The following is a 45,807-nucleotide window of genomic DNA, read 5'->3' on the forward strand; positions in this document are numbered from 1 at the left end:
TGCTGCACGGTCGCGCCGAGATTGCGGTGATCACCCTGGCGCCCGAGCCACACCATTTAGTGCGGGCTGTGCCGGTGTGGGACGACGCCCTGGACTTCGTCGCCTCGCCCGAGCACCCACTGGCCAGCAACGGCGCGGTCAGCCTGGCCGACGTGGCACGCCACCCGGCGGTGTTCCCCGGCGGCAACACCTTCACCCACCATATCGTCCAGCGCCTGTTCGAAAGCCAGGGCCTGGTCCCGAACATCGCCATGAGTACCAACTACCTGGAAACCATCAAGATGATGGTGTCGATCGGCCTGGCGTGGAGCGTGCTGCCACGTACTATGCTCGATGAACAGGTGGCGCCCATCGCCCTGCCCGGCATACAGCTGTCACGCCAGCTAGGCTACATACTGCATACCGAACGCACGCTGTCGAACGCAGCCAGGGCTTTCATGGCCCTGCTCGACAGCCATGCAGGGTCCGCCTGACCGCTCGTCAGTACGGCATGACATCCACAAGGACGCGTTTTCCGCCAAAGGTCTGGTACCGATGCCCAAATCAGCAAACCGCTTTCCGCGCCTGCCACGCATCCCTGCGGCCGATCCCCAGGAATCGGAGCTGGCCTGGCAGAACGCTCCCCAGCTGCTGGCCGCGCTCAACGGCGCGCGCCTGGGCGCCTGGCTGTGGGACATCGAAAGTGGCCGGGTGAGCTGGTCACGGGGCACCCAGGCACTGTTCGGCTTCGATCCGCAGCGCCCGCTACCCAACGACGTCGACTACCTGGACTTGCTTCCCGAGGAAGACCGCGCCCGCACCCGCCAGGCATTCCAGGCCGTGGTCAACGGCGAGCCAGTGGAACAGGCCATGCGCCACCGCATCCGCTGGCCCGATGGCAGCGTGCACTGGCTGGAGATCAACGGCAGCCTGACCCACGATCCCCACGGCCGGCCACAGATGATCGGGGTCATTCGCGAGATCACCCGCCAGCGCGAGCGGGAATCCGCGCTGATCAATTCGGAAAAGCGCTTCGCCACCCTGTTCCACCTCAGCCCCAACGCCATCCTCCTGACCCGCCGCCACGACGGCATGATCATCGAGGTCAACCAGCATTTCGAGCACATGTTCGGCTGGCCGGGCGCCCAGGTGGTCGGCAAGACCAGCCTGGAGCTGGGTTTGTGGGTCAATCCCGAGCAGCGCCACCTGGTGATGGACGCCACCCGCGCCGGCAGCGGCCCATTGACCTTGGAGGTGCAGTTCCGCGCCACCAGCGGCAAGATCCACGACGGCATCCTCTGCACCCAGGGCATCGAACTCGAAGGCGTCACCTACCTGATCAGCACCTTCGTCGACACCACCGAGCGCAAACGCGCCGAGCAGGCGCTCAAGGACAGCCAGGAGCGCCTCGACCTGGCCCTGGACTCGGCCCAGCTCGGCACCTGGGATTGGCACATCCCCAGCGGCATGCTCTATGGCTCGGCCCGCGCCGCCCAGCTGCACGGGCTGGACCCGGTACCTTTCCACGAATCGTTCGAGGCCTTCTTCGAAGGCGTGCCCGAGCACGAGCGCAGCGCCATGCGCCAGGCCTATCGCAGCCTGCGTGAGGGGCCGGCAGGCAACTACCAGATCACCTACCGCGTGCAGCTGGACAACGGCGCCTCGCGCTATATCGAAAGCCGCGCCCGACTGTACCGCGACGACCACGGCAATCCCCTGCGCATGGCCGGTACCCTGCTCGACATCACCGACCAGGTCGAACGCGAACAGCGCCTGAGCGCCTCGGAAGAAAAATTCGCCAGCCTGTTCCAGGTCAGCCCCGACCCGATCTGCGTGACCCGCCAGGACACCGGCCAGTTCATCGAGATCAACCCGGCCTTCAGCCAGACCTTCGGCTGGAACCCGGAGCAGATCCTCGGCCAGACCGCCGAGGAGATCGGCCTGTGGGCCGAATCGGCCGAACGCGCCCAGCGCATCGAGCGGGTGATCCGCGACCAGGCCCTGAGCAATGTGGCGGTGGTGGTCAACCACCGCAACGGCACGCCGCTGACCTGCGTGATCTCGAGCCGCCTGATCAGTGTCGACAGCCAGCCTTGCAGCGTCACCACCCTGCGCGACATCACCCAGCAGCAACGCGCCGAGGCGGCGCTCAAGTCCAGCGAAGAAAAATTCGCCAAGGCATTCCACTCCAGCCCCGACGCCATCACCATCACCGAACGCCAGAGCGGGCGCTACGTGGAGGTCAACGACGGCTTCAGCCGGCTGACCGGCTACAGCCCCGAGGAAGTGGTGGGTCGCACGGTCTACGAAATCGGCATCTGGGCCGATGAAAAACAGCGTGCCGCCCTGCTCAACGAGCTGCGCGAGCGCGGCCGGGTGCATCACCGCGAGATGCTCGGGCGCAACAAACGTGGCGACATCCTCACGGTGGAGGTCTCGGTGGAGCCGATCAGCCTCAACGAAACCGACTGCCTGCTACTCACCGCCCGCGATGTCAGCCTGCTGAAGAATGCCCAGGCGCAAATCCGCCACCTGGCCTACCACGACCCGCTGACCAACCTGCCCAACCGCGCCCTGCTGATGGACCGCCTGAGCCAGCAGATCGCGCTGCTCAAGCGCCACAACCTGCGCGGCGCGCTGCTGTTCCTCGACCTCGATCACTTCAAGCACATCAACGACTCCCTCGGCCATCCGGTAGGCGACACGGTACTGAAGATCATCACCGCCCGCCTCGAGGCCAGCGTGCGCCTGGAGGACACCGTGGCGCGCCTGGGCGGCGACGAGTTCGTGGTACTGCTCAGCGGCCTGGAGGGCAGCCGCGAGGTGGTGGAAAGCCGGGTTCGCGAACTGGCCGACACCTTGCGTGAGCTGCTGGCCGAGCCAATGTCGCTGGACGGGCAGCGCCTGCAGGTGACACCGAGCATCGGCGTGGCCCTGATCCCCGACCATGGCACCACCCCCGCCGATCTGCTCAAACGCGCCGACATTGCCCTGTATCGGGCCAAGGACTCAGGACGCAACGCCACCCAGCTGTTCCACACCACCATGCAGAAGGCAGCCAGCGAGCGCCTGCGCATGGAAAGCGACCTACGCCTGGCGCTGGCCCGGGGTGAACTGGCCCTGCACTTCCAGCCCCAGGTCGATGCCCGCGACAACCGCATCGTCGGCGCCGAGGTGCTGCTGCGCTGGCACCATCCGCAGTTGGGCCAGCAACCGCCGGCGCAGTTCATCCAGGTGCTGGAGGAAAGCGGCCTGATCCTCGAAGTCGGCAGTTGGATCCTCGACGAGGCCTGCGATGCCTGCTCGCACATGCTCGCGGACGGCCTGATCGACGCCGACGACTTCAGCCTGTGTGTCAACATCAGCCCGCGGCAGTTCCGCCAGAACGACTTCGTCGAGCGGGTCCTGCGCAGCCTCGACGACTACCGCCTGCCGCGGCGCATGCTGACGCTGGAGATCACCGAAGGCATCGTCATCCAGAACCTGGAGGACACCATCAGCAAGATGCGCGAACTCAAGGGCTACGGCGTGAGCTTCGCCATGGACGACTTCGGCACGGGGTATTCCTCGCTCACCTACCTCAAGCGCCTGCCGGTGGACGCGCTGAAGATCGACCAGACCTTCGTGCGCGACGCGCCGGTCGACCCCAACGACGCCGAGATCGTCCGCGCCATCGTCGCCATGGCACGCAGCCTGGAACTGGCGGTGATTGCCGAAGGCGTGGAGCTGACCGAGCAGCTGGAGTTCCTTGAGCGGCTGGGTTGCCACCTTTACCAGGGCTATCTGCACAGCCGACCGCTGCCGTTGCCGGAGTTCCGTCAGATGCTGCTGGAGGCGCCGGCGGATTACTGAACTGGCCTGGTAACGGTTCACGCATGGCGTGGGAGCGGGCTTGCCCCGCGATTGCGGTATGAGACCCAGCATTGCAATCGCGGGACAAGCCCGCTCCCACGCCAGCCAAAGGGCATTCATCCCCGGCACAAAGCAGAAAGGGCACCCGAAGGTGCCCTTTCTTTCATCCCGCCGAACTCAGTTCAGCGCCGGCTTTTCGCCGTTGATCGGGATGCGCTTGGCCTTGGCTTCTTCCGGCACAATGCGCAGCAGTTCGATGCTGAGCAGGCCGTTGGCCAGGCCCGCGCCCTTGACCTCGATATGGTCGGCCAGGCGGAACGACAGCTTGAAGGCGCGCTGGGCAATGCCCTGGTGCAGGAAGGTGACGCCTTCGCTGGCGTTGTCGCGCTTGCCGCCGGTCACGGTCAGGACGCCTTTTTCGACTTGCAGGTCGAGGTCCTGTTCCTGGAAGCCGGCCGCGGCGACCACGATGCGATAGTGGTCATCGCCATGCTTTTCCACGTTGTAGGGCGGGTAGCTGCTACCGGCCTCGTTACGGGCGGCGGCTTCGAACAGGTCGTTGAAACGGTCGAAACCGACGGAGTTGCGGAAAAGCGGTGCAAGAGAGAAAGCGGTAGTCATGGTCATTAACTCCTGAGATTCAGCAAGTAAAGTCACTACGCGACCCGACTTCGGCATCGCGTACTCAAGAGATAGGTCCTGGCAAAAGGCTTTCAAGGGCTGGCATGAAAAAATTTTCGACTGGGTATGGTTTCGTGGAAGCGGGCTTGCCCCGCGAAAGCGCCGACTCAGGCGACACAAGCCTCAACGGCGCGCATCTTCACGCCCAGCAACTCACTGATCCGCTGGCAGTCATCCTCTCGACGCAACTCAGCGAACAGCGCCACCGCCTCGGGATAGCCACGGGTCAACATCGCCAGCCACTGCTTCATTCGCCCCGGCGCGTAGCGCGGCGACAGCTTGTCCTGGGCCTGGCGCCAGAACTCGCGCAGCAGTGGCAGCAACTCATCCCAGCTCATCGGCTGGTACTCGACGCCATCGCGGGCCGCGGCGATCTGCAGCGCCAGGTCCGGGCGCGACACCAGCCCGCGCCCCAGCATGATGTCCTTGGCACCGCTGACTTCGCGGCAGCGCCGCCAGTCGTCGACCGTCCAGATCTCGCCATTGGCGAACACCGGCACCGCGACCACATCCTGCACCCGCGCCACCCACTCCCAATGGGCCGGCGGCTTGTAGCCCTCGACCTTGGTCCGCGCATGCACCACCAGGTGCGCCGAGCCGCCTTCGGCCAGCGCCCTGGCGCAGTCCAGCGCGCCGTCGGGGCTGTCGTAGCCCAGGCGCATCTTCGAGGTCACCGGGATATGCGCCGGCACCGCGCGCCGCACCTCGCGGACAATGGCATGCAGCAGCTCGGGCTCCTTGAGCAGCACCGCCCCGCCCCGAGACTTGTTGACGGTCTTGGCCGGGCAGCCGAAGTTCAGGTCGATGACCGGCGCGCCCAGCTCGCAGGCCAGGGCCGCATTTTCAGCCAGGCACACCGGATCCGAGCCGAGCAATTGCACGCGCATCGGCACGCCGGCGGCGGTGCGCGCGCCCTGGCGCAGCTCCGGCGCCAGCTTGTCGAACGACGACGCCGGCAGCAGGCGGTCGCAGACGCGGATGAACTCGGTGACGCACCAATCGATGCCGCCCACCCGGGTCAGGACGTCGCGCAGGATGTTGTCGACCAGCCCCTCCATCGGGGCCAGGGCAATTTGCATTTCAGGGTCTCGCCACGCAAAAGGCGGCAGTCTAGCAAAAAAACGCCGCGCTTCAGCGGCCGGTCAGCGCCGGACCGTAACCATCGAGGAATTGCGCCGGCATGCGCTTGGGCTTGCCGCTGGACAGCTCGATGCAGGCGAAGGTGGTCTGCGCCCGCAGCAAGGTGACGCCGTCACTCGGACGCTTGAGCTGGAAGCGCCGGGTCATGCGCAGGCGCTGGTCCCAGTCGACGATCCAGGTGGCCAGCTGCAGCTCGTCGTCCTCATAGGCGGCGGCGAGGTAGTCGATTTCATGGCGGACCACCGCCATCGCCCGGTCCAGCCGGCGATACTCGGCCAGGTCCAGCCCCAGGCGCTGGGAATGGCGCCAGGCACAGCGCTCAAGCCAGGTGACATAGACGGCGTTGTTGGCGTGACCGAGGCCGTCGATGTCCTCGCTGCCGACGCGTAGGTCGATGATGAATGGTGCTGCCAGATCCCAGCTCATGCCCGCTCCCGGTGTTCAGTGACCGGGCAGAGTGTAACGGATGCTCAGGCGCTTTGCCGCGCGCGTTGGCTGGAGCGCGCCAGCAGCTCCATCACCGCCTCGCCCAGGCGCGGGTCGGCCAACACCCGCTGATGGCCGCCCTCTTCCAGCAGCAGCAAGCGGCTGTCGAACCAGGCTTGGTGAATTACCGGCGCCTCGCCGGCCGGCACCACCGGATCGTCCTCGGCATGCACCACCAGGCCCGGCACATCCAGCTGATAGCCACTGACATCCAGGCGCGCCACCTGCACGCCGACATCCCGCTCCACCTGACGGATGAATGCGGCCCTGGCCCGGGCCGGCAGGCCAAGACGCCGGGCGAAGCCACGCAGCACGCCAAGCAGGCGTGCCGGCGCGGCGATGCTGACTGCCGCATCGGTGCGCAGCCCCCATTGCAGGGCCAGCAACAGGCTGGCGCCGCCCATGGAGTGGCCAATCACCGCCCGCAACGGCGGCAGCTCGGCGGCGGCCTCCAGCAAAGCGCGAGCGAACGCCACCACATGCGCCTGCTCGCCGGGCGAGCGCCCATGGGCCGGCCCTTCCAGCGACACCACGGTGTGGCCGCTGTCGACCAGCCGCTCGATCAACGCCGCGAACTGGGTCGGGCGCCCTTCCCAGCCATGCATCAGCAACACCGTCGGCCCCTGCCCCCAGCGCAGCGCCGACAGCCCGAAACGCAGGGTGATGCGCTCGGCGCGGGCCAGCAGCGGCAGCTCCCAGGTTTTGGGCGGCAAGGCGCGCGGCGTCATGAAGGCACGGCGCATCTTGCCGGCGACATGCTCGGGGACCAGGTGGCCGAGAGTGCCATTGACGCCACGAATCCAGCTCAGGGTAGTCATCGCCTTGCTCCAGGGTCAGGTTGCTCAGATCACCGCCGACTTGGCGGCGCGCAGGATACGGTCGGACAGTTCGCCATCGCCCAGGGCACGGGCCACGGCCAGGCCACCCACCATCAGGGCGAAATCGGCGAGCGCCTTGTCGATGTCTTCGGGTCGATCGACCATCTGTGCGGTCATCAACTCGATGTGTTCGGCCAACACATTGCGAAACGCCTCCGGCAGGCGTTGCATCTCGCTCAGTGCATTGGGAATCGGGCACGCCTGCACCTCGGAATCACGGTGCTTGCGCGACAGGTAGAAAGCCGCCACCAGGGCCCGGCGCTCGGCGCCGTCAAGGGCGGGATCGAGCTGGGCGAGCAAGGCGCGGCGCTCGCCGAGCAACTGGCTGAACGCCTCGAGCATGAGCTCGTCCTTGCTGTCGAAGTGGGCATAGAAGCCGCCGACCGTCAGCCCCGCGGCGCCCATGACCTGGCTGACGCTCGGCTCGGCCGGCCCCCGTTGCACCAACGCGCTGCGGGCGGCATCGAGGATGCGTTCGCGGGTCTTGCTCTTCTTGTCGCTCATGGCTCACCTCAAAACATTATGGTCATCATATTATATTCATAATATTTTCTGGCAAGCGGAATCTACGGCCATTGATCGGCGCAGCGACAGTTTTCGGGAGGCAGAAAAAACAAAAGGCCCATTCAATAATCGAATGAGCCTTATAAGTCCTGCAAAACGCAGGTAAAAAATTGGCGTCCCCTAGGGGACTCGAACCCCTGTTACCGCCGTGAAAGGGCGGTGTCCTAGGCCACTAGACGAAGGGGACTTTAACCTTCGTGCCGACTCGCCGCTGCGAATCGTGGCAAATTGGTGGAGCTAAGCGGGATCGAACCGCTGACCTCCTGCATGCCATGCAGGCGCTCTCCCAGCTGAGCTATAGCCCCGAGTAAAACAAATAACTCACCGATCTGGATGATGAGCTATTCAACGCCCGCAAACGCGGGTAAAAGTGGCGTCCCCTAGGGGACTCGAACCCCTGTTACCGCCGTGAAAGGGCGGTGTCCTAGGCCACTAGACGAAGGGGACTTTAACCTTCGTGCCGACCCGCTTTCGCGAATCGCGGCAAAATTGGTGGAGCTAAGCGGGATCGAACCGCTGACCTCCTGCATGCCATGCAGGCGCTCTCCCAGCTGAGCTATAGCCCCGGATTTCTAGCCTCGCGGCCCAGCGACATTTTAAACATCGCTTGTGTGAAACTGGCGTCCCCTAGGGGACTCGAACCCCTGTTACCGCCGTGAAAGGGCGGTGTCCTAGGCCACTAGACGAAGGGGACGAACCTTCTTACCTTCAAGACCCGTTTGCTGGAACCGGTCTTGCCTGACGGCCTTGGCCATCAGTCGGAATTTGGTGGAGCTAAGCGGGATCGAACCGCTGACCTCCTGCATGCCATGCAGGCGCTCTCCCAGCTGAGCTATAGCCCCACAATGTCGCTTTGAACCGAAGCGCTGGCTGGGTGCCTGGCGTTTCGTTTTCGTTCATCGCTGTGGACGGGGCGCATATTAAGATCGGATTGCAGGGCTGTCAAACGAATTTTTGAAAATATTCAAAATTTTTTTCACAGATAACAATCACTTACCGCCCTGCCCTGCTGCTACCGATTACTTGGCCGCGAGGGAAATGCCTGTGGGTGCGGCCTTGCGTCGCGAAAGGGCCGCACAGCGGCCCCGGCGATTATTGCGTGGAAGCTAAATTCGCGGGACCGCGTTGCGGTCCTTTCGCGACGCAAGGCCGCTCCCACAAGGTTCAGCGACCGCCTTCAGTACGCCATCAGGCGATATTCGCCAGCAGCTTCTCCCACTCCTTGTTTTCCTTCTTCGACACGCCACCGAGCAGGTCGATGGCCTGGCGCAGGCGGTAGCGGGTCAGGTCGGGACCGAGGATTTCCATGGCGTCGAGCACCGACACCGAGCTGGCCTGGCCGGTGATGGCGGCGAACATCAGCGGCATGGCATCGCGCAACTTGAACTCCAGCGACTCGACCACGGCCTGGATACAGCCGGTGATGCGGTCCTTTTCCCACTGACGCAGGCTTTCCAGCTTCCACAGGATCAGCTGCATCACCTGGCGTACCTGATCGGCCGACAGCTTCTTGCTCTCGAACAGCTTGGCGTCGAGCTTGAGCGCGCCCTCGAAGAAAAAGCCTCCCAACGGGGCAACCTGGCTGAAGGTCTCGACCCGGCCTTGCACGTGCGGGGCGATCTTCATCATGTAGTCGCTATTGAACGCCCACTTCTGCACGCGCGCGGCGAACTCTTCCACCGGCAGCTCACGCAGCCACTGGCCGTTCAGCCAAGACAGCTTCTCGATGTCGAAGATCGGACCGCCCAGGGAGATGCGCGACAGGTCGAAGTGCTCGACCATCTCGGCCAGCGAGAACTTCTCGCGCTCGTCCGGCATCGACCAGCCCATGCGACCCAGGTAGTTGAGCATGGCTTCAGGCATGAAGCCCATGCGCTCGTAGAAGGTCACCGAGGTCGGGTTCTTGCGCTTGGACAGCTTGCTCTTGTCGGGGTTGCGCAAAAGCGGCATGTAGCACAGCTTGGGCTGTTCCCAGCCGAAGTACTCGTACAGCTTGATCAGCTTGGGCGCCGACGGCAGCCACTCTTCGCCGCGCAGCACGTGGGTGATGCCCATCAGGTGATCGTCGACCACGTTGGCCAGGAAGTAGGTCGGCAGGCCGTCGTTCTTCATCAGCACCTGCATGTCCATGCGGTCCCACGGAATCTCGACATCGCCACGGAGCATGTCCGGCACGACGCAGACGCCTTCGCTCGGCACCTTCATGCGGATCACATGCGGCTCGCCAGCGGCCAGGCGGCGCTGCACTTCATCGTCGCTCAGCAGCAGGGCGCGGCCATCGTAGCGCGGGGTTTCGCCGCGGGCCATCTGCTCGGCACGCATCTGCTCCAGCTCTTCGGCGGTGCAGAAGCAGTAGAAGGCGTGGCCGGCGTCGACCAGTTGCTTGGCGTACTTGGCGTAGATCTCGCCACGCTCGCTCTGCCGGTATGGACCGTGCGGGCCGCCCACGTCCGGGCCTTCGTTCCACTCGATGCCGAGCCAGCGCAGGGCGTCGAAGATCTGCTGCTCGGACTCGCGGGTGGAGCGCAACTGGTCGGTGTCTTCGATCCGCAGGATGAACTCACCGCCGTGCTGCTTGGCGAAGCAGTAGTTGAACAGGGCGATGTAGGCGGTGCCGACATGGGGGTCGCCGGTGGGCGATGGCGCGATACGCGTGCGAACGGTGGTCATGGAGAGTCTCGAACAAAGAGAAACAAAGGCGGGATGTTAGCAGGGAGCAGGTACCGGGCTCCAGCAATGGCGCGATCGTCACTTGTGAGGGGACTGCCGAGCGCTGTTAAATTTGCTTACATTCTCGCAACGACAGCCTCCCATGCCCACTCCACTCAAACGCCGCCTGCTGGTCTTCATCTCCCTGGTGCTGCTGGTCGGCCTCGCCTTCCTGGCCCACTGGTACTTCAAGGGGCGCTTCTTTGAGAGCACCGACAACGCCTATGTCCAAGGCGAGATCACCCGCATCTCCAGCCAGCTGGGCGCGCGCATCGAAGAGGTGCGGGTCGAGGACAACCAGCACGTGCGCAAGGGCGACCTTTTGGTGCGCCTGGAAGCCGCCGACTTCGAACTGGCCGTCGAGCGCGCCCGCGCGGCCCTGGCCACCCGCGAGGCGGAACTGGCCCAGGCGCGTAGCCGCCTGACCCAGCAAGGCAGCCTGATCGCGGCCGGTCAGGCCCAGGTGGCCGCCAGCCAGGCCACCCTCGACCGCTCGCAGTTGGACCTCAACCGTGCCCAGGCCCTGCGCAAGCCCGGCTTCGTCTCCGAAGAGCGGGTCACCACCTTGTCGGCGGAAAGTCATGTCGCCCGCTCGCAGGTAGACAAGGCCCAGGCTGACCTCAAGGGCCAGCGCCAGCAGGTCGACGCCCTGAACGCCGAACTCAAGCGCCTTGACGCGCAGATCGCCAATGCCCGCGCCGACCTGGCCCAGGCCGAGCTGAACCTGACCCGCTGCGCGATCCATGCGCCGATCAGCGGCACCATTGGCCAGCGCAGCGCCCGCAATGGCCAAGTGGTCCAGGCCGGTGCCTACCTGCTGTCGATCGTCCCCGACGAGGACATCTGGGTACAGGCCAATTTCAAGGAAACCCAGATCGGAAGGATGCACCCCGGGCAGCACGCCGAACTGCGGTTCGACAGCTACCCCGATACCCCGATCGAAGGCCGCGTGAACAGCCTGTTTGCCGCTTCCGGCGCGCAGTTCAGCCTGTTGCCGCCAGACAACGCCACCGGCAACTTCACCAAGGTGGTGCAGCGCATTCCGGTCAAGCTGACCTTCGCCGCCGACAACCCGCTGCATGGGCGCATCCGCCCGGGCATGTCGGTCACCGCCACGGTCGACCTGCGCGATGGGGATACCGATGGCCGGTGACGCGCCGCTGCGCCCCACCGCGGAGCCGACCCGGCGCGACTGGATCGCGGTGATGAGCGTGATGCTCGGCGCCTTCATGGCGGTGCTGGACATCCAGATCACCAACTCTTCGCTCAAGGACATCCAGGGCGCGCTGTCGGCGACCCTGGAAGAAGGCTCGTGGATCTCCACCTCCTACCTGGTGGCCGAGATCATCATGATCCCGCTGACCGCCTGGCTGGTGCAACTGCTCTCGGCCCGGCGCCTGGCGGTGTGGGTGTCGCTGGGCTTCCTGGTGTCGTCGCTGCTGTGCTCGATGGCCTGGAACCTCGAGAGCATGATCGTGTTTCGCGCCCTGCAGGGTTTCACCGGTGGCGCGCTGATCCCGCTGGCGTTCACCCTGACCCTGATCAAGCTGCCCGAACACCACCGCGCCAAGGGCATGGCCATGTTCGCCATGACCGCCACCTTCGCCCCCTCCATCGGCCCGACCCTGGGCGGCTGGCTGACCGAGAACTGGGGCTGGGAGTACATCTTCTACATCAACATCCCGCCGGGGCTGGTGATGATCGCCGGCCTGCTCTACGGGCTGGAGAAGAAGGAAGCGCACTGGGAACTGCTCAAGAGCACCGACTACGCCGGCATCGTCACTCTTGGCCTGGGCCTGGGCTGTCTGCAGGTGTTTCTCGAGGAGGGGCATCGCAAGGACTGGCTGGAGTCGAACCTGATTGTCAGCCTGGGCAGCGTCGCCCTGCTCAGCCTGATCCTGTTCGTGATCCTGCAGTTCTCCCGCCCGCACCCGCTGATCAACCTGCGAATCCTCGGCAACCGCAACTTCGGCCTGTCGAGCATCGCCAGCCTGGGCATGGGCGTCGGCCTGTACGGATCGATCTACTTGCTGCCGCTGTACCTGGCGCAGATCCAGGGCTACAACGCCCTGCAGATCGGCGAGGTGATCATGTGGATGGGCGTGCCACAGCTGTTCCTGATCCCGCTGGTGCCGCAGCTGATGAAGGTGATCCCGCCCAAGGTGCTGTGCGCCCTGGGTTTTTGCCTGTTCGGCGCGGCCAGTTTTGGCTCCGGGGTGCTCAACCCGGACTTCGCCGGGCCGCAGTTCAACCAGATCCAGGTGATTCGCGCCCTTGGCCAACCGATGATCATGGTGACCATCTCACTGATTGCCACGGCCTATATCCAGCCCCAGGACGCGGGCTCGGCGTCGAGCCTGTTCAACATCCTGCGCAACTTGGGCGGCGCCATCGGCATCGCCTTGCTGGCGACGCTGCTGGATGCGCGGACCAAGGAATACTTCGACTACCTGCGCGAGGCGGTGGTGCCGAACAATCCGCAGGTGGCGGAGCGTCTGGCGCAGTTGGCGGAGCGGCTGGGCAGCGAAAACGCGGCGCTGGGCAAGCTGTCGGAGATTACCCACCAGCAGGCCTTGATCATGGCCTACAACGATGCCTTTCATTTTGTCGGGATCGGGCTGGCGGTGAGCATGTTGGCGGTGCTGCTGACGCGCACATTGCCGCAGGGGTTGAAGGCGGGCGAGGCGCATTGATCGAGTCACGCCTTGACCTGTAGGAGCAACTGTCTTGCTCAACTGCTAAAGCTAGCGCGATCCCTGTGGGAGCGTAGCCCGAAGGGCTGGGCAATCTCCTACAGTGATTGCGTAGGGCTTTAGCTGGCCAGCAGGCGCTCGCGCAGCTTGCCGATTTCGTCGCGCAACTGCGCGGCGGCCTCGAACTCCAGATCGCGGGCGAACTGGAACATCTTTTCTTCCAGCTGCTTGATGCGCTTGGTGATCTGCGCCGGGGTCTGCAGCTCGGCCTCGTAGCGCTCGGCCTCCTCCGCCGCCTTGGCCATGCCCTTGCGCTTCTTGCTCCGCGCTCCCGGCACCGTGGCGCCTTCCATGATGTCGGTGATGTCCTTGACCACGCCCTTGGGCACGATGCCATTGGCTTCGTTGAACGCCACCTGCTTGGCCCGACGCCGCTCGGTCTCGTCAATGGCCCGCTGCATGGAGCCGGTGATGTTGTCGGCGTAGAGGATCGCCTTGCCGTTGAGGTTGCGCGCGGCACGACCGATGGTCTGGATCAGCGAGCGCTCGGAACGCAGGAAGCCCTCCTTGTCGGCATCGAGGATCGCCACCAGCGACACCTCGGGCATGTCCAGGCCCTCGCGCAGCAGGTTGATCCCCACCAGCACGTCGAAGGTGCCCAGGCGCAGGTCGCGGATGATCTCGACCCGCTCGACGGTGTCGATATCCGAGTGCAGGTAGCGCACCCGCACATCGTGGTCGGCCAGGTAATCGGTGAGGTCCTCGGCCATGCGCTTGGTCAGCGTGGTGGCCAGCACCCGCTCGCCCACGGCCACGCGCTTGCCGATCTCCGACAACAGGTCGTCCACCTGGGTCAACGCCGGGCGCACCTCGACCTGCGGATCGACCAGGCCGGTCGGCCGCACCACCTGCTCCACCACCCGCCCGGCGTGCTCGGCCTCGTAGGGGCCGGGCGTGGCGGAGACGAAGATGGTCTGTGGGCTGACCGCCTCCCATTCGTCGAAGCGCATCGGCCGGTTGTCCAGTGCCGACGGCAGGCGGAAGCCATACTCCACCAGGGTTTCCTTGCGCGAGCGATCGCCCTTGTACATGGCGCCGACCTGGGGAACGCTGACGTGGGATTCGTCGATCACCAGCAGCGCGTCATCGGGCAGGTAGTCGTAGAGCGTGGGCGGCGGCGCGCCGGCCGGGCGTCCGGAGAGGTAGCGCGAGTAGTTCTCGATGCCATTGCAGTAGCCCAGCTCGAGGATCATCTCCAGGTCGAAGCGGGTGCGCTGCTCCAGGCGCTGGGCCTCCACCAGCTTGTTGTGCGAATTCAGGTACTCCAGGCGCTCCTTGAGCTCCTCCTTGATCCCGTCCACGGCCTCGACCAGGGTTTCCCGCGGGGTCACGTAGTGGCTCTTGGGGTAGAAGGTGAACCGCGGCAGCTTGCGAATCACCTCGCCGGTCAGCGGGTCGAAGGCGGCGATATTCTCCACCTCGTCGTCGAACAGCTCGATGCGGATCGCCTCCAGGTCCGATTCGGCCGGGAAGATGTCGATCACGTCGCCACGCACGCGGAAGGTGGCGCGGGCGAAGTCCATCTCGTTGCGGGTGTACTGCAGGTCGGCCAGGCGCCGCAGCAGGGCGCGCTGATCGAGTTTGTCGCCGCGGTCGACGTGCAGGACCATTTTCAGGTAGGTCTCAGGACTGCCCAGGCCGTAGATGCACGAGACGGTGGTGACGATAATCGCGTCGCGCCGCTCCAGCAGCGCCTTGGTCGCCGACAGGCGCATCTGCTCGATGTGATCGTTGATCGACGCGTCCTTCTCGATGAAGGTGTCCGACGACGGCACATAGGCTTCGGGCTGGTAGTAGTCGTAGTAGGAGACGAAGTACTCCACCGCGTTGTTCGGGAAGAACGCCTTGAACTCGCCGTACAACTGCGCAGCCAGGGTCTTGTTCGGCGCCAGCACCATGGTCGGGCGCTGCACCTGCTGGATGACGTTGGCGATGCTGAAGGTCTTGCCCGAGCCGGTGACCCCGAGCAGGGTCTGGTGCGACAGGCCCGCGTCGATGCCCTCGACCATCTGGCGAATGGCCTCGGGCTGGTCGCCGGCCGGCTGGAATCGGGTGACGAGCTGGAACTCGGACATGACGGACCTCGTGGATGTCGCGGCAACTGTAAATTTAGCCAGTAGTCTATACCCAAATGCGCGCCCTGGGCGCGGCATTCAAGGCCGACGTGTGAACGTTCATGTCAATGGACCGGGCAATTCGACCAATGGTCGAAAAATATTTGCGCAAACAGCCGGAAAAGCTGCGCCAGACTGTCGCAGTGACCGGTCGGTATCACTATACTGACTCCCCGTTTGCGCACCGCTTCAGTGCCTTCGGCTGGAGCGTGGCGACCCCTATCACTCTCCTATCAGAGCCAAGGTAACAATGAGCCTGTTTTCCGCTGTCGAGCTGGCACCCCGCGACCCTATCCTGGGCCTCAACGAAGCATTCAACGCCGACCCACGCACCGACAAGGTGAACCTGGGCGTGGGCGTCTACTGCAATGAGGAAGGCCGCATCCCGCTGCTGCGCGCGGTGATCGAGGCCGAGACCGCCCGTGCCGCCCAGCACGCCTCCCGCGGCTACCTGCCGATCGACGGCATCGCCCAGTACGACCAGGCCGTGCAGAAGCTGATCTTCGGCGCCGAGTCGCCGCTGCTGGCCGCCGGCCGCGTGGTCACCGTGCAGGCCGTGGGCGGCACCGGCGCGCTGAAGATCGGCGCCGACTTCCTCAAGCGTCTGCAGCCGGGCGCCGTTGTGGCCATCAGCGATCCGAGCTGGGAAAACCACCGTGCCCTGTTCGAGAGCGCCGGCTTCCCGGTACAGACCTACCGTTACTACGATGCCGCCAGCCACGACGTCAACCGCGCCGGCATGCTCGAGGACCTGAACAAACTGCCAGCCGGCTCGGTCATCGTCCTGCACGCCTGCTGCCACAATCCAACCGGTGTCGACCTGTCGCTGGACGACTGGAAGAATGTCCTGGAAGTGGTCAAGGCCAAGGGCCACATCCCGTTCCTGGACATGGCCTACCAGGGCTTCGGTGCCGGCATCGACGAAGACGCCTTCGCCGTGCGCCTGTTCGCCGAATCGGGCCTGGAGTTCTTCGTATCCAGCTCGTTCTCCAAGTCGTTCTCGCTGTATGGCGAGCGCGTCGGCGCGCTGTCGATCGTCACCGCCTCGAAAGACGAAAGCACCCGCGTGCTGTCGCAGGTCAAGCGCGTGATCCGCACCACCTACTCCAACCCGCCGACCCACGGCGCCAGCATCGTCGCCGCCGTGCTCAACAGCCCCGAGCTGCGCCAGATGTGGGAAACCGAGCTGGCCGAGATGCGCGAGCGCATCCACGGCATGCGCAAGCAGATGGTCGAGCTGCTGGCCGAATACGGCGCCAAGCGCGACTTCAGCTTTGTCGGTCGCCAGTGCGGCATGTTCTCCTACTCGGGCCTGACCGTGGAGCAAGTGGCGCGCCTGAAGAACGAGTTCGGCATCTACGCCCTGGACACCGGCCGCATCGCGGTCGCCGCCCTGAACCAGAGCAACATTCACGTGGTCACCAAGGCCATCGTCGAAGTGCTGTAACTGCTTGATTGTCTTGGGGGAAGCTTGACTTCCCCCGGGCAATCGGTAAGATACGCGCAGATTCCGCGATAGCTCAGTCGGTAGAGCAAATGACTGTTAATCATTGGGTCCCTGGTTCGAGTCCAGGTCGCGGAGCCAAATACTGAAAACCTCCAGATGCGCAAGCACTGGAGGTTTTTTATTGCCTGCGATTCAGGGCTTGGGCAAGGGCTCGGTCACCGGCTTGCCCTCCTCCACCAGGCTCCAGACCAGCAGCTTGGCCGGCGCGCGCTTGCTGGCATTGCGCGACACGCTGTGCACGGTGCCCGGCGCCTCGTACCAGAACTCGCCGGCCTGGTAGGTTTTCTCCGGCTCGTCGTTGAGTTTGGAGGTCACCGCTCCTTCCAATACATAGGCCATGACCGCTCCCGGATGCTGGTGGGCGGGCGACGCCTGGCCGGGGCCATAGCTGACCATGAGCATTACAGCTCTCTTGCCTGGGGCATTGGTCGGGAGCTGCTCCTGCAGAATCCTGACCTGATCGGGTTTCTCGCCGTGGGCCCAGGCAGGTGACAGTAGTGCGAGCAGGCTTGACGTCAACAGCACAACGGCTAGATGGATGAATCGCATGGGGCTTCTCCTGAGGGATATCTACCTGCAGGTTAAGCCCAGGTTTGTGAGCGGCAAATGGCCAATTCGCGGGAAAAACGGGAGGCCGATTGGCGAATCACACCCTCCGTAAATGAATGCGCGCACAACGCTTGAAACCACAATCATTCCAGCAACTCAAACAAAAACCACACCCCGCAAATAAAGCGCCCCCCGCCCACTGATAATCACCCGCCCATTCCCCGGCAAATCACACTGCAACTGCCCCTTGCGCCCCCCACCCTGCTCACAGCGCAAGCTGCTCTTGCCCAACCGCTGCGCCCAGTAGGGCGCCAAGGACGTATGCGCCGACCCGGTCACCGGATCTTCATTGACCCCCACCCGAGGCCCAAACCACCGCGTGACGAAATCAAACCCCCGCCCCGCCGCCGTCACCGCAATCCCCCGTACATCAAACGCCGACAACGCCACGAAATCCGGCTTGAGCCCCTCGATCAGCGAGACATCGTCAATCACCAGTACATAATCGTCGGTCCGGTACAACGCCCGAGCCTCACTTAACCCAAGCGCCTCCAACAATCCCGCCGGAATTTCCACGGCCTCCGGCTGCTTGGCCGGGAAATCCATCGCCAGCAGGCCATCGGCATCACGCCGAACCCGCAACTCCCCGCTACGGGTATTGAACCGCAACACCTCGGCCTGCTCGCCCAACTGCTCGAACAACACCCATGCCGCCGCCAACGTCGCATGCCCACACAGGTCAACCTCCACCGCCGGCGTGAACCAGCGCAGGTCGAACGTTTCACCGTTACGCACGAAGAACGCCGTCTCGGACAGATTGTTCTCTTCAGCAATGCGTTGCAGCACCTCGTCGGGCAGCCACTGCTGCAATGGAATCACCGCTGCGGGATTGCCGCCGAACGGCTCGGATGAAAACGCGTCGACCTGGAAAATCTCAAGTTGCATGTACAAACTCCTCAGGCCCGGCACCGCGCCGGGCGGACTTCAGAAAGGATTCAACCGCGAACCGGCGTCAACACCGGCTCGCCGGCAAAGAATGCCTGCAGGTTACGCAGTACCAGGGCCACGGTATCGCGCGCCGCTTCCGGCGACTGCCCCGCCACATGCGGGGTCAGCACCGTGTTGCCCAGCGCCTTGAGCGCATCGGGCACCGCAGGCTCGTCATCGAACACATCCAGCGCGGCCCCCGCGATCACGCCCCGCTCCAGCGCAGTGACCAACGCCGTGGTATCCACCACGCTGGCCCGGGCAATGTTGACCAGGTACCCCTCGGCGCCCAAGGCCTCCAGTACCGAGCCATCGACCAGATGCCGGGTGCCACTGCCACCGGGCGTCGCGACCACCAGAATGTCCACGGCTTCGGCCAGGTGCAACGGGCTGTCGTACCAGGTGTAGGGCTGGCCCCGACGAGGCGTGCGGCTATGGTAGCTGACGTGCATGTCAAAGCCGTGGCTCGCACGGCGGGCGATGGCCTGGCCAACCGCGCCCAGGCCGATGATGCCCAGCCGCTTGCCGCTGACCGAGGGGCTGATCACCCGGTTCCATTCGCCACGGCGGGTACTGGCATCGGCACGGGGAATATCGCGCAACAGCGCCAGCAGCAGCGCCATGGCATGGTCGGCGACGGGCCCGGCGTTGGCGCCCGCACCATTGGTGACGGTTATGCCGCGGGCCGCAGCGGCCTCGAGATCGACCTGCTCATAGCCGGCACCGATCACACAGATGATTTGAAGTTGGGTCAGCGTGGCAATTTCGTCAGCCGTGAGGCCCAGCGGGCCACGCGTGAGCACGGCATCAATCTCGCCGGCATGGCGGGCGATGGCGTCGGTGCGCATTTGCGGCGAGGGTGCGCGGATCAGGCGGTAGCCGGCCCGTTCCAATAGCGGCAGGTAGTCATCGACGGTTTCCACCAGCACCAGGACTGTCTTGCTCATGCCACCCTCCGGTTGAATGCGAAGGGGGATTATGCCAGTTGCTTGCCCTGCGATCAGGTCAACGTTGATTACTGCCCGAACGCCCTGCCCAACCCGCCCGGCACACCACTGCTGTCAGTGTCCTGCCACGGTCCGTTGGGACTCAGCGACCAGCTCCAGCCATTGTTCCAGCGGTAATAGGTGCGCTGGCGGTAGAAGGTGTTGGGCTGCTTCTCCAGCACATAGACCCCCAGCTTCGGGTCCCAGTGGCTGGCGCCCCCCGGCGGCGGCGCGAAGCTGGCGGAAGTGCGTGGCATCGGCTTGGGTATCGCCGCCGGCTTGCTCGGTTGCGTCCCGGGCTGGCCACCCGGCAAGGGCTTGACCACCGGCCCCTTGTGCGGCGGCGTGGTCTCGATCGGCGGCAGCGGTTCACGCTCCCCGGGCTGATGCACCGTACACGCGGAAAGACCCAGGGCCAGGGAAATCAGGGTCAGGCGGACGGTGCTGTTCATGGGGCTGCTCTCTTATGAGTCGGGACTGTCGATGGTCACATGCTGGGTGCCCTGGGTGCCGGTGGCCAGCGGGGCGCTCTGGCCCTTCCATTCACCGTGGGTGGGCTGCCCGGCGCGCGAGACGCGGGCAACCAGTTGGACTTCGGCGAAGTCCGACAGTTTCATCTGCGGCATCATCGCGTCGGCATCGGACAACTCCACCTCGATCGGCAGCTGCGCCACGGTCACCCGCTTGGCCGCCAGCGGCATGGGCGGGCCATTGCTGGCGCGGGCGAAGATGAACACGGTGTCGTCGGGGCGCACCTTGTCCTTGAGCGCCGCTGCCAGCTCCACCCGTACCTTCAGGCGCGCCGTCTCGGCCACCTTGCCGCCCCCGGCCTTGAGCTTGTCGGCGGCGCGGTCAATGCCGCCCTGCAGCGCGTCACGGGACGCGTCGCCCTGCGGCAACTGCGCCAGTAGGCGTTGCCAGAAGTCGATGGCCTCCTGGTAGCGCTCGCCCTCGAAGGCGGCGATACCACGCAGGCCTAGGCTGGTGACCTCCTGCGGGTCAGCCTTCAGCGCTTCATCGGTGAGCGCCTGCAGTTGCGCCGACCACTGTTTATCGGCGGCGAAGTACAGCGACTGCGCCCATTGTCCGAGCAACTCGGGCTGACGCCCGGCCAGGGCCACGGCGCGCTCGAAGGCCTTGGCCGCGTCGGCTGGCCGCTGCTCGGCCATATAGGCACGACCAAGGAAGTACAGACCTTCGGCCGAGTCGGGTTGGGCCTGTACCGCACGCTCCAGGCGCGTGGTCATTTCCGCCATCGACTGCGGCGCGCGGGCGAACTCCTGGGTCAGTTCGACCTTGTCCGCGGCGCCGAAGTGCAGGTACAGCCCCAGGGCCATGGCCGGCACCAGCACCGCCGCCAGCAACGGCACGGCCTTGCCCAGGTGGCCCTGGCGGATCACGTCGCCACGCTCGGTATCGGCCAGCAGCTCACGGGCGGCCTCGTCACGGCCATTGGCCAGTTGTTGTTCGTCAAGAACGCCGGCCGCCTGTTGGGCAGCCAGTTCGGCGACGCGCTCCTCATAGAGCGCCACATTGAGGGCGGTACGGTCCTGCTCGGCCTGCTGACGGCGGCGACCGCGCAGGATCGGCAGCAGCAGGAAAGCCAGGGCGGCGAGCAGCAGCAGGCCCGCACTAAGCCAGAATTCAGTCATGGGTACGTTCTTTATCCAGCAGTTTGGCCAGACGCTCGCGTTCGTCGGCGGACAGTTCGGTGTTGCCGGCCACGGCCTGGCCACGGCGACGGCGCACGATCAGCGCCAACACCACGAAGCCTCCAATCAGGAGGATCCCCGGGCCGAACCAGAGCAGCCAGGTGCGCCCGCTGAGCGCCGGCTTGTAACGCACGAAGTCGCCATAGCGATCGACCATGAAATCGACGATCTGCTGGTTGTCCTTACCCTCGCCCAGCATGCGGAAGATCTCGCGGCGCAGGTCGGCGGCGATGGGCGCGTTGGAGTCGGCGATGTCCTGGTTCTGGCACTTGGGGCAGCGCAGTTCCTTGGTCAGTTGCTGATAGCGCTCGCGCTCGGCGTCATCGCGGAACTGGTAGGTGTCGATGGCCGCCTTGGCCACCCCGACCAGGCTCAGGCCGAGCACGGCGGCCGCCAGCCAGCGCCTCATGGCCGGGCCTCATCGACCAGCCCCTGGTACAGCGGCGCCAGCTGCTCGCGCCACACCGTGGCATCGACCACGCCCACGTGCTTGTAGCGGATGATGCCCTTGGCGTCGATCAGGAAGGTTTCCGGCGCGCCGTACACGCCCAGGTCCAGGCCCAGCGAGCCTTGCTGGTCGGCGATGTTCAGCTGGTACGGGTTGTGGAACTCAGCCAGCCATTTCAGCGCGGCGACGTTGTCGTCCTTGTAGTTGACGCCGTGGATTACCACGCCCTGCTCGGCCAACTGGTTCAGGTACGGGTGCTCGACCTTGCACGACGGGCACCAGGTACCCCACACGTTGACCAACGCCGGGCGACCGATCAGGTCGTCTTGGGTGAGGCTACGATCGCCCTGCACGCTCGCCAGCGAGAACGCCGGGAACGGCTTGCCGATCATCGCCGAAGGCAGTTCGTCGGGCTTGAGGAACAACCCCTTGTAGAGAAAGACCGCCACCAGCAGGAACACCGCCAGCGGCACCACCATGATCCAACGCTTCATGCAGTCGCTCCAGACACGCCCAGGGCCTCACGCACCCGGGTCTTGACCTTGACGCGGTAGCGTCGGTCGAGGGCCGCCAGCAAGCCGCCCAGGCCGGTCAGCAGACCGCCCAGCCAGATCCAGCGGACATAGGGTTTGATATGCACCCGCACCGCCCACGCGCCGTTTTCCAGCGGCTCGCCCAGGGCGACATACAGATCGCGAGTGAAGCCGGCGTCGATGCCAGCCTCGGTCATCATCGACTGCTGCACGGTGTACAGGCGTTTTTCAGGGTGCAGCACGGACACTTCGCGGCCATCGCGCGAGACGCGCACGGTGCCCTTGTCGGAAATGAAGTTCGGGCCTTCGAAGTGCTTGGCGCCCTCGAACAGGAAGAGATAGCCACCCAGCTCGACGGTCTCGCCCGGCGCCATGCGCAGGTCGCGTTCTGCGCTGTTGTTGCTCGACAGCACCACGCCTAGCGCGCACACCACCAGGCCCAGATGCGCCAGGTGCATGCCCCAGTAGCTGCGACTCAGGCCCGCCAACCCCTTGGCCAAACCCTTGTGACGGGTCTTGTCGAGGATGTCGCGCACGCCGCTCAGGACCACCCAGGCGGCCAGGGCGAACACGCTCAGGGCCGGCCAGTCGAAGTCATCGACGATCAGCCCGGCGACCGGCGCCAGGATCGCGCTACCGACCAGCACCGGGGTCAGCATGCCGGCCAGCCATTTGCCCGGGGTGTCCTTCCAGCGCACCACCACACCCACGCCGAGCACCACCATCAGCAGCGCCATCAGCGGCAGGAACAGGGCGTCGAAGTAAGGCGGGCCGACCGACAGCTTGGCCCCGGTCAGGGCGTCGAGCACCAGCGGGTACAGGGTGCCCAGCAGGATCATCGAGGCTGCCACCACCAGCACCAGGTTGTTGGCCAGCAGCAAGGTTTCACGGGACCACAGGGCAAAGCCCACCTGGCTCTTGACCACCGGCGCGCGCAGGGCGAACAGGGTCAACGAGCCACCAACCACGAACAGCAGGAAGATCAGGATGAAGACGCCACGGGACGGGTCGGCGGCGAACGCATGCACCGATGTCAGCACGCCGGAACGCACCAGGAAGGTCCCCAGCAGGCTCAGGGAGAATGCGGCAATGGCCAGCAACACGGTCCAGCTCTTGAACACCCCGCGTTTTTCGGTGACCGCCAACGAGTGGATCAGCGCCGTGCCCACCAGCCAAGGCATGAACGAGGCGTTCTCGACCGGATCCCAGAACCACCAGCCCCCCCAGCCCAGCTCGTAGTAGGCCCACCACGAGCCGAGGGTGATGCCCACGCCGAGGAAGGCCCAGGCGACGATGGTCCAGGGCCGCGACCAGCGCGCCCAGGCGGCATCGAGACGACCGCCCAACAAAGCGGCGATGGCGAAGGCGAAGGCCACCGAGAAGCCCACATAGCCCATGTACAGCATCGGCGGGTGGACAATCAGGCCGAAGTCCTGCAACAGCGGGTTCAGGTCGCGGCCGTCGCCCGGCACCTGCGGCAGCAGGCGCGAGAACGGGTTGGAGGTGATGATCAGGAAGCTCAGGAAACCCACGCTGATCATGCCCATCACCGCCAGCACCCGCGCCAGCATCACCTGCGGCAACTGGCGCGAGAAGATCGACACGGCGAAGGTCCAGCCGCCAAGGATCAGTGCCCACAGCAGCAGCGAGCCTTCATGGGCGCCCCACACGGCGCTGAACTTGTAGTACCAGGGCAAGGCGCTGTTGGAGTTGCTGGCGACGTAGGCGACCGAGAAGTTGTCGGTCATGAAGGCGTGGGTGAGGCAGGCGAAGGCAAACGCCAGGAAGGCGAACTGCCCCCAGGCCGCCGGCCGCGCCAGGCCCATCCACAGGCTGTCGCCGCGCCAGGCGCCGAGCAGCGGCACAGTGGCCTGCACGGCGGCAAAGCAGATCGCCAGGATCATCGCCAGCTGGCCGAGTTCGGGGATCACCAGGGCCGCATTCATGGCTTGGCCCCCGCGTCGCTGGCGGCCTGGCCGCTTTCCTTCAGGGCCTTGGTGACCTCCGGCGGCATGTACTTCTCATCGTGCTTGGCCAGCACCTCGTCGGCCACCACCACGCCATCGGCGTTGAGCTTGCCAAGGGCGACGATGCCCTGCCCTTCGCGGAACAGGTCAGGGAGGATGCCGCGGTAGGTGATCGGCACCGACTTGGTGTAGTCGGTGACCACGAAGCGCACATCGAGCGAATCGGCCGAGCGCTGCACCGAGCCTTTCTCGACCATGCCGCCGGCGCGGATGCGAGTGTCCAGCGGCGCCTCGCCGTTGGCGATCTGCGTCGGGGTGTAGAACAGGTTGATGTTCTGCTGCAGCGCGCTCAGGGCGAAGCCCACGGCGACGCCGACACCGGCCAGCAGGCCGAGGATGATGAACAGGCGTTTCTTGCGCTGCGGATTCACGGTTTGCTCTCCCGGCGCAGACGACGCGCCTCTTCTTGCAGGTAGCGGCGACGGGCCAGCAGGGGCGCGGCGACATTCAGCGCCAGCACCGCCAGGCAGATGCCGTAGGCCGACCAGACGTACAGACCATGGTGGCCCATGGCGAGAAAATCACTGAAGGACGCGAAGCTCATCGTGCCGCCTCCCGTCCGAGCTGACCCAGCACCTCATCCTTGACCCAACTGGCGCGGGCCTCGCGCTTGAGCACTTCCAGGCGCATGCGCAGCAGCAGCACGGCGGCGAAGAAGCAGTAGAAGCCCAGTGCGGTGAGCAGCAGCGGCAGCCACATCTCCACCGGCATGGCCGGCTTTTCGGTGAGGGTGAAGGTAGCGCCCTGGTGCAGGGTGTTCCACCACTCCACCGAGTACTTGATGATCGGGATGTTGACCACGCCGACGATGGCCAGCACCGCGCAGGCCTTGGCCGCGCTGTCGCGATTGCTGATGGCCTGGCCCAGGGCGATGATGCCGAAGTACAGGAACAGCAGGATGAGCATGGAGGTCAGGCGCGCGTCCCAGACCCACCAACTGCCCCAGGTGGGCTTGCCCCAGATCGCCCCGGTAACCAAAGCTACCGCGGTCATCCAGGCGCCGATGGGCGCCGCGCACTGCAGCGCGACATCGGCCAGTTTCATCTTCCACACCAGCCCCACCACGCCCGCCACCGCAAGCATGACGTAGCACGACTGCGCCAGCATGGCCGTCGGCACATGGATATAGATGATGCGGAAACTGTTGCCCTGCTGGTAGTCCTGGGGGGCGAAGGCCAGGCCCCAGGTGATGCCGACCAGCAGCAGCACGACAGCGCAAACGCTCAGCCACGGCAGCATGCGGCCGCTGATGGCATAGAACCATTTGGGGGAGCCCAACTTGTGGAACCACGTCCAACTCATTTTCATCAGGGTACATCCAGGGTATTGGCCGGGCTGCGGTGCCCGGGACTCGTTATTCGCCGACGCTGATCTTCAGGCCGGCCGCGATCGCAAAGGGTGCCAGTGTCACCGCCAGGGCCGTCAGGCTGGCGAGCCAGAGCAGGTGACCGGTGGCAGGCATATTCTGCAACGCCGCCTGCAACGCACCACTGCCCAGGATCAACACAGGGATATACAACGGCAGAATCAGCAACGCCAGCAGCAGCCCACCGCGTTTGAGACCGACCGTCAGCGCCGCGCCCACCGCGCCCAGCAGGCTCAACACCGGCGTGCCCAACAACAGGGAGGCGAGCAGCACCGGCAGGCAGGCGCTCGGCAGGCCCAGCATCAGTGCCAGCAGTGGCGCCAACAATACCAGCGCCAGCCCGGAAAAGATCCAGTGCGCCAGCACCTTGGCCAGCACCAGCAGGGCCAGCGGATGCGGCGAAAGCACCCACTGCTCGAGCGAACCGTCCTCGAAATCGCTGCGGAACAACCCGTCCAGCGACAGCAGCACCGCCAGCAGGGCCGCTACCCAGACCAGTCCAGGCGACAAGGTTTGCAACAATTGCGTCTCCGGACCGACCGCCAGCGGGAACAAAGCGACGACGATGGCGAAGAACACCAGCGGATTGGCCAGCTCCGCCGGACGGCGGAACAACAGGCGAGCCTCGCGGCGCAACAGCAGAAGAAATACGCTCATGCCGCCCATTGCCCCAGGTTCAGCTCGCGGTAGCCCGATGGCTTGCGTTCGAGCGTGTGGTGGGTGGTCAGCACCACGGTGCCGCCCTGCTCACAGTGGGCCGCAAGGTGGGCTTCCAGCTGTGCCACGCCCTGCTTGTCCAGGGCGGTGAACGGCTCGTCGAGGATCCACAGCGGCGGGCTGTCCAGGTACAGCCGAGCCAGGGCGACCCGACGCTGCTGGCCGGCTGACAGGGTGTGACAGGGCACGTCCTCGAACCCGCGCAAGCCGACAGCCTCCAGCGCCTGCCAGATTGCCTCGCGACCGGCCGGCCGATGCAGGGCGCAGAGCCAGGCGAGATTCTCTTCAGCGGTGAGCAAATCCTTGATCCCGGCGGCATGGCCAATCCACAACAGGATGCTGGCCAGGGCATGACGCTGTTCGGCCAATGGCTGGCCGCCAAGCAGGATCTGCCCGGCGGTGGGTTGCATGAGCCCGGCCAGCAGGCGCAGCAGGCTGGTCTTGCCGCTGCCATTGGGGCCGGCGATCTGCAGCATGTCGCCAGGGTGCAGCTCGAAGTGCAGGTGCTCGAACAGCAGCCGCCAGTCGCGCTCGCAGGCCAGGCCCGCGGCTTGAAGGTGAAGGATCACGGTATCGCCTTATACAGTATGAGGTCTGTCACCGGTACCGACACCGATTGCAGCCTGCGTCTCAAGTCGCTCCAACCCCTGCCGTTATACTGGCAATGGCGAGCGAGCAGCATTATTGCACGCGCCAGCGCGCTGCCAAGAGGGCGGGTTCGACAGGTTGTATACAATCATGACTGAAATCAATAGTCTCAGCACACAAACTGCGGTAAGCCCCCAGGCGACACGGGCCGCCATGACCGGCGAGCTGTTGCGCCTGCTGCAGGCCCAGCCTGGCCTGCTGCCGCCTGGAGAAACCGCCGAAGCCGAGGTTGTGACCCTGCGCCAGATCGGCCAGGAGTTCCAGATGCTGCTTCGGCTGACCCAGGCCAATGGCAACCAGACGCAAGTGCTGACCACCGCCAGTCAACCCCTGCCACCCGGCAGCCAGATCCTGGTCAGCCAGACGGATAGCAGCCGTTTGGCGGTGATGGTGCAACAGGCCACTGCCGGCAACATCGCCACTCTGACCCGGCTGGACACCCGGGAAATGCCGGTCGGCACCCTGCTGCAGGCCAAGGTCCTGACCAGCCAGGCCCTGCCGCAGAGCTCCGGCGCGCCCACCACCTTCCGCTCGCTGGTGAGCCTGCTCAGCGGCAGCCAGGCCGGTGCCACGCTGGTCATCGACAGCCCGCGCCGGCTCCCCGTGGGCAGCCTGCTCAGCGCGCTGGTGCAGAGTGAACAGGGGCTACGCTTCGTGCCCCTGAGCGGCCGCCAGGACCAGCTGGCGGTCACTCAGCACCTGTCGACCCAGCAGAACCTCCAGGCCTCGCTGCCGGGTGTGCTCGACAGCCTGCAACGGATCGCCAGCAGCCCCGATGCAGACCCCGAACTGCGCACCAGCGCCGAGCGCCTGCTCGCCAGCCTGCCGGACGTGCGGCAACTGGGGGATGCGAAGGGCCTGGCCCAGGCCCTGAACAACAGCGGCACCTTCTTCGAAGCCAAGCTGCTAGGCGGGTTGGCCGGCGGCATCGCCCCCGACCTGAAGGCACAGCTTGTCAGGCTGGTGGCCCAGGCCCTGCCCAGCGTGCCGGGCCATCCGCCACTGACCAGCGCGCTGGCCACCAGCACCCTCGCCCAGGCCTTGCCTGGCCTGGCCCGCAGCGCACTAGGGATGCTCGGCCAAGTCAGCCCACGGCCACTGCCCAGCGTCTTCCCCCTCCCCTCGCGTCTTCTGCAGAAGCTGGAAAGTGAAGGCGACCTCCAGCAATTGCTACGCCTGGCCGCCGCCGCCATCTCCCGTCTGCAGAGCCACTCGCTGTCCAGCCTGCAACAGAGCGGCACCTTGGAGAACGGCAACCAGCAGACCACCTGGCAGACAGAGATTCCTGTGCGCCATGGTCAGGAGTTCGTGCCGCTGCAGGTCAAGTTGCAGCGCGAGGAAACACCGAAGCAGCAGGCCGACCGCGAGCGCGAGCAGCACGATCCACTGGAAGCGCTGTGGCGCATCGAACTGGCCTTCGATCTCTCACCACTTGGCCCTCTGCAGGTACAGGCGCAGTTGCTGCAAGGCAAGCTTTCCGGCCAGCTCTGGGCGCAGCAGGAAGCCACCGCGCGCCTGATCGACAGCCAGCTGGGCACACTGCGCGATCGCCTGCTGGCCCGAGGCCTGGACGTCGGGGACCTGGAATGCCACCCCGGCCTCCCCCCGCAAGGGCCACGCACGCGCCTGGAACAACGCTGGGTAGACGAGACCGCATGAAACACAAGCCACCCCGCCAGGCGATCGCCCTGAGCTACGACGGCCAGCAGGCCCCGACCCTGAGCGCCAAGGGCGACGATGAGCTGGCCGAGGCCATTCTCGCCATCGCTCGCGAGCATGAGGTGCCCATCTACGAGAATCCCGAGCTGGTGCGCCTGCTGGCGCGCCTGGAGCTGGGTGAACAGATTCCCGAAGCGCTGTACCTGACCATCGCCGAGATCATCGCCTTCGCCTGGCAACTGCGGGGCAAGGTGCCGGAGGACTTCGTCGACGCCACGCCCAGCGAGCGCGAAATCACTCCTGTACTGCCGCGCTTGCCGCATCCGGGCTGACGCAGCGGTACATATGTAGTCCCCGGTGGCCGCACAGGGGTGCGACCTTTGCCGTTACTCACTCACGCAAAGGCCCCTGCCATGACCACCGCTTATGTCAACGACGCTGGCACCCAGTTCGCCCGCCAGCACCTGAGCCATTTTCCCCGCCCGGACCGTGCCGCCGGCGACGCCATCAAGCAATGGGCAAGCGCCCGCGGCGTGACGCTCGACCCCGATCAAACCGATGTGGTCACGCTTCACTACCAACCCCATGGCGACCTGGCGAATTGGGATGGCGTGCTCGTGGCGAAGAGCACGCTGACCCAAGCCATGCTGTCCAACTGGCAAGGTGAATCGGACAACAACCTCATCGGCGGACTGTTCGGCGAACCTTGGGCCGGGCACCTACCCGGGCGCATCAGCCTGGTCGAGACTTTGCGCCCCAAGGCCTGGAACGCACCCTCCGGCGCCAACTACCAAGTGTTCAACGGCGTTTTCCGGCGCACCACGCCGCAGGTATACGGCCCCGAGACACTGCTTGGGCTGCCAGCAGAAGACCTGCAACAGTTCATCTGGAAAATGGATTTCCACGCCACCTACAAAGGCATGCTTGATCGCTACTGGGCCAACGCCGGGAACAGCCACCGCATCCTGGCCAAGATGGCCTTCATCGCCACCTGCAACAAACAGGTGGCCGAAGGCAGCCTGGACGAGGCCGGTCGCCAGCTGGCCTGGCAAGCCGCCGAACTCATGCCGCGCACCGCCACCTTTCGCATGCGCGCGCTGAACATCTATGGCTACAGCGCCACCGACCTGATCTACCTGTACGACAAGAACGCGCACACCGCACTGCTGTACGTACCCGGCAACGCCTCGGCACTGCATACCTTCGCCGGCCCCAATGCCCTGAAGGACTGGGTAGCCCAACAGTGCAAGGACCCCGTCAAACGCGAAGCCCTGGCCGGGCATTTCGGCCAGGCCGATCTGCCAGACGGCCTGGATTTCAGCGGCCTGCGCACCGCCCTGGAAGGCCTCGCCGTCTACCCGGCGGTGTACCGCCTGTCACCCAACCGCTCAGGCTTCACCACCGATGGCGCCTGGCCGCCCCGCACCTATGTCAACTATCGACCCGACACGTACAACCCCGCCATAACCGGGGACCTGTTCCAGGCGCTCGCCGAGCGCCAACGCGCACGCAGCTACCAGGATGCCGACGCGGCGATCACCAGTGACAGCGAGATCACCAAAGCCCGCTGGCGCGGCTACCTGAGCTCGGCGATCAACCTGCTCGGCCCCCTGGCTTTCGTGCTGCCGGAGCTGGCGCCCCTGTTCGCCCTGGGCGGCATCGCCCAGTTCGGCTTGGGGCTGGACGCGGCGATCAACGGCCATGGCGTGGATCAGCAAGCCTCGGGCGTAAGTGATGCCACGTTCGGCCTGTTCAACGCCTTGCCGCTGCTGCATGCCGAGGTGACCAAGGCGCCCGCGCTGTTCCGCTTCAAGTACGACGGTTTCGTCTTGCCCAGCGAGGTGAACGGCAAGCTGGGCTACCCCTTGAGCCCGATGGACCCGCCTCTGCTGCCCGCCGAAGAAGCGCTCGAGTATTTCCACCTCCCAGACCCCGTCGCGCCGCTCGAGGGTGGTGACGAGGCAACCCGTGGCGCCGTCATCCGCCTGACCCAGTTCAACGGCGAGCCCGATACCCTACGCGCAACCATCGGTGGCTACAGCGCCGATGTTGTCTACGACCTGGAGGCCAACGCCTTCGTCCAGCGCGACGACCTCAATGCGGTGGAACCGAAACGCTACATCCCTCGCGTGGCCAGCAAGAACCTGGTCCGTGCGCCGCAAGGCAGGCTGGTCACCGATGAAATGCGCACCGCGAGCCTGCGGGCCATGGGCATCGACCTGCCACTCCCGGTGAAGGTGCCGGAATTCCCCTTGGAGGCGAGCCGAAGAATCCCCGAGCAGATCCTCAGCATCTGGGTCGGCGACCGAACGATACCCGACAACCTGCTGGCCAACCTCGCCAAGAACAGCAGAACGCTAAAGCCCTCACGCTTCAGCCTGCGCCTGTACCTGTCCAACGGGTCGCCCCAGGCCTATGTGCGAAACCTCGAGCGCCTGGCCGAATACGCCCCCGACGTCATCGTGCTGCCCCTGGAGGAGCAACCCTTCTATTCCTCGTTCAAGGACAGCGCCAACTACCCACAATACCGCGCCGCGATCGACGGCAATGGCGGCATCGCACGCCATTTCTCGTCGGCGGCGGATGTTTTGCGTTTCCCACTGTTGGACCACGAGGGGGGCTTGTACATGGACATCGACGACAGGCTACTGGCCGAGGGCGAGTACCCGGTGACGATCAACGGACGCGGCTACGGCCCGCGGGCCAAACCGATCGACGATACCTTCTTGCAGACCACCCCTGATGGCGTGCTGCTCTACCCGCCGATCGCCAACGAAAAGATGAACATCCACTGCATCTACAACACCAGCCTGATCGGCAGTCATGCCAACAACCCGACCCTGAGGGCCATCAGCGAAGAAATGCACGCTCGCTTTCAGGCCGAACCGAGGTTCTACGACAGCAAACCGGACGCCGCGCGCGACCCGGAGGGTTTCGCCCACTACGCCAATACCCTGAGCCGGCTGACCGGGCCCACCCTGCTGACCGACGTGACCGACCGCTTGCTGCCCGACCTGAAACAGCTCAGGCAAATCACCAACCTCGACTCGCTGTCCACCGTCAATTCCTTCACGTTCGTCGACCGCCTCGCCTACAAGACCGCGCTAGACCGCTACCTGCCGCTCAATGGCGTCGCCAGGATCGGCAACAACCATGCCTGGGCCAAGCCTTGAAGGTCTGACGTTGATGGCCACCCCTGAAACGACAAGGCGACCCGAAGGTCGCCTTGTGCACGCTCATTCGACGCGATGCAACTTGCTCATCAGCTGCGCCTCGGCCTGGGTCAAACCGCAGGTCTGGGTCAACTCCTCAACGCTAGCCCCCATCCCCACCAGTTTGGCGGCCTGGGCAAAGGTGACGCTGTTGGGGTCGCGTTGCTCGAGTTGCTGCAGCTTCTCGGGCAACGGCGCCACCACCGCGCGCAGCTCATGGATCGCCTCGCCCATGCGCACGGTGCCATTCTGGTAATCGTCCAGGCGCTTGGCCAGGTCCTTGATGCGCTGGTCACGCAGCGCATCGCCCTGGGCCTGCTGGGCGGCCAGCTCGCGCTGGCGCTTGCTGTAGTTGAGGAAGAACCACAGGCTCAGTGCCCAGAGCAGCGCCAGGAAGATGACAGCAACCTCGAAGATCAACTCAGATGTTCTCCAACTCGGACCACTCTTCCTCGGTCATCATCTTGTCCAGCTCGACCAGAATCAGCAGCTCGCCGTTCTTGTTGCAGACACCCTGGATGAACTTGGCCGACTCTTCGTTGCCGACGTTCGGCGCGGTCTCGATCTCCGACTGACGCAGGTAGACCACTTCGGCGACGCTGTCGACCAGGATACCGACCACTTGCTTGTCCGCCTCGATGATGACGATGCGGGTGTTGTCGGTGACTTCAGTCGGCATCAGGCCAAAGCGCTGGCGGGTGTCGATGACCGTCACCACGTTGCCGCGCAGGTTGATGATGCCCAGCACGTAGCTGGGAGCGCCCGGAACCGGGGCGATCTCGGTGTAGCGCAGGACTTCCTGCACCTGCATGACATTGATGCCGTAGGACTCGTTGTCCAGACGGAAGGTTACCCACTGCAGGATCGGATCTTCGGAACCTTGTGCAGACGACTTTTTCATTCCCCTAGCCCTCAAAATCCGCCATTGGCGGTGTGCTCTGTATTGCCGCGGCAGTAGCGGCGTTGATTCAGTTGTGTTTGGTGTTCATCTGCTTGACCGCGCCACTGGCGATCAGCTCGGCCAGTTCGGCGACATCGAGCAGCGCGCACATGTGTTCGATCACCGTGCCGGCCAGCCATGGCCGTTGGCCACGCTGGCTGCGCCACTTGATCTCGTTCGGGTCCAGGCGCAACGAACGGCTGACCTGGTGCACGGCCAATCCCCATTCGTAGCCCTGGACTGAAATCACATACTGCAGGCCCTGGCGGAAATCGTCGCGGTAGCGGTCCGGCATCACCCAGCGCGCCGTGTCGAGCACCTTGAGGTTGCCCGCCTGGCAGGTGAGGATGCCGAGGAACCAGTCCGGCTGGCCGAACAGTGGCGTCAGCTCCTGGCCGGCCAGGGTGTAGATCGAGCCCAGACACACCAGCGGTACCGCCAGGGTCAGCCCGGCAACATCGAACAGCAGGCATTCGAACGGTTCGGCGGCCCAGTCCGGACGGCCATCGACGCTGGCCGGCGGTGTTGGCGCGGCGGGTGCCGCCGTCACATTCAGCTCCACCAACGGCGCCACGGGTTCGATGGCCTGGGTCTGGCTCAGGACCGGGATGCTGGCATCGGCCACCACCTCGGTCTCGACCATGGCGACCACCGGCTCCACCACCGGCGCGGCAGGCGGCAGCACGGTCGGCAGGACCTTGGCCTGCGGCTCGGCAAAGGGCCGCGCAGCAGGTGGGGTCGGAATTATCTGGCGCTGGGCGTCTCGGGCCTGTTCCTCGCGAACCGCTGCTTCGAAGTCATCGCCGGGGGCCTGCTCGACAGGCTCCACGACAGGCGTCTCCAACTCCGCCGGCAGCTCGAACGACTCGGTGGCCTCCTGCAGCAGCCCGTCGAGGTAGGACTGCAAGGCCATCTGTGGCTTGGTGGTGATCTGCCGAGCCTGGTTCATCACGCCACCTGCAATGCGGAACGGTAGGTGAGCAGATGCTTGAGCAGCGCCCGGTAGGCGACCACGCCACGGCTCTTGCCGTCGAACTGCGAAGGCGTGACGCCGTTGCGGCTGGCGTCTCGCAGACGCGTGTCCACCGGAATGTAGCCCTGCCAGACCTGGTCGCCATAGGTGTCACGCAGCACCTTCAAGGTGCCCAGCGATGCCTGGGTGCGGCGGTCGAACAGGGTCGGCACGATCTGGTAGGGCAATGCCTGCTTGCGCGAGCGATTGATCATGCCCAGGGTGCTGACCATGCGCTCCAGGCCCTTGACCGCGAGGAACTCGGTCTGCACCGGGATCACCAGCTGCTGGCTGGCGGCCAGGGCGTTGACCATTAGCACGCCTAGCAAGGGCGGGCTGTCGATCAGGGCGAAGTCGAAATCCTGCCACAGTTGCGCCAGACTCTTGGCGATCACCAGGCCTAGGCCACTCTGCCCCGGCGACTGGCGCTCGAGCACCGCCAGCGCGGTGCTCGACGGCAGCAGCGAGATGCGCTCGTCGCTGGTCGGCAGCAGCAGTTGGCCCGGCAAACCTTCGGGTACCGTGCCCTTGTGCAGGAACAGGTCGTAGCAGCTGTGCTCGAGCGCATCGGGGTTGTGCCCGAAGTAGCTGGTCATCGAGCCGTGCGGGTCGAGGTCGACCACGACCACGCGCTTGCCCGCCTCGGCCAGCAAGCCGGCCAGGGCGATGGTGGTGGTGGTCTTGCCGACGCCACCTTTTTGATTGGCTACTGCCCAGACTCTCATCGTGCGTTGCTTCCTCCCGGTATGGCCGCCTGCCCTGCCGGGAACGGTGTGAAATTCAGTGACGGGGATTTGACGAAATCAGCCCCCGGTCGACGGTGCTGGCGAGGCTGGTGCACTTTGTGTGCCAGCCCGGCGCATCGCCGCATCCGGGGTGGCATTGGCACTGCCACTGCCGGTCAGGCTGCGGCGTACCTCCAGGTTACGCGAGATCACCAACACCACCCGGCGGTTGCGCGCACGCCCGTCGGCAGTGTCGTTGCTGGCCACCGGCTGGTACTCCCCGTAACCCACCGAGGCCATGCGCGCCGGGTTGACCCCTTCCATCGCCAGCAACCGGACGATGCTCGCCGCTCGCGCCGACGACAGCTCCCAGTTGGTCGGGTACTGAGCGGTGCGAATCGGCAGGTTGTCAGTGAAGCCTTCGACGTGCACCGGGTTGGCGAACGGCCTGAGAATCTTCGCCACCTTCTCGATGATCTCGAAGGCGACATCGCTGGGCATGGCGTCGGCACTGGCGAACAGCAGCGAGGAGTTGAGCTCGATCTCCACCCACAGTTCGTTGCCGCGCACGGTCATCTGGTTGGACTTGATCAGGTCGCCGAAGGCGTCGCGGACATCGTCGGTGATGGTCTTGAGCGGGTCGGTACTGGTCTGCGCCAGGCCCGCGTCGGTCTGCTCGCTGTCCTTGATCAGCGGCTCGGCGGGCTTGACGCTCAGCGGCCGCTCGTCACCGATAGGGATCGGCTTCATGCTGCGCTCGGGGTCATTGAAGACCCCGATCAGCGCCTGGGAAATCTGCTTGTACTTGCCCTCGTTGATCGACGAGATCGAATACATGACCACGAAGAAGGCGAACAGCAGGGTGATGAAGTCGGCGTACGAGACCAGCCAGCGCTCGTGGTTCTCGTGCTCTTCGATCTTGCGACGACGGGCCATGGCTTACTCCATGAAGCCTTGCAGCTTCAGCTCGATCGAGCGCGGGTTCTCGCCTTCGGCGATCGACAACAAGCCCTCGAGCAGCATCTCGCGATAGCGAGACTGGCGCAGGGTGATGGCCTTGAGCTTGTTGGCGATCGGCAGCAGGATCAGGTTGGCGCTGGCCACGCCGTAGATGGTGGCGACGAAGGCCACGGCAATGCCGTTACCCAGCTGCGACGGGTCGGCCAGATTACCCATCACGTGGATCAGACCCATCACCGCACCGATGATGCCGATGGTCGGCGCATAGCCGCCCATGCTCTCGAACACCTTGGCGGCCTGGATGTCGCGGGCTTCCTGAGTCAGGAAATCGACTTCAAGTATGCTGCGGATGGCCTCGGGCTCGGCGCCGTCGACCAGCAGCTGCAGGCCTTTGCGCGCATAGGGATCGGGCTCGGCGTCGGCCACGCCCTCCAGGCCCAGCAGGCCTTCCTTGCGTGCCGTCAGACTCCAGTTCACCACCCGGTCAATGCCACCGGGCAGGTCCACCCGCGGCGGGAAGAAGATCCAGCCCACGATCTGCAGAGCGCGCTTGAACGCCGACAGCGGCGACTGCAACAACGCCGCCGCCAGGGTACCGCCCAGCACGATCAATGCCGCCGGGCCGTTGATCAGCGCACCGACGTGGCCGCCCTCGAGGAAATTGCCGCCAACGATGGCGACAAAAGCGAGGATCAGGCCGATTAGGCTCAACACATCCATCAGATGCACGCCTCGACCAGGTGCTTGCCGATCTCGTCCAGGCTGTACACGGCATCGGCCAGGTTGGCCTTGACGATGGCCATGGGCATGCCGTAGATCACGCAACTGGCCTCATCCTGCGCCCACACGGTGCTGCCACCCTGCTTGAGCAGGCGTGCGCCTTCGCGACCGTCGGCGCCCATGCCGGTGAGCACCACCGAGAGCACCTTGTCGCCATAGGACTTGGCGGCGGAGCCGAAGGTGATGTCGACACAAGGCTTGTAGTTCAGGCGCTCGTCGCCCGGCAGGATCTTCACCGTGCCACGGCCGTCGACCATCATCTGCTTGCCACCCGGGGCCAGCAACGCCAGGCCTGGACGTAACACGTCACCGTCCTCGGCTTCCTTGACGCTGATCTTGCACAGCTTGTCCAGGCGCTCGGCGAAGGCCTTGGTGAAGGCCGCCGGCATGTGCTGGATCAGAACGATCGGCGCCGGGAATCCGGCGGGCAGTTGGGTCAATACCCGCTGCAGCGCCACCGGGCCACCGGTGGAGGTGCCGATGGCGACCAGCTTGTAGGGCTTGCGCTTGGGCGCCGGCGAATGCGCGGCGGCCGGTGCCGCGGCGCGGGCCGGAGCCGCCGTGCGCGCGGGCGTGGTACTGGCGAAGCTGCTGGCCGGCGCATGACTATTGGCCGGAACCGGCGCGGCGGCGGGCGCCGGGCTGGAATAGGCGCTGAAACGGCGGTTGCTGCGCGAGATGGTATGGACCTTCTCGCACAGCAGCTGCTTGACCTTTTCCGGGTTGCGCGAGATGTCCTCGAAGTTCTTCGGCAGGTAGTCGACCGCACCGGCGTCCAGGGCGTCGAGGGTGACGCGGGCGCCTTCGTGGGTCAGCGAGGAGAACATCAACACCGGCGTCGGGCAGCGCTGCATGATGTGCCGCACCGCAGTGATACCGTCCATCATGGGCATTTCATAGTCCATGGTGATGACATCGGGCTTGAGCGCCAGCGCCTGGTCGATCGCTTCCTTGCCGTTGGTCGCGGTGCCCACGACCTGGATCGTCGGGTCCGCCGAGAGAATTTCCGAGACACGGCGGCGGAAGAAACCGGAATCATCCACCACCAGGACCTTGACTGCCATAAACACTCCATTAGGCGGCGCACCCGCCAGGGCGCGCCACCGAAATCAAATACGCCGGGCGGCGTAACGCTTGAGCATGCTCGGAACGTCGAGGATCAGCGCGATCCGGCCGTCACCGGTGATGGTCGCGCCGGACATGCCCGGGGTGCCCTGCAGCATCTTGCCCAGCGGCTTGATCACCACCTCTTCCTGGCCAACCAACTGGTCGACCACGAAGCCGATGCGCTGGGTACCGACCGACAGGATCACCACATGACCTTCGTGCTGCTCCTCGTGCTCGTGGTCCTGGACCAGCCAGCGCTTGAGGTAGAACAGCGGCAGCGCCTTGTCGCGCACGATCACCACTTCCTGGCCGTCGACCACGTTGGTGCGCGAGAGGTCGAGGTGGAAGATCTCGTTGACGTTGACCAGCGGGAAGGCGAACGCCTGGTTGCCGAGCATTACCATCAGGGTCGGCATGATCGCCAGGGTCAGCGGCACCTTGATGACGATCTTCGAGCCCTGGCCTTTGGCCGAGAAGATGTTGATCGAGCCGTTGAGCTGGGAAATCTTGGTCTTCACCACGTCCATGCCGACGCCGCGGCCGGACACGTCGGAGATCTCGGTCTTGGTCGAGAAGCCCGGGGCGAAGATCAGGTTGTAGCAGTCCGACTCGCTCAGGCGATCGGCCGCGTCCTTGTCCATCAGGCCCTTTTCCACGGCCTTGGCGCGCAGGATGCTCGGGTCCATGCCCTTGCCGTCGTCGGAGATCGACAGCAGGATGTGGTCACCTTCCTGCTCGGCGGACAGCACCACCCGGCCCATGCGCGACTTGCCGGAGGCCTCGCGCTCGTCAGGCATCTCGACGCCGTGGTCAACGGCGTTGCGCACCAAGTGCACCAACGGGTCGGCCAGGGCTTCCACCAGGTTCTTGTCGAGGTCGGTCTCTTCACCGACCAGCTCCAGGTTGATCTCTTTCTTGAGCTGGCGGGCCAGGTCGCGAACCAGGCGCGGGAAGCGGCCGAAGACTTTCTTGATCGGCTGCATGCGGGTCTTCATGACCGCGGTCTGCAGGTCGGCGGTGACCACGTCGAGATTGGACACAGCCTTGGACATGGCCTCGTCGCCGCTGTTGAGCCCCAGGCGCACCAGGCGGTTACGCACCAGCACCAGTTCGCCGACCATGTTCATGATCTCGTCCAGACGCGCGGTATCGACCCGCACGGTGGTTTCCGCTTCGCTGGCGCCATGCTTCTCGGCGACCGGCGCAGGAGCGCGAGCCGGGGCGGCAGGCTTGGCGGCCGCAGCCGGTGCCGCGGCGGGCGCAGGAGCCGGCTTGGCAACGGGCTTGACCTCGGCCTTGGCCGCGACAGGCGCGGCGACGGCGGCAGGCGCCTCGGCGGTGACCGCGTCACTGGAGAACTTGCCCTTGCCGTGCAACTGGTCGAGCAGGGCCTCGAATTCGTGTTCGCTGATGCTCTCGTCGCCCGCGGCGGGTGCCGCGCTGGCCACTGGCGCGGCGGCGCCTGGCAGTGCGTCGACGGCAAAAGTACCTTTGCCGTGCAACTGGTCGAGCAGCGACTCGAACTCATCGTCGGTGATCTCGTCGCTGGCCGGAGTGGCTGGCGCAGGCGCGCTGACGGCGGCATCGGCCGAGAACTGGCCCTTGCCGTGCAGCTGGTCGAGCAGCGACTCGAACTCGGCATCGGTGATCTCGTCACCGCCGCCGCTGATTTCTTCACCCTGCAGTTGCTCATGAACCTGAGCTTCAGCCTTGACCGCATCGAGCGAGTCGAGCAGTTGCTCGAACTCGGTATCGGTGATGTCGGGCTCGGCAGCCGGGGCTTCGACCACGGGCGCCGCCTCGACCACCGGGGCCGGGGCTTCGGCGCCACCGGGCTCGGCCAAGCGCGACAGCGCCGCCAGCAGCTCCGGCGTGGCCGGCGTGACATCGGTACGTTCGCGCACCTGGCCGAACATGCTGTTGACCGTGTCGAGGGCCTCGAGCACCACGTCCATCAGTTCCGCGTCAACCCGGCGCTCACCTTTGCGCAGGATGTCGAACACGTTCTCGGCAATGTGGCAGCACTCCACCAACTCATTGAGCTGAAGGAAGCCGGCGCCCCCTTTTACAGTGTGGAAACCGCGGAAAATCGCATTGAGCAGGTCCGCGTCATCGGGCCGGCTTTCCAGCTCGACCAATTGCTCGGACAGTTGCTCGAGGATTTCGCCGGCTTCTACCAGGAAATCCTGGAGGATTTCTTCATCGGCGCCGAAGCTCATTAAACGTGCTCCTTAAAAACCCAGGCTGGACAACAGATCGTCGACATCGTCCTGGCTGGACACGACGTCTTCACGCTTATCGGCATGAATCTGCGGACCTTCACCCCGAGTCGGATGTTTTTCTTGATCTTTTTCAGCGCGCAGCTGCTGGTGGTCATGTTCGATCCCGGCAAAGCGGTCGACCTGGCTTGCCATCAGCACGAGCTTGAGCAGATTGCTTTCGACTTCGGTGACCAGCGCGGTCACCCGTTTGATCACCTGGCCGGTGAGATCCTGATAATCCTGGGCCAGGACGATATCGTTGAGATGGCCGGCGACCTTCTGATTACCTTCGGCGCTGTGCGTCAGAAAACTGTCCACACGCTTGACCAACTCACGGAATTCCGGCGCTGCCACCTCACGGCGCATGAACCGCTGCCAATCGGCGGACAGGCTCTGGGCCTCGGCGGCGAGGTCATTGAGCACCGGGGTGCAGGCCTCTGCCAGGTCCATGGTGCGGTTGGCCGCACCTTCGGTGAGGCGAACCACGTAGGAGAGGCGTTCAGTGGCGTCGGTAATCTGCGACACTTCCTCGGCCTGCGGCATGGACGGGTCGATCTGGAAGTTGACGATTGCACTGTGCAGTTCGCGAGTAAGCTTGCCAACTTCCTGATACAGCCCGCGATCGCGGGTCTGGTTCAGTTGGTGGATCAGCTGTACCGCATCACCGAACCGGCCGCGCTCGAGGCTCTCGACCAGTTCCTGGGCATGCTTCTTAAGGGTTGATTCGAACTCACCCAAAGAGTTGTTGGTTGACTCCATTGCGCCCCCCAGACGTGACTCAGCCGTTGACGCGTTCGAAGATCTTTTCGATCTTTTCTTTCAGCGCCACGGCGGTGAAAGGCTTGACCACGTAGCCGTTGACGCCGGCCTGGGCAGCTTCGATGATCTGCTCGCGCTTGGCTTCTGCGGTGACCATCAGTACCGGCAGGTGCTTGAGGCGCTCGTCCGCGCGAACAGCACGCAGCAGGTCGATACCGGTCATGCCCGGCATGTTCCAGTCGGTTACCAGGAAGTCGAAGTGTTCGCTGGTGAGCATCGGCAGTGCCGTGTTGCCGTCATCAGCCTCCTTGACGTTGGTGAAACCCAGGTCACGCAACAGGTTCTTGATGATCCGCCGCATCGTCGAAAAGTCGTCAACGATGAGGATTTTCATGTCTTTGTTCAATTAGACCTCCAAGCAGTCTTAAACGCGCTCGGCGCCGAGCGCGCACTCAATCAATTCGGCACCACAAAAAAACGACTGCATCAAACCTGGTTCAACGCGCCCGCCATTCCCCCAGGCGGCTGCGCAGACGCGCCGCGCACTGGCTGTGCAACTGGCTGACACGCGATTCGCTGACCCCCAGGACCTCACCGATTTCCTTGAGGTTCAGCTCTTCGTCGTAGTACAGCGCCAGGACCAGGCGCTCGCGCTCCGGCAGGTTGGCAATCGCATCGGCCAGGGCGGCCTGGAAGCGCTCGTCCTCCAGGTCCCGCGATGGCTCCAGCTGGCCGCTGGCTCCGTCCTCGTGCAGCCCCTCGTGTTCGCCGTCCTGCAGCAGGTCGTCGAAACTGAACAGGCGACTGCCCAAGGTGTCGTTCAGAATCCCGTAGTAATCATCGAGACTCAATTGGAGTTCGGCAGCAACCTCGTGATCTTTAGCGTCGCGCCCTGTCTTTGCTTCAACACAGCGAATCGCGTCGCTGACCATACGCGTGTTGCGGTGCACCGAGCGCGGTGCCCAGTCGCCCTTGCGCACTTCGTCGAGCATAGCGCCGCGGATGCGGATGCCGGCGTAGGTTTCGAAGCTGGCGCCCTTGCTGGCGTCATACTTGTTGGCCACTTCCAGCAGGCCGATCATCCCAGCCTGGATCAGGTCCTCGACCTGGACGTTGGCCGGCAAACGCGCCAGCAGGTGGTAGGCGATGCGCTTGACCAGCGGCGCGTAGCGCTCGATCAGCTCGTACTGAGCGTCCTTGGCGGCCTTGCTGTACATCTTGAAACCGCTCGCGTTCATAGCACCGGCCCTGCACTGGTGGGCTGCACCAGGCGCTCGACGAAGAATTCCAGGTGTCCGCGCGGGTTGGCAGGCAGCGGCCAGCTGTCGACCTTCTGCGCAATGGCCTTGAAAGCCAGCGCGCACTTGGACCGCGGGAAGGCCTCGTATACAGCCCGCTGCTTCTGCACGGCCTTGCGCACACATTCGTCGTACGGCACGGCACCGACGTATTGTAGGGCGACGTCAAGGAAACGATCCGTGACCTTGGTCAACTTGGCGAACAGGTTGCGCCCTTCCTGCGGGCTCTGGGCCATGTTGGCCAGCACGCGGAAGCGATTCATCCCGTAGTCGCGGTTGAGCAGCTTGATCAGGGCGTAGGCGTCGGTGATCGAGGTAGGCTCGTCGCACACCACCAGCAGCACCTCCTGGGCGGCGCGGACGAAGCTGACTACCGAGTCACCAATACCCGCAGCGGTGTCGATCACCAGCACGTCGAGGTTGTCGCCGATCTCGCTGAAGGCCTGGATCAGGCCGGCATGTTGGGCTGGCGCCAGGTGCACCATGCTCTGGGTGCCGGAAGCCGCCGGGACGATGCGCACACCGCCAGGCCCCTGCAGCAGCACATCGCGCAGCTCGCAGCGACCCTCGATGACATCGGCCAGGGTACGCTTGGGCGTGAGCCCCAGCAGAACGTCGACATTGGCCAGGCCCAGGTCGGCGTCCAGCAACATGACCCGGCGGCCGAGCTCGGCTAACGCCAGAGACAGGTTCACTGAAACGTTAGTCTTGCCGACGCCACCTTTGCCACCGGTCACGGCGATCACCTGTACGGGATGCATGCTACCCATGTCTGTTCTTTACCTTGTCTCGCTTGGACCCAGGCCACATGAGGGGCTGAACGTTCAAGGCCACGGTACGGCCGGGCAACCCCATGATGTAGGTACTTTGCACAGTATTCACCCTCAACCCGCACGCTTGCCAGGGTTGTGGTAGAGATCAGCGAACATGTCGGCCATGGCCTCGTCGCTGGGCTCGTCCTGCAACTGCACACTGACCGCGCGACTCACCAGCTGGTGCTTGCGCGGCAGTTGCAGGTCGTCAGGAATGCGCGGCCCATCGGTCAGATAGGCCACCGGTAGTTCATGACTGATGGCTAGGCTCAGCACTTCGCCGAGGCATGCCGTTTCATCGAGTTTGGTCAGGATGCAACCGGCCAGACCGCAGCGCTTGTAGCTGTGGTAGGCGGCGGTGAGCACCTGCTTCTGGCTGGTGGTCGCCAGCACCAGGTAATTCTTGGCGGCGATACCGCGCCCGGCCAGGGTCTCGAGCTGCATGCGCAGCGCCGGGTCGCTGGCCTGCAGGCCGGCGGTGTCGATCAGCACCACGCGCTTGCGCAGCAGCGGCTCCAGCGCCTGGGCCAGCGACTCGCCCGGATCGACATAAGTGACCGGCACATTGAGGATACGCCCGAGGGTCTTGAGCTGCTCCTGGGCACCGATGCGGAAGCTGTCCATGCTCACCAGCGCCAGGTTGTTCGCGCCGTACTTGAGTACATAGCGCGCGGCCAGCTTGGCCAGGGTGGTGGTCTTGCCCATGCCGGCCGGGCCGACCATGGCGATGACACCGCCCTCCTCGATCGGTTCGATCTCAGGTATGTCGATCATCCGCGCCAGGTGCGCCAGGACCATGCGCCAGGCATGACGCGGCTCTTCGATCTCGGCAGTGAGGTCGAGCAGCTCGCGCGCCAAGCCGCCTGACAGACCCAGGCGCTGCAGGCGGCGCCAGAGGTTGGCCTGCTGTGGCTTGCTGCCCTGCAACTGACTCCAGGCGAGCGAACCGAGCTGGACTTCCAGCAGCTCGCGCAGACCGGTCAGTTCGAAGCGCATGGCGTCGAACAGGCGCGGATCGACCGGGGCCGGCGCTGCGGCGGCGATCGGTGCAGGCTCATCCACATGCGCTTCGATCAACGGCTCGGACGCGGTCAGCGACTGGCCGGCGAACAGCTGACGGTTGCCGCCCTCGACGGCATCGCCACGCCCGGTCAGTTCGGCCTGGGCGGTGACGATGCGCGACTGGGTCTTGCGTAGCTCGTCCTCGAGCTCCGCATTGGGCACGCGTGGGGCCAGGGCGGACAGTTTGTAGTCCAGCGCAGCCGTCAGTTCGACACCGCCAGCGATGCGCCGGTTGCCGATGATGGCGGCGTCGGAGCCGAGCTCATCCCGGACCAGCTTCATGGCCTGACGCATATCGGCGGCGAAAAAACGCTTAACTTGCATAACCCACTACCTCAGCCGTTCGGGCCCACGGTGGCAACGATGGTGACTTGCTTGTTGTCAGGTATTTCCTGATACGCCAAAACATGCAAATTCGGTACTGCCAGGCGACCGAAGCGCGACAGCATGGCGCGGATCGGGCCGGCAACCAGGAGGATAGCCGGCTGACCCTGCATTTCCTGACGCTGGGCCGCCTCGATCAACGAGCGCTGAAGCTTTTCGGCCATGCTCGGCTCAAGAAGAACACCATCTTCCTGACCCTGCCCGGCCCTTTGCAGACTATTGAGCAAGATCTGTTCCAACCTTGGCTCCAAAGTGATCACAGGCAGCTCGGACTCAACGCCAACAATGCTTTGCACGATGGCGCGGGACAATCCGACCCGCACCAACGCCACCAGCGCGGCGGTATCTTGACTCTTTGTCGGATTGTTGGCGATGGCTTCGGCAATACTGCGGATGTCACGCACCGGCACCTGTTCGGCGAGCAACGCCTGCAAGACCTTGAGCAGGCCCGACAAGGAAATGACACCCGGCACCACCTCCTCGGCCAGTTTCGGCGAGACCTTGGCCAGCACCTGCAGCAGCTGCACCACCTCCTCGTGCCCGATCAGCTCGTGGCAGTGCTTCTGCAGGATCTGGTTGAGGTGGGTGGCGACCACGGTGCTGGCGTCGACCACGGTATAGCCCAGCGACTGCGCCTGGGCGCGCTGGCCGACATCGATCCACACCGCCTCCAGGCCGAACGCCGGATCGCGCGAGGCGATGCCGTTGAGGGTACCGAATACTTGGCCGGGGTTGATTGCCAGCTCCCGGTCCGGGTAGATCTCGGCTTCGGCCAGGATCACGCCCATCAGGGTCAGACGATAGGCGCTGGGTTGCAGGTCAAGGTTGTCGCGAATGTGCACGGTGGGCATGAGAAAACCCAGGTCCTGGGACAGTTTCTTGCGCACGCCCTTGATCCGCGCCAGCAGTTGGCCGCCCTGGTTGCGGTCCACCAGCGGGATCAAGCGATAGCCGACCTCCAGGCCGATCATGTCGATGGGGGTGACGTCGTCCCAGCCCAGCTCCTTGGTTTCCATGGCGCGCTGCGGCGATGGCAGCAGGTCCTGCTGGCGCTGGGCCTCCTGTTGGGCGACGGCTTTGGCCTTCTGTTGTTTCTTCCATACCAGGTAAGCGCCGCCACCGGCCAGTGCGCCGAGGCTGAGGAAGGCGACATGCGGCATGCCTGGGACCAGGCCCATGATGATCATCAGCGCTGCCGACACGCCCAGGGCCTTCGGCGAGTCGAACATCTGCCGGTTGATCAGCTTGCCCATGTCCTCGGCGCCCGAGGCGCGGGTGACCATGATCGCGGCCGCGGTGGACAGCAGCAGCGATGGCAATTGCGCCACCAAACCGTCACCGATGGTCAGCAGGGCATAGACCTTGCCAGCATCGGCAAAGGTCATGTTGTGCTGCAGCATGCCGATGAGCATGCCGCCGATGAGGTTGATGAAAAGGATCAGCAGGCCGGCGATGGCGTCACCGCGGACAAACTTGCTGGCACCGTCCATGGAGCCGTAGAACTCGGCCTCCTGGGCGACCTCGGCACGACGGGACTTGGCCTGGGCCTGGTCGATCAGGCCAGCGTTGAGGTCGGCGTCGATGGCCATCTGCTTGCCGGGCATGGCATCGAGGGTGAAGCGCGCGCTCACCTCGGAGATGCGCCCGGCGCCCTTGGTCACCACGACGAAGTTGATGATCATGAGGATGGCGAACACCACCGCACCGACGACGTAATTGCCGCCAATCACCACTTCACCGAAGGCCTGGATCACCTTGCCCGCGGCGCCGTGACCTTCCTGGCCGTGGAGCATGACCACTCGGGTGGAAGCAACGTTCAGCGCCAGGCGCAGCAGCGTGGCCACCAGCAGGATGGTAGGGAACGCGGCGAAATCCAGAGGACGCAGGGCGTAGACGCAGACCAGCAAGACCACGATCGACAGGGCGATGTTGAAGGTGAAGAACACGTCGAGCAGGAACGGCGGGATCGGCAACATCATCATTGCCAGCATCACCAGCAGGAGCAGCGGCACGCCGAGGTTGCCCCGACCGAGACCGGCCAGGTTGTTACGGGCGCTGCTGATTAACTGAGTGCGATCCACCGCGATTCCTCTTCAAGCAAAACTTTGACGCCTGTGTGGCGACTGGCGCTGCCTTTGCAAGAAGCTTTCCAACTTTTCCGGGGGCTTTTCTGGGGGGCTTTTCTGGGGGGCTTTTCGGG

The 45,807-nt window shown here is 64.9% G+C and carries 42 protein-coding genes and 7 tRNA genes; 9 read left to right on the forward strand and 40 right to left on the reverse strand.

What is annotated here, in order from left to right; all coding sequences use genetic code 11:
* The coding region (locus CC207_RS14940; RefSeq protein WP_256582092.1) for a LysR family transcriptional regulator substrate-binding protein at window positions 1-473 on the forward strand (473 nt) is incomplete at its 5' end.
* Window positions 474-534: 61 nt separating this feature from the next.
* Window positions 535-3,831, forward strand: a complete 3,297-nt coding sequence (locus tag CC207_RS14945; RefSeq protein ID WP_028690429.1) for a PAS domain S-box protein — start codon at window positions 535-537, stop codon at window positions 3,829-3,831.
* Between the two features lie 177 nt (window positions 3,832-4,008).
* Here the strand turns inward: CC207_RS14945 and CC207_RS14950 are convergent, their stop codons facing one another.
* The 12 genes from CC207_RS14950 to gltX form a co-directional block, all read right to left on the reverse strand.
* The gene (locus CC207_RS14950; protein ID WP_028690428.1) at window positions 4,009-4,452 is read right to left on the reverse strand and encodes an Hsp20 family protein; all 444 of its coding nucleotides are present in this window, start codon (window positions 4,450-4,452) and stop codon (window positions 4,009-4,011) included.
* A gap of 167 nt (window positions 4,453-4,619) precedes the next feature.
* Entirely contained in the window at window positions 4,620-5,591 is a 972-nt protein-coding gene (locus CC207_RS14955; protein ID WP_028690427.1) for a tRNA-dihydrouridine synthase, read from the reverse strand.
* A gap of 52 nt (window positions 5,592-5,643) precedes the next feature.
* Window positions 5,644-6,078, reverse strand: coding sequence for a thioesterase family protein (locus CC207_RS14960; protein ID WP_028690426.1), 435 nt, complete (start codon window positions 6,076-6,078; stop codon window positions 5,644-5,646).
* A gap of 44 nt (window positions 6,079-6,122) precedes the next feature.
* On the reverse strand, window positions 6,123-6,956 hold the full coding sequence (locus CC207_RS14965) for an alpha/beta fold hydrolase (protein ID WP_088852341.1): 834 nt from the start codon (window positions 6,954-6,956) through the stop codon (window positions 6,123-6,125).
* A 24-nt stretch (window positions 6,957-6,980) separates the two neighbouring features.
* Window positions 6,981-7,520, reverse strand: coding sequence for a TetR/AcrR family transcriptional regulator (locus CC207_RS14970; RefSeq protein ID WP_088852342.1), 540 nt, complete (start codon window positions 7,518-7,520; stop codon window positions 6,981-6,983).
* A gap of 171 nt (window positions 7,521-7,691) precedes the next feature.
* Window positions 7,692-7,767 (reverse strand) — tRNA-Glu (locus tag CC207_RS14975).
* A 42-nt stretch (window positions 7,768-7,809) separates the two neighbouring features.
* Window positions 7,810-7,885: transfer RNA gene (locus CC207_RS14980), tRNA-Ala, on the reverse strand.
* Between the two features lie 66 nt (window positions 7,886-7,951).
* Window positions 7,952-8,027, reverse strand: a tRNA-Glu gene (locus CC207_RS14985).
* Between the two features lie 43 nt (window positions 8,028-8,070).
* Window positions 8,071-8,146, reverse strand: a tRNA-Ala gene (locus tag CC207_RS14990).
* A 52-nt stretch (window positions 8,147-8,198) separates the two neighbouring features.
* Window positions 8,199-8,274, reverse strand: a tRNA-Glu gene (locus tag CC207_RS14995).
* Window positions 8,275-8,346: 72 nt separating this feature from the next.
* Window positions 8,347-8,422 (reverse strand) — tRNA-Ala (locus tag CC207_RS15000).
* Window positions 8,423-8,768: 346 nt separating this feature from the next.
* Window positions 8,769-10,250: a glutamate--tRNA ligase gene (gene gltX / locus CC207_RS15005; RefSeq protein WP_088852343.1), complete on the reverse strand. Its 1,482-nt coding sequence runs from the start codon at window positions 10,248-10,250 to the stop codon at window positions 8,769-8,771.
* 142 nt (window positions 10,251-10,392) lie between these two features.
* On the opposite strand from gltX, the gene CC207_RS15010 reads away from it, so the two are divergent.
* Together CC207_RS15010 and CC207_RS15015 are read left to right on the forward strand one after the other, a co-directional pair.
* Window positions 10,393-11,442: an HlyD family secretion protein gene (locus CC207_RS15010; protein WP_088852344.1), complete on the forward strand. Its 1,050-nt coding sequence runs from the start codon at window positions 10,393-10,395 to the stop codon at window positions 11,440-11,442.
* Between the two features lie 49 nt (window positions 11,443-11,491).
* Window positions 11,492-12,982, forward strand: coding sequence for an MDR family MFS transporter (locus CC207_RS15015; protein ID WP_172402427.1), 1,491 nt, complete (start codon window positions 11,492-11,494; stop codon window positions 12,980-12,982).
* A gap of 119 nt (window positions 12,983-13,101) precedes the next feature.
* On the opposite strand, the gene uvrB is transcribed toward CC207_RS15015, so the two are convergent.
* Window positions 13,102-15,117, reverse strand: a complete 2,016-nt coding sequence (gene uvrB, locus CC207_RS15020; RefSeq protein ID WP_028690420.1) for an excinuclease ABC subunit UvrB — start codon at window positions 15,115-15,117, stop codon at window positions 13,102-13,104.
* A 289-nt stretch (window positions 15,118-15,406) separates the two neighbouring features.
* Here uvrB and CC207_RS15025 point away from each other — a divergent pair, with 289 nt between their 5' ends.
* Both CC207_RS15025 and CC207_RS15030 read left to right on the forward strand, forming a co-directional pair.
* On the forward strand, window positions 15,407-16,603 hold the full coding sequence (locus CC207_RS15025; RefSeq protein ID WP_028690419.1) for an amino acid aminotransferase: 1,197 nt from the start codon (window positions 15,407-15,409) through the stop codon (window positions 16,601-16,603).
* 62 nt (window positions 16,604-16,665) lie between these two features.
* Window positions 16,666-16,741: transfer RNA gene (locus CC207_RS15030), tRNA-Asn, on the forward strand.
* Window positions 16,742-16,795: 54 nt separating this feature from the next.
* Here CC207_RS15030 and CC207_RS15035 read toward each other — a convergent pair.
* The 13 genes from CC207_RS15035 to ccmA form a co-directional block, all read right to left on the reverse strand.
* Window positions 16,796-17,212: a cupin domain-containing protein gene (locus tag CC207_RS15035; RefSeq protein ID WP_028690418.1), complete on the reverse strand. Its 417-nt coding sequence runs from the start codon at window positions 17,210-17,212 to the stop codon at window positions 16,796-16,798.
* Between the two features lie 156 nt (window positions 17,213-17,368).
* The gene (locus tag CC207_RS15040) at window positions 17,369-18,157 is read right to left on the reverse strand and encodes a PhzF family phenazine biosynthesis protein (protein WP_028691027.1); all 789 of its coding nucleotides are present in this window, start codon (window positions 18,155-18,157) and stop codon (window positions 17,369-17,371) included.
* 50 nt (window positions 18,158-18,207) lie between these two features.
* The gene (locus CC207_RS15045) at window positions 18,208-19,146 is read right to left on the reverse strand and encodes a 2-hydroxyacid dehydrogenase (protein ID WP_062361724.1); all 939 of its coding nucleotides are present in this window, start codon (window positions 19,144-19,146) and stop codon (window positions 18,208-18,210) included.
* Window positions 19,147-19,214: 68 nt separating this feature from the next.
* Entirely contained in the window at window positions 19,215-19,637 is a 423-nt protein-coding gene (locus CC207_RS15050) for a hypothetical protein (protein WP_028691025.1), read from the reverse strand.
* A 12-nt stretch (window positions 19,638-19,649) separates the two neighbouring features.
* The gene (gene ccmI, locus CC207_RS15055; protein WP_088852345.1) at window positions 19,650-20,837 is read right to left on the reverse strand and encodes a c-type cytochrome biogenesis protein CcmI; all 1,188 of its coding nucleotides are present in this window, start codon (window positions 20,835-20,837) and stop codon (window positions 19,650-19,652) included.
* Complete coding sequence (locus CC207_RS15060; protein WP_088852346.1) at window positions 20,830-21,306, reverse strand: cytochrome c-type biogenesis protein; 477 nt, start codon at window positions 21,304-21,306, stop codon at window positions 20,830-20,832. The genes ccmI and CC207_RS15060 overlap by 8 nt, the downstream gene beginning before the upstream one ends.
* Window positions 21,303-21,839: a DsbE family thiol:disulfide interchange protein gene (locus CC207_RS15065; protein WP_028691022.1), complete on the reverse strand. Its 537-nt coding sequence runs from the start codon at window positions 21,837-21,839 to the stop codon at window positions 21,303-21,305. The genes CC207_RS15060 and CC207_RS15065 overlap by 4 nt, the downstream gene beginning before the upstream one ends.
* Window positions 21,836-23,809 carry a heme lyase CcmF/NrfE family subunit gene (locus CC207_RS15070; protein ID WP_178080971.1) on the reverse strand — a complete coding sequence of 658 codons (1,974 nt, stop codon included), beginning with the start codon at window positions 23,807-23,809 and terminating at the stop codon, window positions 21,836-21,838. The genes CC207_RS15065 and CC207_RS15070 overlap by 4 nt, the downstream gene beginning before the upstream one ends.
* A gap of 11 nt (window positions 23,810-23,820) precedes the next feature.
* Window positions 23,821-24,276 (reverse strand): cytochrome c maturation protein CcmE, encoded by a 456-nt coding sequence (ccmE, locus tag CC207_RS15075; protein WP_028691020.1) that lies wholly within the window; start codon window positions 24,274-24,276, stop codon window positions 23,821-23,823.
* A complete protein-coding gene (gene ccmD / locus CC207_RS15080; RefSeq protein WP_011534872.1) occupies window positions 24,273-24,449 on the reverse strand; it encodes a heme exporter protein CcmD in 177 nt (58 codons plus the stop codon). Before ccmD ends, ccmE begins: the two co-directional genes overlap by 4 nt.
* Window positions 24,446-25,213 (reverse strand): heme ABC transporter permease, encoded by a 768-nt coding sequence (locus tag CC207_RS15085; protein WP_088852347.1) that lies wholly within the window; start codon window positions 25,211-25,213, stop codon window positions 24,446-24,448. Before CC207_RS15085 ends, ccmD begins: the two co-directional genes overlap by 4 nt.
* Before the next feature lie 46 nt (window positions 25,214-25,259).
* Window positions 25,260-25,928 (reverse strand): heme exporter protein CcmB, encoded by a 669-nt coding sequence (gene ccmB / locus CC207_RS15090; RefSeq protein ID WP_028691018.1) that lies wholly within the window; start codon window positions 25,926-25,928, stop codon window positions 25,260-25,262.
* Window positions 25,925-26,557, reverse strand: a complete 633-nt coding sequence (gene ccmA / locus CC207_RS15095; RefSeq protein ID WP_028691017.1) for a cytochrome c biogenesis heme-transporting ATPase CcmA — start codon at window positions 26,555-26,557, stop codon at window positions 25,925-25,927. The genes ccmB and ccmA overlap by 4 nt, the downstream gene beginning before the upstream one ends.
* 169 nt (window positions 26,558-26,726) lie before the next feature.
* Here ccmA and CC207_RS15100 point away from each other — a divergent pair, with 169 nt between their 5' ends.
* The 3 genes from CC207_RS15100 (at window position 26,727) to CC207_RS15110 (ending at window position 31,468) form a co-directional block, all read left to right on the forward strand.
* Window positions 26,727-28,295: a flagellar hook-length control protein FliK gene (locus tag CC207_RS15100; protein WP_088852348.1), complete on the forward strand. Its 1,569-nt coding sequence runs from the start codon at window positions 26,727-26,729 to the stop codon at window positions 28,293-28,295.
* Entirely contained in the window at window positions 28,292-28,627 is a 336-nt protein-coding gene (locus CC207_RS15105) for an EscU/YscU/HrcU family type III secretion system export apparatus switch protein (RefSeq protein ID WP_028691015.1), read from the forward strand. Before CC207_RS15100 ends, CC207_RS15105 begins: the two co-directional genes overlap by 4 nt.
* An 81-nt stretch (window positions 28,628-28,708) precedes the next feature.
* The gene (locus CC207_RS15110) at window positions 28,709-31,468 is read left to right on the forward strand and encodes a dermonecrotic toxin domain-containing protein (RefSeq protein ID WP_088852349.1); all 2,760 of its coding nucleotides are present in this window, start codon (window positions 28,709-28,711) and stop codon (window positions 31,466-31,468) included.
* A 63-nt stretch (window positions 31,469-31,531) separates the two neighbouring features.
* Here CC207_RS15110 and CC207_RS15115 read toward each other — a convergent pair whose 3' ends face one another.
* The 14 genes from CC207_RS15115 to flhA form a co-directional block, all read right to left on the reverse strand.
* Window positions 31,532-31,927, reverse strand: coding sequence for a DUF2802 domain-containing protein (locus CC207_RS15115; protein WP_028691013.1), 396 nt, complete (start codon window positions 31,925-31,927; stop codon window positions 31,532-31,534).
* A 1-nt stretch (window position 31,928) separates the two neighbouring features.
* Window positions 31,929-32,408 carry a chemotaxis protein CheW gene (locus CC207_RS15120; protein ID WP_003254393.1) on the reverse strand — a complete coding sequence of 160 codons (480 nt, stop codon included), beginning with the start codon at window positions 32,406-32,408 and terminating at the stop codon, window positions 31,929-31,931.
* 67 nt (window positions 32,409-32,475) lie between these two features.
* The gene (locus CC207_RS15125) at window positions 32,476-33,396 is read right to left on the reverse strand and encodes a CheW domain-containing protein (RefSeq protein WP_062361704.1); all 921 of its coding nucleotides are present in this window, start codon (window positions 33,394-33,396) and stop codon (window positions 32,476-32,478) included.
* Window positions 33,396-34,184 (reverse strand): ParA family protein, encoded by a 789-nt coding sequence (locus tag CC207_RS15130; protein WP_028691011.1) that lies wholly within the window; start codon window positions 34,182-34,184, stop codon window positions 33,396-33,398. The genes CC207_RS15125 and CC207_RS15130 overlap by 1 nt, the downstream gene beginning before the upstream one ends.
* 78 nt (window positions 34,185-34,262) lie before the next feature.
* Window positions 34,263-35,120 carry a flagellar motor protein MotD gene (motD, locus tag CC207_RS15135; RefSeq protein WP_028691010.1) on the reverse strand — a complete coding sequence of 286 codons (858 nt, stop codon included), beginning with the start codon at window positions 35,118-35,120 and terminating at the stop codon, window positions 34,263-34,265.
* Between the two features lie 3 nt (window positions 35,121-35,123).
* Window positions 35,124-35,864 (reverse strand): flagellar motor protein, encoded by a 741-nt coding sequence (locus CC207_RS15140; RefSeq protein WP_028691009.1) that lies wholly within the window; start codon window positions 35,862-35,864, stop codon window positions 35,124-35,126.
* Window positions 35,864-36,988, reverse strand: coding sequence for a chemotaxis response regulator protein-glutamate methylesterase (locus tag CC207_RS15145; protein ID WP_069017532.1), 1,125 nt, complete (start codon window positions 36,986-36,988; stop codon window positions 35,864-35,866). The genes CC207_RS15140 and CC207_RS15145 overlap by 1 nt, the downstream gene beginning before the upstream one ends.
* A 45-nt stretch (window positions 36,989-37,033) precedes the next feature.
* On the reverse strand, window positions 37,034-39,250 hold the full coding sequence (locus CC207_RS15150; RefSeq protein ID WP_069017531.1) for a chemotaxis protein CheA: 2,217 nt from the start codon (window positions 39,248-39,250) through the stop codon (window positions 37,034-37,036).
* A 12-nt stretch (window positions 39,251-39,262) separates the two neighbouring features.
* Window positions 39,263-40,051, reverse strand: coding sequence for a protein phosphatase CheZ (locus CC207_RS15155; protein ID WP_028691006.1), 789 nt, complete (start codon window positions 40,049-40,051; stop codon window positions 39,263-39,265).
* Between the two features lie 19 nt (window positions 40,052-40,070).
* Complete coding sequence (locus tag CC207_RS15160; protein WP_172402424.1) at window positions 40,071-40,445, reverse strand: chemotaxis response regulator CheY; 375 nt, start codon at window positions 40,443-40,445, stop codon at window positions 40,071-40,073.
* 103 nt (window positions 40,446-40,548) lie between these two features.
* Window positions 40,549-41,289 carry an RNA polymerase sigma factor FliA gene (gene fliA / locus CC207_RS15165; RefSeq protein WP_028691004.1) on the reverse strand — a complete coding sequence of 247 codons (741 nt, stop codon included), beginning with the start codon at window positions 41,287-41,289 and terminating at the stop codon, window positions 40,549-40,551.
* Window positions 41,286-42,119 carry a flagellar synthesis regulator FleN gene (gene fleN / locus CC207_RS15170; protein WP_016393812.1) on the reverse strand — a complete coding sequence of 278 codons (834 nt, stop codon included), beginning with the start codon at window positions 42,117-42,119 and terminating at the stop codon, window positions 41,286-41,288. Before fleN ends, fliA begins: the two co-directional genes overlap by 4 nt.
* A 114-nt stretch (window positions 42,120-42,233) precedes the next feature.
* The gene (gene flhF, locus CC207_RS15175) at window positions 42,234-43,547 is read right to left on the reverse strand and encodes a flagellar biosynthesis protein FlhF (protein WP_028691003.1); all 1,314 of its coding nucleotides are present in this window, start codon (window positions 43,545-43,547) and stop codon (window positions 42,234-42,236) included.
* Window positions 43,548-43,558: 11 nt separating this feature from the next.
* Window positions 43,559-45,688, reverse strand: a complete 2,130-nt coding sequence (gene flhA, locus CC207_RS15180; RefSeq protein WP_088852350.1) for a flagellar biosynthesis protein FlhA — start codon at window positions 45,686-45,688, stop codon at window positions 43,559-43,561.
* Between the last annotated feature and the right edge of the window lie 119 nt (window positions 45,689-45,807).

It is taken from the genome of Pseudomonas sp. DrBHI1 (assembly GCF_002205115.1).
GTDB classification, from domain to species: domain Bacteria; phylum Pseudomonadota; class Gammaproteobacteria; order Pseudomonadales; family Pseudomonadaceae; genus Aquipseudomonas; species Aquipseudomonas mosselii.

Coding starts and splice junctions, on each gene's coding strand:
- CC207_RS15040 (WP_028691027.1), bottom strand. CDS start 18,157: ATGCAACTTGAGATTTTCCAGGTCGACGCGTTTTCATCCGAGCCGTTC.
- CC207_RS15140 (WP_028691009.1), bottom strand. CDS start 35,864: ATGGATGTGTTGAGCCTAATCGGCCTGATCCTCGCTTTTGTCGCCATC.
- CC207_RS15085 (WP_088852347.1), bottom strand. CDS start 25,213: ATGAAAATGAGTTGGACGTGGTTCCACAAGTTGGGCTCCCCCAAATGG.
- CC207_RS15130 (WP_028691011.1), bottom strand. CDS start 34,184: ATGAGAGTCTGGGCAGTAGCCAATCAAAAAGGTGGCGTCGGCAAGACC.
- CC207_RS15150 (WP_069017531.1), bottom strand. CDS start 39,250: ATGAGCTTCGGCGCCGATGAAGAAATCCTCCAGGATTTCCTGGTAGAA.
- ccmD (WP_011534872.1), bottom strand. CDS start 24,449: ATGAGCTTCGCGTCCTTCAGTGATTTTCTCGCCATGGGCCACCATGGT.
- flhF (WP_028691003.1), bottom strand. CDS start 43,547: ATGCAAGTTAAGCGTTTTTTCGCCGCCGATATGCGTCAGGCCATGAAG.
- CC207_RS14955 (WP_028690427.1), bottom strand. CDS start 5,591: ATGCAAATTGCCCTGGCCCCGATGGAGGGGCTGGTCGACAACATCCTG.
- CC207_RS15050 (WP_028691025.1), bottom strand. CDS start 19,637: ATGAACAGCACCGTCCGCCTGACCCTGATTTCCCTGGCCCTGGGTCTT.
- CC207_RS15155 (WP_028691006.1), bottom strand. CDS start 40,051: ATGGAGTCAACCAACAACTCTTTGGGTGAGTTCGAATCAACCCTTAAG.
- CC207_RS14970 (WP_088852342.1), bottom strand. CDS start 7,520: ATGAGCGACAAGAAGAGCAAGACCCGCGAACGCATCCTCGATGCCGCC.
- CC207_RS15105 (WP_028691015.1), top strand. CDS start 28,292: ATGAAACACAAGCCACCCCGCCAGGCGATCGCCCTGAGCTACGACGGC.
- CC207_RS15060 (WP_088852346.1), bottom strand. CDS start 21,306: ATGAGGCGCTGGCTGGCGGCCGCCGTGCTCGGCCTGAGCCTGGTCGGG.
- CC207_RS14965 (WP_088852341.1), bottom strand. CDS start 6,956: ATGACTACCCTGAGCTGGATTCGTGGCGTCAATGGCACTCTCGGCCAC.
- motD (WP_028691010.1), bottom strand. CDS start 35,120: ATGGCCCGTCGTCGCAAGATCGAAGAGCACGAGAACCACGAGCGCTGG.
- CC207_RS15025 (WP_028690419.1), top strand. CDS start 15,407: ATGAGCCTGTTTTCCGCTGTCGAGCTGGCACCCCGCGACCCTATCCTG.
- CC207_RS15160 (WP_172402424.1), bottom strand. CDS start 40,445: ATGAAAATCCTCATCGTTGACGACTTTTCGACGATGCGGCGGATCATC.
- CC207_RS15110 (WP_088852349.1), top strand. CDS start 28,709: ATGACCACCGCTTATGTCAACGACGCTGGCACCCAGTTCGCCCGCCAG.
- CC207_RS15035 (WP_028690418.1), bottom strand. CDS start 17,212: ATGCGATTCATCCATCTAGCCGTTGTGCTGTTGACGTCAAGCCTGCTC.
- CC207_RS15145 (WP_069017532.1), bottom strand. CDS start 36,988: ATGGCAGTCAAGGTCCTGGTGGTGGATGATTCCGGTTTCTTCCGCCGC.
- ccmI (WP_088852345.1), bottom strand. CDS start 20,837: ATGACTGAATTCTGGCTTAGTGCGGGCCTGCTGCTGCTCGCCGCCCTG.
- CC207_RS15010 (WP_088852344.1), top strand. CDS start 10,393: ATGCCCACTCCACTCAAACGCCGCCTGCTGGTCTTCATCTCCCTGGTG.
- CC207_RS14960 (WP_028690426.1), bottom strand. CDS start 6,078: ATGAGCTGGGATCTGGCAGCACCATTCATCATCGACCTACGCGTCGGC.
- CC207_RS15100 (WP_088852348.1), top strand. CDS start 26,727: ATGACTGAAATCAATAGTCTCAGCACACAAACTGCGGTAAGCCCCCAG.
- CC207_RS15045 (WP_062361724.1), bottom strand. CDS start 19,146: ATGAGCAAGACAGTCCTGGTGCTGGTGGAAACCGTCGATGACTACCTG.
- uvrB (WP_028690420.1), bottom strand. CDS start 15,117: ATGTCCGAGTTCCAGCTCGTCACCCGATTCCAGCCGGCCGGCGACCAG.
- CC207_RS15120 (WP_003254393.1), bottom strand. CDS start 32,408: ATGAAAAAGTCGTCTGCACAAGGTTCCGAAGATCCGATCCTGCAGTGG.
- CC207_RS15125 (WP_062361704.1), bottom strand. CDS start 33,396: ATGAACCAGGCTCGGCAGATCACCACCAAGCCACAGATGGCCTTGCAG.
- CC207_RS14950 (WP_028690428.1), bottom strand. CDS start 4,452: ATGACTACCGCTTTCTCTCTTGCACCGCTTTTCCGCAACTCCGTCGGT.
- ccmB (WP_028691018.1), bottom strand. CDS start 25,928: ATGAGCGTATTTCTTCTGCTGTTGCGCCGCGAGGCTCGCCTGTTGTTC.
- CC207_RS14945 (WP_028690429.1), top strand. CDS start 535: ATGCCCAAATCAGCAAACCGCTTTCCGCGCCTGCCACGCATCCCTGCG.
- CC207_RS15065 (WP_028691022.1), bottom strand. CDS start 21,839: ATGAAGCGTTGGATCATGGTGGTGCCGCTGGCGGTGTTCCTGCTGGTG.
- gltX (WP_088852343.1), bottom strand. CDS start 10,250: ATGACCACCGTTCGCACGCGTATCGCGCCATCGCCCACCGGCGACCCC.
- fleN (WP_016393812.1), bottom strand. CDS start 42,119: ATGGGTAGCATGCATCCCGTACAGGTGATCGCCGTGACCGGTGGCAAA.
- fliA (WP_028691004.1), bottom strand. CDS start 41,289: ATGAACGCGAGCGGTTTCAAGATGTACAGCAAGGCCGCCAAGGACGCT.